Raw genomic sequence first — 57,671 nt, forward strand, 5'->3', positions numbered from 1 at the left:
CGGAACGGAGATCAACCCCTCGTTTTGAAAAAGGGCTATACTTTTTAATTTGTCACCTTGATGTCATTGACATAATAGTATTTCAACAACATGAAGAGCGTGTTTTAAAAAACACGCTCCATTTAATCTATATATTAAAATTTCATAATTGCAAATACAACTTCTACCTTAGAAAAGTCTTCACTTAAAGAATATAACCCATATCTTTTCATGACAAATAGCATCTTACTGTTATATTCTTCAAACTTCATAACATTTTCCCTCACAAAAATAAGTCAAATCAAAATTCAAGAATTGACTTCCCCGATAATTATTCTACTATTACCAATCCTCCGCAAATAAATCACATACTGAGGGTTGAACTTTGAGTATCCCCCTCTACGAAAAACATTTTCTTATCCTTTATTTCGGTACCTTCTTCTAGCAGCACCAATTGGTAGAGTAGTATACGCTCTCCCTCACCTTTTTCATCCAAATTTGTTCTATATAACATATAACCAACACTTCATTTTCGCCATTATAGAAAACCTTAGCTTCTCCCTGCGTAAGACTGTGACAACTACATTGCCAAAGAACTTCTTCCTGATAAAAGGAAAAATGTGATAGCTTCTCTGGACGAATGGTTTCAATGCGAATTGCGCTTGTATTTTCTACTTCCTTCATTTTCGCCACTTAAAAATAGTAATTGATTTGCAATAACATAGCCATATTTCTTATATAATGCAATGGCTACCTTATTCTCTTTTATCGCTTCAAATATTTCAATTTCTACATTCTCCCTTTCGTAGATAATCAAGGTTTCTTCCATTAAAAACTTTGATTCCCCTTCACCACGATATGTGGTAAAGCTGTGACTTGTAGAAATGCCCTTAGTCAGGGGCTCCAATCCACGTGGCCCCTTTTATAAATTACTATCCTCATTTTGTATTCACTGTTAAGCGTGAATTACTAAAACTTGCAAGATTACTATATCTATTATATAGTTAATATATAATTTTATTAAAGGGTGAACTTTTTGTTAAATGTAGCATTCTAATCTAAATCAACGTAATAGCTTACTTTTGTTGAACAAACCACCTTTATACGGGTGTTATTTGTTGTGCAAAAAAAGCAAGATTAGAATTAGTTAGCTTTGTATAAACATTTAGCGCGACTAATTTTAGTCGCGCTTTTTCTATTCGTTGATTTAGACAATTTTAATTTTTTTCCAGTTAAAATTGAGAGGACGAATCTACAATGCAAAAACAATTACAACAAATTACAGCTGATATGCAACTTGAAGAACATTATCAAACATTAGAAAAGGCATTACTTGCTTTATATTTCCATAAAAATTGTACAACTAAATCTTTAGCTTATATGACAGACTTACCAATACCTATCGTTTCAGCAATGAAGAAAGAATTTGCTAAGCAAGGCTGGGGTAAACATAGCTTAACGAAAAAGGGACAGCTAGCTATCTCACAGTATTTTCAACTCTCAGGTGCTGATACTGAACTTTACCTTCAATTAACGACTGATCAAGCTTTTCGTTCTGAATGGATTACAAAAAATATTAGCGAGTTAAGCACTATTTATGATGCTAGGCCAACAGCCGACGTAGCAATAGATCAAGCTAAATGTACAGTTGAGACAGCCTTAAAACGAGCATTGCTCGCACTAGACTATACGGTGCTACTTAATAAGCGCATTTTATGTTTAGGTGATGATGATTTCATCAGTATTGCATTAGCATTTTTACTAAAGAAAATCGCTCCACACTCTGCAACTAAAATTGTTGTATTAGATATTGATAGACGAGTTTTGAGCACGATTAGCAAAATAGCAAAAGACTATGGGCTTCCGATTAAAGTAGATTATTATAACGTTCAGGAGCCCTTGCCTAAAACATACGCCCATCAGTTTGATTGCGTATACACAGACACACCGTATACCTTGATTGGCGCACAGCTCTTTTTGTCACGTGTAATTAATGCACTAAAGCCAGAAGCAATGCGGCATGTGTTTTTTTCCTACGCCAAACGTAGCTATAAAAAGCAGTGGGAGCTACAGCAAAGCTTACATGCTATGGGCTTTGTGATTAATAATATTCATTACGACATAAACAACTATGAAGGTGCACAGATTTTAGGAGCTACAAGTCAGTTATTCGTATTACAAACAACAGACCAAATGATTTCCTATATTCCTAATCAGCGTAAATTTATGCGACCAATTTACACAGGTGAAGTTGAGCGGAAATCTGTTGTTTATCAGTGTAATCATTGTAGGAACTCACTTACAGTCGGAGCTGGCAATGAATACACTACGATTACTCAGCTCCAATCCAGTGGTTGTCCAAGCTGCAAAAATAAAAAGTTTTCACAAATAAAGAGAACAGTACAAAAAACACAGTCCCATCATGCATTAGGTCATCATATTTTATTAGAGTTGCATGATTGCGACGTTGCATTACTTAATGACGTGCAAAAAATTAAAACAATTATGTGTCAAGCTGCCCACAAAGCAAAGGCAACAATTGTAACCGAGCATTTCCATCACTTTTCACCTTATGGAGTTAGCGGTGTAGTCATTATACAAGAGTCGCATTTGACGATTCATACATGGCCAGAATTTGGTTACGCGGCAATAGATGTTTTCACTTGTAACAGTAAATTAGCTTTACAAGAGGCTGTACAATATATTACTGAGCAATTTAATGCTGGAAATGCCACACAGCATTACGTACATCGAGGTAAATAGAAAATGCGTAACATAAGCCATTAAAATGCAAACCGAAACATCTAGAATTTATCTAGTATAACAGTTGAATAGAATTTGCCTTCTATTCAACTGTTGTTTCCTGTTAGAGTTCTAAGGTCAGCATGATTATCGATTAACCATTCCCCGATAATTTTTTAAGTTGCTTATTGAGTTTAGATAAATTTTCACACGCTATCAACTTATCATGGGCCTCTATTTTCCCATTCCATTTTGATACCATACACTTCAAATAATAAACGGATAACCTCTTGAGCTTTCTATGCCTTATTATATTTATTCATTATTTTATACTAAGATAAACCAGTATATCATCTGGGGACTTGTTACCGTAATTGTTCATTAAATGATTTTATTTCATCATTATCCTCTTTTCGATTTACCTTACAAGATCTTTCTAAACGACCCTCAAAAAGTTCCCTAAATTTTCTTCTCTTAGTATACTAAAATTAGACAAACTTGAAGGGACTGAACTATGCACAGATGGTTAATATTTTTCATCCAGCTCATTAAAAATATTGGAGGTAAAAGTATTGATAAAAGAACTAAACACCCAAAGATTGAATTTAAGGAGAATGCAAGTTTCAGACTCACACAGCTTGTTTAAAATTTGGTCTGACCCAGATGTAACTAAATTCATGAACAACTCTAGATTTACACATGAAACACAAGCAAAAGAAATGATTGAACTTTTTGAGGAATTGGCTCAGGCTAATAAAGCTATTCGCTTCAGCATGATTGAACTAAAATCCTACGAAATAATTGGTACTTGTGGATTCAATTTTATAGACTTTGAAAATTCTAAAGCCGAAATTGGCTATGACATTGCTAAAGACTACTGGGGCATGGGTTATGCCCCAGAAGGTATCAGAGCACTACTTAATTATGCTTTCCAAACTTTAGAACTAAATAGAATTGAAGCAAAGGTAGAACCTGAAAATGTGAATTCTATTAAGGTATTACAAAAACTTAATTTCACCTTTGAAGGTACACTTAGACAATACGAAAAATCTAAAGGAAATTTTATAGATATTAATATTTATTCACTCTTAAAAACTGATTAATTATAATTTCACCTATATCTTTATTGAGATATAGGTCATGTTGTTGAAATACTATTATGTCAATGACATCAAGGTGACAAATTAAAAAGTATAACCCTTTTTCAAAACGAGGGGTTGATCTCCGTTCCGACTGAGTGCTTTCCTGGGGGCGTCCGATGAGCCGCTTCACTCGCTCGCTCCAGGGTCTCATCTGTGACGCTGAATCCCCGAGGAGTCACTCAGTCTACACTCCAATCAACCATTGCTCATCGTATTTTCTATTGGCATTTCACATAAATGTGTAGTGATAAAATGAAGTCCTAACCAATACTATTTTGCGCAATAGTGGAGCTTTGAAAACATTTTTCTATGCGAAAACGAGTGACAGCAATAAGTGGCTTTATGTAAAGCAACAAAATGATTCTATACATAAAGACCCTGCACGGAGCGTCAGCGCAGGAAGCGGCTCGTCGCTCGCCCACAGGAAGCCTTGCTCTGCGCGAAAGTGAAGCGTCAGCGGCAAAGCGAGTAGCCTGGAACGGAAATCACCTTCATTTGACTTAGTAGTGTTCACAAAGAGTCCCTTGATCATTTAGTTTTTCAACACTATGACCTATATCTTTATTGAGATATAGGTCTTTTGTTTATTTTTGATCGTATTATTTTCTTGGGTTCCTCAATTATTTGTCCTCATTTCCCTCATAACTCACGTAATCAATATCAATTTGGAGTACCTGGTTCAACAATTATCGTTGACTGTCAAGATATTTAAGCTATCCAAATAGAAGCTGATTAAGTTATAAGGGCTCTCCTTTATAGAATCACTTTCGTCTGAGTGACCCTATTAATAGTTCTAATCTTTATATTGTTTTTGGCAGTAGCGTGTGTCGATGCTGTGGCTTTTTTTGAATGTATATATAACCGTAATTTGCACATATTATTATTAAGCTTTATAGACTGTGGCATTGGTTGACTGTCACAGTTTTTTTATTTTTAAATCTATTTCTCAGGCTATAATCTATACAAACATTGCTATTATGTCATATTAATAGTGATGTAAGCTAATTTAGTCTTGCACCTCCGAATTTCGTTACTAAGGGTCACTCCTTCCAAGTGACCCTTTTTTATAGTTTTGGGCTTAAATTGAGTGTTTCTTGGTTTGGAATCATTGGGAGTACCATCTAAGTATTAGTGCTTTTATGGATGGGGATGGAAATAGTAGTATAATCGATTGCGTTGTTGAGAAGTATCGCTCAACTCTTCGAGAGAGCGACGGAATGCTTAACAACAGAGGAAGGAACAACAATGCTAAATGAAAAAAAGGTATTCGACAATTGAATCATCGAATACTTCACAAAATGAACGAAATGAACTTTTCAGTGCCCTCCATTTTTTACTGGGAGTTTTCGCTTGCTCCTATTTCAATTGATTTTCTAAAATTGTCGATGTATACATGCTTGGTTTACGATCTTTCCATGGTAAGGCTTGTTCTAATTGCGCCGCTAATTGAAGTAACGTAGCTTCATCAGCGAATCTACCTGCAAACTGCATCCCAATAGGTAAACCAGTACTACTCATCATCAAAGGTAATGAAATTGAAGGCTGACCAGTTACGTTTAATAAATTCGTAAATGGTGCATATGAGAAAATTTGTTCATGCCATTCTCGTGCATTAATCGATGAATTATCGGCATTTAGTTCACCAATTTTTGCTGGCAAATTTGCCAAAGTTGGCGATAATAAGATGTCGTAATCCGTAAAGAATCCCCCGACCTGTCTGGATACCATTGCATTAGTATTAATCGCATCTAATAAGTCCGAAGCTTTTAATTCCTTCCCATATTGATAGTATTGCCAGATAGCCGCTTCAATATTTTTATCAGAAGGTGTTTTACCAGTTAAACTCGCTGCAACTTCAATCGTTTTATAAATATTCGCTGTCCATATATTTAACGTTGCATTAGCGAATGGTTCTTGCTCGTATTGTGGTGAAGCCTCCACTACAATATGACCTAACTCTCGGCATAATTGAACAGTGGATCTACGTCGAGATTTTAGACACACTCAAGTTAATTTTTTGTGTTGCGCAACGGCCATTTTTGGAGTTTTCCACATCACGAGTAAGCCCGTCAAAGCGAAAAAAAACCTTTGACCGCTTACTCAGGATGTAGAGTGGAAAATGCATTCGAAGTTGCGCCTGAAAAATGTAGTGGGATAGTTTTCTTTGTCTTCTTTTTTACACTACTGCTCAGCACATTTTTTCGTAGGCATCAGCATATGATTTTTTTATTATATTGAATAAGCTGATAGATTTTGATTTTAAGATACAAAGTGACTATTCTTATAAATCAAGTGGATAAGGATTTTGATTGATTGTTTCAGTCTTCTTCTTAAACTGATTTTTCTATCATTGATTAGAAAGACAATCCTTTTTCTTGTAGATTTCTACTGTTATCTTGAATCCGTTATTTTAAATCATAGAATTCCATATCGTTGAATAGCGATAGTAGAGAATTGAAAAAGTTAACTTGTCTTTGATCATCCCAACCTTCTTCAAAATCAGCCATCAACCAGATTACTTCATCTAAGAAAACATGTTTTACAACGTCTTGCCAATGTTTTCTTTCCATATCTGTAATCTCTACAAACTCAAAATATCCTTTTTTAAATAAGGACCATTGTTTGATATCAAATATACGGTCAGGGGCTGTATCCAATGCATTGTGGAATAGAAGCAATGCCAATGCTAAATCATAGATTCTTGGTAAAAAGGTAGCGTTATCCGGGTCAATGAGATAAGGCTTTGCGTAGTCATTATAAATTAGATTATCTGCCTTATAATCATAGGGTGTAGCCACTGATGGTAATTTCAAAACCTTTAAGGCCTCTTGCTGTTCAATAATTCTGAGTATTTGTTCACTTAATTGACCTTCATCCAGTGAAATAGTGACACTATTTATAATAAAAATTGTCATAATTCCATATTTCTATAATTCATATTGTCATAAACTATTTCTACCATTTTTAGGGCGGTCTTTTTGGTTATTACATCTCGCACATCGACGAGCATCCAATCTACTAAAAGACCCTGTTATCAAATGTTTGTATAGAATCTTTCATCTTCTCGTAAGTCAGCTAACGTACGCTTTATCAATGAACCGATTCCTTTATATACTCCTGAAGAACTCGTTAATGTCTTTTCTGTAACTCCTAAAAATTCACTTAAAAGAGAGTAATCAACCCTACCATAATGATTATAAATATGAATTATTGCTTTTTCTAGATTTGCCCTTCTTATTAACTTTTGTTCAGATATACTTTCTTTCGCTGAATCAGAAATAAACTTCGCTATTTCTGGATAATTACTTTTTATAATCTTCTCAGATTTCCCCAGAAATTTATATGCTTCATGTACTAATTAATAGCAGCGCTTGCTGACATACTTGTCTTGTAAGGATCCAGGGAATCAGGTTCAACATAACAACCTTGTCTCTCGATATACTACGCTTCGCCAGCCGACCGTATGTCCAAAGGCTTCTCCATTCGCGCATAGCCTTCGACCAAACTGATCGCCAGTTGGCACCGAATTCGACCGGAGCGTTCACTTTAACGCTCGGTCGGATACGAGATATCCACTGGGGTGCAATTGGCGTCCAGCATGAGTGTAACTGTGTTTTTCCGCTGTTCTTCGTTTGAATCGCCAGCACGATCATCGGTAGTATGTCCGCCCGAAGGACGATTGGAGCCATCGTCATCACGATCTTACTTGTCGCGTGTACTTCTTCTTCCAAGATCCAGTCGTTGATTTGATTGATGACATCGGCACCAATGCGTCATGAGAGAATGATGAAACGGCGGCTTAACCCTTGTGAAAGCTGAGAGAAGTTAATGTTCAGCAGCCCTAATTACTATACAAAGAAACGCGAAAAAAACGACTTTTTACTTTTCTTTCCAATTTACCTATCCACTCATCTTTTCAGCCGGAATTGGTTGTCCGCTTTGAAGAAGAACTAATCCCGTTACTTTATCTTCTACCGTCTCAAATGTAACTTCAGTGTCTATGACCTTCATAAAAAACTTCGTATCTGAATCGGAATACAGCTCTATAGGAGCTTGACCAGCAGGCTGCATGAAAAGGATACCATTTTCCTTAGTAACTACTAGTTTCAAACCAAATGGTGTTACATATTCGCCTACATAAGTATCTAAAATCTCTGGAGTCACGGCGATTACTATTTTTTCATTTGGAAAATAGCCAGGCCAATTATACTCTCGGGCGATAGCTCGCTCAATTTCCCGAAGTATATCGTCACCTTCGTTTGAGTTCAGCATGATGACAGCTCCCATACCGTGATTCTTGTACATCATCATCTGGGAAACAAAACCTTCGTTCCATCCGCCGTGACTAAAACGGGTATTTTCCTCGTCCCCTTCTAAGAAAAAGCCAATTCCCATATCGTTTTCTACCTGATGAGTTAACATCTGTTTAACAATATCCGCTGAAAACAACTGGCCTGATTTATTTTTCAAAGCTAACTGCAATTCCAAGCCAACACGAGCAAGATCAGAGGGAGTTGTCCAAAGACCTGCCGCTGCCATCTCCGGATAGACATACCATTTACCTTGAACCGGTTGAGACTTCCAAGGATGTGCGGTAGCGGCAGAATCATGCCATTTCTCAGGAAGAGGTTGTTCATATGTGCTTCTATCCATTTGCAGAGGACCCAGTAATAATTCATGCATAATGTCCGGAAAACTCTTATCCAAATAATCTGATACAGCCTGCTGAGCGACAGTTGTGCCGCCTCCAGAATAACGGAATTGGGTTCCGGGCATTATGTTCACCCGAACGGCAGGAGTGGCGGAAGAGCTTTCTCCATCAAGAATTTGTAAAACGGATGGTGCATCAACATTTCTTAGATAGCCTGGAAAACCATCAACAGTAAGTCCCGCTGTATGGCTAAGTAATTGGCGGAGAGTGATTGCAGGCTGCCAGGCACCGTTAGCTGGAACCTTCCAAGAAGTGAGGTAGTTGTTGACATCTTCATCGAGATCAAGCTTGCCATCCTGTATCAATTTCATCACAACTGTGGCAAAGATCGGTTTGCTGACAGATGCGGCCTGAAAGAGTGTATCTGTGGTGACAGGTTCAGGTTTCCCACACTCCTTTACACCAAATCCACATGCCCACTCAATCTCATAGTTGTTAATCACAGCGATACTAACACCAGGTGTATTGGTAGCATTCAACCTTTCTGTGAGCGTAGCCTTTTCATATTGGTTCTTAAGAGTACCCTCTTTCAGTAAGCCATTTACGATTCGTTCAATTCTCTTTTCAATCTCCTGATTCATAGCGTATTTCTCCTCCTTCAAGATAGGAATACATAAGTTTATTCTAAATACACATCATAAGTGGAGTATAATTGTTCCAAACTTTGCTGATGAGCTTGAATTCGCTCCTGATTTTTCATCTTTATCCCCATTAATACGAGGGATAACAGATTCATGGCAGCAGCCTGGGGGATGATTCCCGTGTCTTCGTCTAAGTTTCTCTCCGTCGTTAATGTAATATCAGATAGGAGACCGACAGGAGAAAGCTTCCGATCTGTTATAGCTAAGGAGGGGATTTTCCATGAATCTAACTACCCAAGATTCTAATGCAATACTAAGTGCAGTTCAAACTTTAGCAAACATACAGATTAATCCAAATCTAGAAACCTATCGCTACGACGTACTAAACATTCTGTATGAAAAATTAAGTTAAAGTCCTCATTATTTTGGTTTGTTGACAATCAAAAAAATCTAGTGAATCCTATTCTATTTAATATAGAAGAATCTACAATCCAAGAATACCTCCAGTATTTTCACAAACATGATCCGTTGCATCCAAAAAAACATTAAACAAATACTAGCCATACAAGTAAAAAGGAGCTGATCACATGGCATTTGTTGGAGAAGAAGACCGTTATATCTTGAAGGACTTTGTCCATATTGATAATCCTGTGCGAGTGATTGATTCATACGTTGTTAGTCTAGACCTAGGAGAACTAGACTTTATGATATATTCAGGGTCACTTTTAGGGGTCACTTTTAGGGGTCACTTTTTATAAAAAAGTTTAAACATTTTCTACCTTCGATCTTCAACAATCGCGCCCGTTCGTTCAATAATGATTTAAATAACAATATCGTATTCCATAATTTTGGCAGTTTCTCGAGCAACTTCAGAACCTAATAATCGCTTTACAATATGAAATGACATATTGATGCCTGCTGAAATCCCACCTGACGTAATTACATTGCCTTCATCTACAAATTTAACTTCTCGTTGTACTTCGACTTGAGGAAATTCTTTTTCTAATCTTTCAATACTTGCCCAATGAGTCGTTGCCATTTTACCGTTAAGTAAACCAGCCTTTGCTAATAATAAAGCACCTGTACATACAGATGTCATTAGTTGCACCGTTTTCATTTGATTTGTAATCCACTTGATTACATTATCTTTACGTACTTCATGCTCCCTAGCACCTAGACCACCAGGGATAATTAAAATATCAAATCTAGGTATAGTCTCGAAACTGTAATCTGGCTGTATCTTTAACCCATTACATGCAATTACCATGTTCCCTTTTTCTGATACTGTTTCTACTACAAATGGCTGATGACCATTTTCTAATTCTGTGACAGAAAAAACTTCAAATGGACCTGCAAAATCTAAAACCTCTACATCATCAAATAAAAAAATTCCTACTCTCCACTGTCTTTTATTCATATAGGATTCCTCTTTTTTTATTTATTTTATCTTCGTTTAATTTACCAGAAAATTCACAATTTTAGTTAAATTAATCTTCCATACGATTCTGCCCTGTTCAAAAAGTTTCTTCAATAATCTGGTCCTTTAAATAGCAGTGAAAGGACGTGTTTTAAAAATAAATACACGCTCCATCTAACCTATATATTAATTAAAATTTAATAATTGTGAATACATCTTCATTCTGAGAAAAGTTTCCACTAAAAGAATATATCCCTTGCTCTTCTAATTCAAAACCGAGTACATTCATCCCATTTTCTAAATGCAATGGCTTGAGATGTCCTATTTCTCAAGCAGTACTCATAACAAATACCATCTTACTGTTATATTCTTAATGACCGCTTTTTTATTAGGTCTATTCGATGTTGCTTAAAATTATTTGATAGATTTAGCACTGGAACCATTATTATTCCAGATCTATTAATTTTGTTCTTATGGTAATTACATATTTCACTATCAAATTTGCATAAATAACTCAGAAAAATCTTCTTCGGAAAAGACGGCGATATTATTTCTTCTTAGCAATGCGGTTGTTACACCTACACCTACTAATTTTGTACTATTGAAATCACCATTGTAAATCATTGCACTACCACAGGATGGACTATACTCTTTTAAAATAACCTTAGTTGCGCCTACTTCAAGCGCTTTCTGTAATGTTGCATATGCTCCCTTTAAATAAAGCTCTGTTACATCTCGTCCAGATTTTTCAACCACTTTCGCTCTTCCATCAAGAACATCTTCACCATCTCCGCCGACTATTTCAGCGGGCTCACGTGGCGTCGAAAAACCTCCCATAAGTTCAGGGCATACAGTTACTGCCTTATTTTCTAACACAAACTGTTGAATTCTTTCGTCTAAACTATCTGTTCCGTTATAACGTACCTTTAATCCTGCTAAGCAGGCACTTATTAAAATCATATGCACACCTCATTTTTAAGCGTTCGTATAAGTACAACTATAGCTCAATAAAAAATCCATCAGCAGTTCTTACTATCATATCGCTAATGATTCTAACCTTGTTCCCTCTGTGCGGTAATCATCTTGGTTCTACGTCGAGATTTTAGACACACTCAAGTTAATTTTTTGTGTTGCGCAACATCTGTTCACATCACGAGTAGCCCGTCAAAGGTGAAAAAAACCTTTGACCGTTTACTCGGTATGTAGAGAGAAAATGCATTCGAAGTTTCGCCTGAAAAATGTAGTGGGATAGTTTTCTTTGTCCTCTTTTTTTACGCTACTGCTCGGCACATACGCATCAGCATATGATTTTTTTTATTATATTGAATAAGCTGATAGATTGTGATTTTGAGATACAAAGTGACTATTCTTATAGATTAAGTGGATAAGAATTTTGATGATTGATTCAGTCTTCTTCTTAATTTAAAGCTGATTTTTCTAGCTTTGATTAGGAAGATAATCCTTTTTCTTGAGATTTCTACTGTTACCTTGAATTCATTATTTTAAATCATAGGATTCCATATCCTTGACTAGTGATAATAGAGAATTGAAAAAATTAACTTGCCTTTGATCATCCCAGCCTTCTTCAAAGTCAGCCATCAACCAGATTACTTCATCCAAGAAAATATGCCTTACAACATCTTGCCAATGCTTTCTTTCCATATCTGTAATCTCTACAAACTCAAAATATCCTTTTTTAAATAAGGACCATTGTTTGATATCAAATATACGGTCAGGGGCTGTATCCAATGCATTGTGAAATAGAAGCAATGCCAATGCTAAATCATAGATTCTTGGTAAAAAGGTAGCGTTATCCGGGTCAATGAGATAAGGCTTTGCGTAGTCATTATAAATTAGATTATCTGCCTTATAATCATAGGGTGTAGCCACTGATGGTAATTTCAAAACCTTTAAGGTCCTTTGCTGTTCAATAATTCTGAGTATTTGTTCACTTAATTGACCTTCATCCAGTGAAATTCCTCTCTTCTCAGCATGACCTATTATTTCCTCTAAATCCTCTTTTATTTCCTGCTCCTCAAAATCAAACTCATCATAGATATCCAGACCTTCTTCATTATTCTCCGATGATAAGTAATGAATACGCCCAAGTAACTTACCAGCCTCATAAATTTCATCATCTTTCCCCGTATAGGACATGCCCTTTATAAACGGATAAACCACCCATACTGTTTCATCTACTTGTTGAGGATTGTCAACACTCATTGGGACTGGAGCTACAATAGGAACCCCAAGCTTATGCAATCTTCCTACGAAATTCGCAAGCTTCACTGCTTCTTCAATTGGCGATACCGTATTTTTAACAATGTAAGACTCGCCACCTTGTTCCACCTTATAAACAGGAGCGTAAGGATAAATACTTTTTGGTTCTTCAGTTACATCAAACAGAAATTTTTTTAACACCTTTTCATTACTCATAAACTCACTTCCTTATCTTTTTTATCTTTATTGGCTTAGCGTTTGGTCACTCACTTTATATTATTTTATATATCCCTATCTACTCGGACTCTCCGACAGTGCAGTCAGGGGAAATTACATCCCACTTTCCAAACAGTATTAAACCTGCAGCTTTAGCTAAGAATATAGAAGCCTCGTTATCGAGCTGGCATCTATACTGTGGTTCGTAACCGTGCTCATAGGCGTATTTGCAGATTGAACGCACCACTTTACGAGCATGACCTTTTCCTCTAAAAGATGACAGAGTTAATACGCCGAGATCCGCTATTTGTACATCTTCTTCCCAAGGATACATACTGGAAGCACAGACCAAGCGATTTTGCTCAAAAGAACCAAACACTGCCCAATGATCCAACTCCACAGAAGCGTCATCCAAATCTTGTTCAGTGGCGGAGGATTCAAACTCTGAGAAAATCGCATTATCCTGCTCTGTTAATCGGCGCAATGCTCCCTCTTGGTTTTCTTGTAGCAAGACGCTCTTTTCTGCTTCCGAAAAATAAAAAAGATAATCGGCGCCATGTAGTGTAACTCCTCCCTCATTCAATTTCTGGCGGAAGGCTAGATCAGAAAGGTCTTGTCCTTTAGAAAGGTCTAACTTCTCAGCCATTTCAGGTGTTAAGACTGTCAAAACCCGACCATCAGCTGTTTCCAGCACCATGACCCGACTGTCTTCAATCAGGTCATGGTTGATGGTGACAGTAAAATTTTCATCGTTGTAGATAACGTCTCCATTTAAAAATTGTGACTCCCAAAAGTCAGTTATCGTTTGTGAAAATAATGGCATACTTATTTCCTCCCTATAATTGAAATTCTATTTAAGAATATATATTTATCCTATCATCTCATTTTGATTTCTTGTTTTTTCACATTCTAAACCTCCCCCTTTACTATATTCTGGTATACTTCTACTTCAAAATTTTAATTATTTAATCAGCCTTCCCCCATTCAAGGGCTAAATTTTTTTAAAAGTCTTCAATTGAAATATCTGCATTAATTGTTATCGCTACTTGAATTCCCGTAGCCTCCAAAGAACAAGCTATAACTACTTGAAAATTTATAGAAGTAAGCAACCAAGAAGAGTTCTTAGTTCAGAGTGTAAAAATTCTAAGATCGCTTGTTAAATTTCTTCAAAGGACTTAAAAGACTCTCTATATCCTCGAACATTCAAAAAATAATGGTGGATTAAATCCACGACTATTTTTTCACAAAATCCGATATTTTTCTATTTCTTAACTCATTCTCTAGTTTTTCTTCAGCCGATAGCATTACTTCTTTTATTACACACTTAGGATCGTTGTATAAACAACAATCAAACAACGAAGATTTGCCTTCAATTGCATGTATAATATCTAAAAATGAAATAGCTTCCCAATTGTGACGAAGTGTATATCCACCATTAGCACCCGACACGGAGTTAATCATTCCTTCTTTTACTAACTTGGTTAGTATTTTAGATAAATAGGTGGGAGAAACATCTTGCATCTCAGCTAATTGTTGAACACCCATTGGTTTATTTGGTGTTTCCTTTGCAAGAAAAAGCATTGTGTGTAGTGCATAATTGGTAGCCTTAGAATATTTCATTACTGTTATTCACTCCAATAAAAGACTTTATATATCCATAATAGCACTGAATTTAAGTTGTTTCAATAATATTTATGTCTTCATGTTGGAAAAAAGATGTACTGTTTCATTTACTGTATTAAACGAGATAGTTGGAAACTCTCTAATTCTTCCAACTGCACATTATCCATAATCTCCTTCGTAATTACTTTACTAATTACAGGAAATAACGTGATTACTGAATGCATAACCGCTATATAAAGTCCTTTTTATTTAATCATGAAAACATAGTCGTCTTTAGGCATTGGTCGCATCCCTACTTGAATACTTATTCAAGCATCGGATTATGTCCACTTTTTTGAAATTTAATCACTGTCGTTGTATTGTAATTAATCATTGTATTGTATTCAATAAACTCACTGGGCTTACAAATAATCGAAGTCACTAAGAAGTAGTAATACACTTCCTTTGTATGGATTCATGAATTGTTACGTGTCATACACAGTAAAAGCTTGCCCCATAAATAGTTGAGTGCATGCATTTCATTTACAACATCTTTCCAAAAAAGTTCATTTCTATTTCCTTAAATTCTCTTCAAAACATTGACATTATTTTAGGCAACACTTTTGATGAGAAACTTCGAAAAGCTACCAATATTTATTTTTCCATTTCAATACCTAAAATAGAAGCAGTCTCTTGTTTAATGCCTTCCACTTAGATAAAATATTTCTCATATATTTTATAATACGTTCTCCGCTTTCTGTTAATGAGATACCGTTTCTTCCACTATTTAAAAGAGGAATACCTAGTTCCGATTCTAAAGAAGCAATATGATGACTTATCCCAGATTGTGTCATAGCCAATTTCTCCCCTGCACTTGTGAAATTTCCAATATCGACTACTTTGACGAATATTTCTATTTGAAAAAGGTTCACTATATAACCTCCATGTAAGATTTATCTTTCCATTCGACTTCTTCATGTTTATTATCAAAAATATGAATTTTACTTATTCGTTCTATCATAATACAATAATCTCAGAAAAAGAGGAGGAGATATAATGAGGAAAAAGATAAAGGTTTTCTATGTAGATGCTTTCACAACGGATACTTTTGGGGGAAATCCTGCTGGCGTAATACCGAATGCAGAAAATTTAACAGACGTAGAAATGCAAAAAATAGCTAATGAATTAAACCTTTCAGAAACTGCCTTTCTTTTACCGTCAACAAATACAAATGCAGATTATAGAATAAGATACTTTACACCCACCGAAGAAGTTGATTTTTGCGGTCACGCCACTTTAGGTACAGCATGGTTAATGGCTACTAAGAACAATTGGATCAATAAGGATGTAAAAATAATCTTTGAATCTAACATAGGACTAATTCCCGTTAAATGGATTATGGAAAACAATCAATTAACTAAAGTGTCCATGACCCAAGTACGTCCTCAAATAAAAAGTATAGACATTAACCCCAAAATAGTCGCTGATCTTGTTGGTATACATGATACAGATATTGATAATAGATATCCAATAAAAATAGGGAATACTGGAGTCTCCCATCTTTTGGTTCCAGTTAAAACACGACAAGCAATTGACCGGGCAGAACCTAAATTAAAGGAACTTAAAAAGATGAACAATGACTTTAACATATCCACCACACATCTCTTTACTTTTGATACAAATGGGGAATTTGATATTTATACAAGAGATTTTTGTCCAAATATAGGAATTGATGAAGATCCCGTTACAGGAGCAGCAAACGGTGCATTAGGTGGCTATTTATATTTAGAGAACATCCTAACTAACGGAGAGAGACATCAATTAGTTATAGGTCAAGGACATGCTATCAATAGACCTGGGATTCTTTATGTAACGATTACTCCTGATGGGGAGAATCCTATTATTGAAGTAGCAGGACCAGCAGTTGTTTCAATAGAGGGAGAAATATTAATGTAGAGACCATTATAGAACAATTCCTTACTCATAAAATCTCATAACAATAAAATGTACTCTATAAGATAGACACTAAAAAAATCTTTCGTTGTAAAACTTTACCCTTTGTTATTTTTTAGCCAAACCGGTGGAGTATTGATACTAATAAAAAAATTCATGAAATAAAAAGGTAGAAAAAAATCTAAACCCCTTTTTGGAAGAGATGAATGACCGTTGATTCTAGTGTGTCATTTGAACGTTTATAGGGTGCGACGGTCTGTTGCTTGAACTCACCGTTGCGGTCGCATGGTATCTGGATGTTTAAATCACCGTATTCTGTATGTAACGTGCGTGAATACGAACCATTGCGTGAATTGCCAGAGTTGAAGACAATTCGATCATATTTTTCGTAATCTAAAAAAGCCGTTAGTTCTGTCGCAAGTAGCGTATTGACCGCTGTTTCTAAATGCGAACGAAAAACTTCGGTAATATCTTGTTTTTTTACTAGAGCTTCGACGATTTCTGTTGTAAACTGATTCATAGGGAAGACCTCTTTTCTAGGATTGGTTGTGGTGACTTAATTCTACCAAGAAAAGGTCTTCTTTTTTTGTCGTCTTATTTCATTTACACAAAATATTTTATACTCTCTAATCTTATAAAAAGATCAATATAAAGTCGTATTTCTTAGAAATACAATAGACTTAAGTGAAAAAGCGTATGGTTATATTGACTGAATAACCTATATAATAAAATATGCAGAGGTCGTTCTACTGCATGCACACCTGTAATAGGGGTCCCGCCACATCACCATCAAGCTAAGAAACAAGATAACCCCCAAAACAATATTTTTGTTTTGGGGTATTAAAAAATATTAACTTGATGGGTATTTGATGCTACCCCATACCCATCAAGCTAACAACGTAAATTACTAGATACCAAAGATCATGGTTTCAAAACTAGCCAGAAATAGAAAATTAGGCATGACAAAGAAGCCTATAAAAATACAATTTTTTTCTAGGCAGCTTGCCTGTCCTTCACCGTCGTTTCATACACAACCCCAAGAATATCAAAGACAGTCATCTTCTTATACCGATGGCATTTACGACCATTCTTTTTGAGTAAATGATAAAGGCGATGCAAAATTTTCAAAAGTTCTTTTGTGCCAACTGCCATTGCTTGAAATATTAATGGAAAGTAATCTTTAATCATATAAATCGCCCTGTATTCACTCAACTCCTGCTTTTTCTTTTCAAGCAGTAGCTGCCGCATTTGAAACATGGTAGAAGAACAGATGTGAATGCCGATAAGTTGGCCATATAAATGGCACTCAAGGCGTTCTTTTTTGATTGTTTTGCTTCATCAATTTCAAAGAATAACTTCCATGTTTTAAATAAAATCTCAATCTGCCAACGCAGGGAATAGAGGGAATGGACATAATCAGTGGGGACTTCTTCTGGCGATGTATTCGTGATATAGACATTCATCCCCATCAAGTGCTTACTTTTCTCCTTAATGCCTTTCTTCTTTTCTCGTATGGCTTGGTTTTTAAGGCGTGTTTGCGTTTGATTGTCTGTTAAACGATGGATAATAACACGTGAAGGAAGCTTCTGATTTTGACCTATGTATGCCTCGGGGATTTCCATCGTCCGCTAATGCTTATAGCGTGATTTGGTTCCATTGCTACACAGACCCCTTGCTTTGAAATTAAGTTTGAGCAAAAATACCTCGCAAACCCTTATTTTACGAAAAGAATCCCTTTTGAAAAAAGATTGATCAAAAGGGATTCCTCTTTAGCAGTTTTAAGTTAGGTTTTTATAAAAAAGTTTGATTATTTTCTACCTGTGTTATTCAAGAATTGCGCCCTTTAATGGAATAACTAAACTTCATTTTGTGGCTTTAAAGTGTGTTTCCAAACTTTCATTTAGGAACTTTATTTCGCTTAACGTTGTAAATCCGCATAAATCTGACGGGACCCCGTAAAGAAATAAGTTTCATGCTTATTGGAAAGTAACCTTATTGTAGTGGTAGTAGAAATATAAAAAGTCCCCAAACCCTCATTGGTAAATTATTCAATTTTTTAGGGGTAGGGCATGGCGTGATAGTAAGGCGCCGATACGGTTGTTTCCGGCACCAGGAAAAAATTACGGGATGGCGAGCGTGGGAGAATTTATTTTTTAGGATACATAATGTTCTCTCATTCATTCATTTATTTGCATGTGTAACGAATTGTGTGTGCACCTGGTACAGGAAATCCATGCCGCAGTATGCATACCGTAATCTTTAAAAAACGTTTCGACTGGTTTTGAATAGACGCCTGTCGCTTCAAATTCCCATTGACGATAGCCGTCATAAATTGCAATGGTACTTTTCCCTTTACTTATATCTAACGCAATCACATGTTTCATTTTAACCTTCGCCTTATTACAGATTATAGAAGCCTTCACAATACCTTATCGATTCCCCTTTCTTATACACAATTCTTTGGACCCAACATACTAAACTGATTCATTTAAGGGCGTGAAGTTAGCCAGTTTTATATACGGACTCACAAATGGTCCCAGAGGCTGGTCGGCTTTACTTCACTTCTACTATAAAAAAATAGTAGCACAAACCATGCCTTGGTTTGTACTACTAATGTTAGTATGTTTTTTATATACATAAGTTATTGTAATGCTAAACTCGTAGTAAATTCAAAACGATTTTCCTCTTTTAAATGATTAACATAGCCAACAATATAAATATTCGCTATCCTTACTTCGGATTCTGTAAATTTTTTATAGAAAGTAGGTGAAAAGGAGACCGACAGCTCTACACTTTCGCCGGACTTAATATTTAGTTGATTGCCTGCCGCAAGCACTCTAAACGGATTAGTTGTTTCTCCCTGCTCTTCAGGATCATTGATAAAGCCAAATAACACACTATTTTGGACAATTGTGTAATCACTCTTATTAGTTAGTTTAATTATATATTCTATCCTAGTGGTTGGATTAATGTTTTTTGAAATTAATTCAAATGTAATATCATCCATAATGCCAGATTCAGTCTGATCAAATTTAGGGATGCATCCTGATAATATAAAGCAAAATAGGACTATGATAAATACTTTTTTCATAAATTAGTAAAGCGAATATTCTCGTTGGATCGTCATAGGATCTGAAACATAAGTAATACTAGTACTAGTTGAAACACTTACATTAAATCCAGGAAGTCCACCACTAACACCAGCTGAGTTGTTATAAACTGTATAAAAATTACCAGTTACTCCAACTGTGGCTTTAGAAACAGGATAAACTGTAGTTTTCCAAGAATTACTTTGTTGCCATGTCGGCGAGTATTCTCCAGCAGCAAGAGAAGAACCACAAGTAGCACTATTAATTTGTCTGAAGGAACCATTAGAGAAAATTTCAAAAGATGCCACTAAAGTAGCTTTATAATTAGAGTTTTTAGAATATGCTTGTGTCCATGAAGCTTGTCTCCAACTAATGCCATCGTCTTGTGCCAGAGCCAGAGTACCTCTTTTATTATTTATAGACTGTAATCCTTGAGCAGTCCTTGTCGAAACTAACTGATCTGCCTCATCGTAAGTAATATTTTCATTTTCTGCAACGTTCTTTACATACTCTTCTCTAGTGATATCTTTAATAATAACACCTGGTATAGGATTATCTTCTAGAAGATTAATAGGTGCATTTAATTGATTTTGACTTAGTTCAAACACTTCTTTTGAGTTACTTACTTGAGCAGAAACTGGTGAAAATAATGGAACCGATAACATAGTTGTACATAAAGCGGTTACTGTAATTAAACGTATTTTACTCTTCATTTTTACCACTCCCTATATTATATATTTATTTACTACATTTATATATTAACATTAAAAACCATATATTTAAACCACAAATTGTAAAACATGGGTTATTCACCATGATTAGGGGTTGATTTCCGCTCTACCAGTGTGCTTTTCCGCTGACGCTTCGTTTTCGCGCAGAGCAGAGCTTCCTGGGGACGTCCGCTTCAGTTACCTCATCATTCAACTCCTTGATAATATCCTTCAATATAAATTGCCTAGCCTTTACCGAGATTGTGTTAACCACATCTCATTTAAGCCTAAGAACGTGTCGCACCAACAATATGGCCCAATTGCTGAATAAGGAAAAATCCTGCATATAACAGGATTTTTGATCAAACTTTTATAAATTATCATTCTAAGATCTAAAAAAACAGTTCATCTTTATTTTAAACGGTATAACTTTTTTCAAAACGGTACAACTTTGTTTTAAAGATACAGCAAAATGATTTATGTATCCTTCTGTTCATATGAAAATGAAGGCATTAGTCCGGCAAAGTCTCCTGCCAAACTAGCAAGCGGCTTAAACTTATCGATAGCTATTTTATAGTTTCCTGCATAGATTGCTTCATCTATTTGGACACATTCAACTTTTCCAAGCACTAGATAATCTCCACCGACAGGAATAATCTGGTCTAACTTAAGTTCTATTGAGATTGGCGCTTCTAGCACTGCCGGCACATTCAAAACTTTACCATTCTGGACAGTCACTCCTGCAAGCTCAAACTCATTTTTTTCTGGCTCTACACTAGCCGATGAACGATACATCGCTTCCCCAAGCGACTCAGGAACCATATTAATTATATATTCCTTTACTTCACGAATGTTCGTTAACGTATCCTTAATGCTTCCCATTCGTTCATTAACGCCCGGTCCTATTGAGATCAAAAGGGTTGGTGGATTTCGAGAAGCTACAGTAAAAAAGCTGAATGGCGCTAAATTTAAAATGCCATCCTTACTTTTTGATGAAACCCATGCAATCGGTCTTGGTATTACAGAGCCAATTAACAATTTATACATCTCATCCTCGCTCAAATCAATTGTATTAAATATGAGTTTCTGTTCTTTAGACATCTATTCATTCTCCTTCAACTATATTTGATTAAGTAATATGTCGAGTCTATAATAGAATTATTATTGACTTCTGAATTACTCATGAATCTATCCCAAATTATAAACACGAATACAAATAAAACTAGTATGCACTTTTTTGTAAGATACTTACTTAAAGGAGAGTGATATTATTGCCAGAGTTAAGTAATAATTTTATAAGGCGCAACAAACAAAGACCATTTGACTTCACATTATCGTTAATCGGTGGCAAGTGGAAAATGAAAATAATGTATGAATTATCTTCCGATACGATTTTACGTTATGGAGAGTTAAAGCAGAAAATTCCTGCTATCACTCACAAAATGTTAAGTTCTCAGTTAAGTGAACTAGAGAACTCTGGAATTGTTCATAGAAAAGAATATCCTCAAATTCCTCCAAAAGTGGAATACTCCTTAACTCCAAAAGGAAAGAGCTTAATGCCAATATTAGAGGAAATGTGCAAATGGGGCGTAGCAAATCAAATATGAAAACTTAATTTTATAAGGGAAAAAATTCTATATAAATAATTTTAGCGATAGATCGTAAAGTAATAATTAAACTAAAACATGTTGATTAAAGAAGATATTGCAGCACAGAACCCCTTTAGACAAAACATATCTAAAGGGGCAAAACTACGCTTTGTTTTACGGTATGACTTTACTTTAAATTTACAACAGCAGACTTTCGGAACAGCAGCGTGCTTGCTACGATCGCAACACAAACACGATACCTGCAGTTCCGAACTCCGGAGCATAACCTTCCGTCGTATTTGGAACAGAACATGCAACAAGACAAGTACGATTTTACTTAGAAGTTGACTCGCGTAACCCCCTAGCTCGCAAATCGTGTTTAATTATACTATCTATCAAATAACAAATCATGGGGATCATCTTCCTCCCTGTATTTATCATCCAATCTTGAAATTCCATCTCATACTTCTTAGATCTCTTATATCTATTATTGGGTACAAAAAGAGTTTGTTGCATTTCATCTTGTTCTTGAAAAACGCATCCGTTGCATGATAAATTTCCATAAAATTCTTCACCATTTTCAGCCTTCCACCTGCTGGGGGGATGTACAAAGGCAACGGAAAATATCACTTCCTCTATATCCTCATTCGTTCTAAAATGAGTCCAAAGCGTGTTCTTTCATGTATTGACGAATGACATCTGCCTCTGAGCTTAATGATGCTTCCCCTTTCACCTCAATCTGAACGCCTCCTTTTATTAACATATTTCCAATAAAACAATTTTGCTCTGCAGTCACAACTGCTTCTCTTGCAGATTGAACTTGTTCTTCTGTTGCATCTGGAGCCAAAACGATGTGTGGAAAATGAACGATTCTCACTCCCTCTTCTGATTGGATTGCCTCCGTATCCATAGTCAATCCGGCAATAGGTAATTGTTGAGTATCGAGTGTAATAGTAAGTGTTGAGGTATAACAAGCTGCCGCAGCAGATACAAGTATTTCCATCGGATTTGCACCTTCCCCGCTGCCGCCGAATGATTCCGGAATAGCAATTTGGGTTTGCAGTTGGTTAGCTTTGATTCTCCCATTACCTTTAATATTTCGGTACCAGACCGTATTAACGTTTGTTTTCAAGCCAGTCATTTGAATTCACTCCTTTTTATTGTCATATCACATAGTTAACTAGTTAACTAGTTATTTATAATAATTCTAATAAATTAATTTGTCAATATCCTTTTTACTGCATCCATGCCACCGTAAAACAACAAACACGGCAGAAAATACATGGTGCACCTGAATTCTGCTATGCAATAGCTTCGCCACTTGATTTTTTTTCTCCTTAACATTAAGCTAGAAGTTATCCAGAATACTAGTAAAGTAAGAAAGTCGGTGAGTCGTCATAGTGCATTCTAGTTTGTTGTTTAAAATCGATTCCCGTTCTTCTCTGCCAATTAATGTGCAGATTAAGGAACAGATCAAATGGTTAATCGGCAAAGAGCTTCTGAAACCTGGGGACTCCTTACCTTCAACCAACCAGTTGGCGGATCAGCTTTCCATTAATAGAAATACAATTCAGTGGATCTACTCTCAACTAAAAGAAGAGGGTCTTCTGGCGATTCAAAAGGGTCGCGGAACACAAATTGCTGATAAAGACAAAATCGAAGTGTTCAAAAGGCAAAACCCCCATTTTTCGTTTGTAGAACAAACCATTAAGCAGGTTTACGAGATGGGCTACGATGCGGAGAACGTCCTGTTGTCCGGATTTGCCTATGTACAGCTATTTGACCAACCGCTCGAGAAGAAACTACGCTATCTCTTTATCGAGTGCAAAACACAATCGTGCGTCTTTTATCTTGATGAAATCAAACTGATGGCAGCCGCTAACGTTTATACGATCGATATGGCTTCACCAGAAAATATCCTTAAAGAAGCCATTCACACTGCAGATGTGATTGTGACCAGAGCGGATCTGGCGGAGAGAGTGAGGATGTTGGCTGACGTCGAACAAAAAACTATCATCACCGTTGGTTCCACAAACGATGTGTCACTATTGCTAAACATATTGGGACCTTAAAGACCCGCATCAAAACCCTCTTTCTTATGATAAGGAGAGGGCTTTGATTAATTTTCCCTGTCTATCCCTCTAATTAACAAATATAGCTGTTGCTTTGAAAAAAATTTTGATTAAAAACATCTCACAAACTAGCATTTTACGATAATTTAAAAAATCCATTCTGAAAAAAAGATTTAAATTAAGATTTAAATATATAGGATAGTTAGTCTATTATAAGGCTAATTATCCTTTTTTATTTACATAATTGATTTAATAAAATACTGTTGGAAATACAGACATTCGTTTGGTTGAAGGACGTAGCCTCAGTGCGAATCTTGAGGAGATCATTTATGAATCCAGTTGTAGGTCTGGATGTCGCAAAAGGTGAAAGTCAAATTCAAATGTTCTTGGATAAACAGGCCCTATAAAAATAGTGTAAAAGTTGAACATACGGTGGAGGGACTAGAAAATTTGGTCTACTACTTAGATAGTGTGGAAGACTATCCCTTTCCACTAACCAGTTAACGAAAAGCCCTTCACAGATAATTACATATACAAAAAAACAAATATTTATTAAGAGAGCCTGTTGGATTAACTATTATCTATCTTTTTTAATAGTTTATTCATATAATTAAAGTGAATACAAGGCGAGCAACGGAAGCACGTCCCATTTACTTTACTATACTTATGTTTCAATATTTCAGGAGGTATTATTTATGCAAATCATCATCAGTGTACGCCCTTAATAAGGGACGTACATTTCTTTAGCCGCCCAAAATTTGGAGGCTATTATGAAACCAATTTACTTTGTTTATACAAAAGCATTTTCTGATTTTAGTTCCCGCATGCAGTTTATCGGATTGTCAAGTGCACTGTTAATAAGCCCTTATCCTGAGCTATATATGACCTTATTTTTTATAGGGAGACAAGTTGGGGGCTTGATGATAAGTTATCTTGCAAGTATAGTTGCAGATCGTTTTTCAAAACGCAGAACAATGATTTTTTCGGAGTTTGCAAGCGGTGGAATTGTATTAAGTCTAATTTTTTTAGAACATCCGTTGTTTATTGTATTGATTGCTTTTTTTCTTGGAATAACATATGTATTTTTCGATGTGAGTTATCGTGCATCCATCCCCTCAATGTTTGGTAAAGAAAATCTTACGAAAATTAATACTCTTCTTGTACGACTTGGAGCAATCATGAGTATTATTGGCTTTACGGCTGGTGGCTTTATTTCTGCATTTTTTTCTTACAAGTATTTACTTGTGTTTGATGGAATAATGTATATCGGATCAGCAATCGTATTGTTAAAAGTTCGCTGGATAGAACCATCTTTGTTACTAAGAACAAATGAACAAAGACAAGCTAGCCAAAACATTATAATGGGAGATGGGTATTTGTTTTTGCTTATAGTGGGCTTTGTCTATCCACTAGCAGCTTCTGCTTATCAATATGCCCTGCCGCTTTTCACATCTATAAAAGAAAATGGTGATTTATATAACGGCTTGATGTGGTCAACGATTGCTATTGGTTCTTTCCTTTCTACGTGGTTTATTAAAAAAGAAGCTGTAAACGAACGACGTTATATTATAAGCTTACTATTGTTTGCGTTTTTTGTATCATTAACCTTTATTTATGAAATAACGTCCTTCACGTTTTTTATTTTATTACTAATAGGAGCTTCTGAAGCATTCGTACAAGTGAATCACTATACACTTTTACAGCGCAGCCACGAGAATGTGCGAGGTCGCTTGCTCGGTCTTAACACACTTGCAACAAGATGTGGGTTTTTAATAGGCTTTTTACTATTACCTGTACTTACGAAGTGGACTTCATTAACAATTGGAATTTGGCTAATGCAAAGTGCTTTAATCTTATGTTGTGCAGTTTATATTTGGCAAAAAAATAGATGGTGATCAATTCTGTCACGGTATAATTGCACCTAGATTCGACTTATACTTGCACAAAGAACTGCTTTCCGATTCTGTGATATTCACTGGAGGCTTAAAAATTATATTCCATAGTACGGCTGTCATAAATATCCAAACTGTTTAAACCTCAAAAACTTTTTGCTTCAAAAGCAAGTACCAACGAATCAAGTAGGAGGAAACTCTGCTCGATACTCGCTTAAAACACCGAACTATCGTCTTTTAACTCTGGTATATCTTGTACTAGACATAATAAAAAGCCTTATCGTGCATGATAAGGCTTTTTTCTGTGGCATAATTATTTTTTTATCGAGTTAGCTCATTTCTCACATACACGTTGAGCTGGACATGTTTGTAAGGCAGAAAAGTGTTTCCCTGCACTTGTTGATTATGTTATTTATTAATCTCGTACACTAAACTATTGATAAGGTCAATGATTGATTGCTTGGTACTCTCGTCTTTCACTGTAGCATTATTGTTAAATCTAGTTCCGACAGATGGAACTAGCAACGACCCATTCTCAACAATAATAGTATCAATCATCTCCAGCGTAAGCAGTAAAGATTCATGAGCTTTGTCTCCGCCAGTAATCGACGGTGAAGCCGTTATAACAGCCACTGGTTTTTTATAAAGTTCACCAGATGAAACAAGCCACTCTAGCGCATTTTTCAAGACTCCTGGTACACCTTTTGCATATTCTGGCGTACAGATTATAAGCGCATGTGATTCACTTAACGTTTTTCTAAAATTCTCAACAACAACTGGTGGTTCCGTTGCATCTATATCCTGGTTAAAATGCGGAAGGTCTTTTATTCCGTTATAAATTGAGTAATCAATACCTTCAGGAATAAAAGCAGATATAGCCTTTAATATATTAGTATTGGAAGAAGCTTCTCGAATGCTACCTGAAATAGCTATTATCTTTTTATGTTTGCCCATTCTATCACCTCTATAAATAGAATACTTGTTCAAATACATAGTAATCAAAGATTTTGAATTATCTTATGAAAATCTGTCAACTTTTACAATAAAAAATCAACTTATTTGTAATTAGGTTTCTTAAATCTCTTAAAAAATATAGGCTGGCCATGTGTATGTTATTCCCCAAACAAGTTTATGAGGCGCTGGTTGGTCGTTGATCTGTCCTGGTTATTAATTGTTGTGAGAAATAACCAAGGGAGGAAACCTTCACCGCACCGACCTACCTCCGAAAGCCTAAAGTGCAAGCTGTACCGATTAACTCCATAATAAAATTTTACAACTGTTAACGGGAACATTTCCCCTTTAACTATGCCCTTATTCCTTAGGTCGAATAATGCATCATCATCGTGGAAAAATACTATTCGTCCTTTTTAGGTATGCTCACTTGGCAAGAAGAATTGCATTATCAGATACTTTGAATCCATTTTTAATATAAAATTTTTCTGACAGAAATCCCTTAGAAGTTGTTAGCACAATAGTATTTATATCTTTCTTTTTAATGTCAGATTCTATCAGTTCTAAAAACTTACTACCTATTCCTTGTTTTTGAAATTTTTCACTTACACAAAATTGATCGATGAAATATTCCATTCCTTTTAGACATGGCTTTTTTGCCCCAATGCTCAATCCAACAAGTTCATCACCTATTTTTAGAACGTATCCAATAAAATAATCGTTTTTCATGTAATTTTCAAAAAAATCTACAACTTGTTTCCTTGACTCATATACATCATTCCAAGGTTCCTTTGAGAAAGTATCAATAAATAAATCAACACAGTCATCAATTATGTCAACTTTCAATGAATATAAATCTGCCTTTAATTCCATAAATACTTACCTCCATCAAATTTAATGTATATATATCACATGTGTTGATTAACCAAAAGTACACAATATTTAATGAATTCAGTTCCCAATGAAATGCGAGTATTTCTTTCAAACCAATACGCCATTCAATCGGCAAGGTAGCACAAAGAAATTGGCGTGTAAAATTAGCGAAAAGATAAGCGTTTGCAGTTGTTTTTCTTGTGTCCTTCTATATGCAGAAATTTTAGTAACACATAAGCAATTAACGCTGAAAAAAGCTGGCTAAATACGGCATTCTTCGTCAGGGGCATCCCCATGCGATTTGTGAAGCTAACATGCAGTTTAATGCTCGAACGTTCGTTTGTAGTTTTGAACTATTGAATATGCGCCTAGTTACATAAAAAAATTACAAGAACTTAACAAATACTATTCCAATAATAGTCAATACTAGAGCGGCAATTCTTCTACTATCAATTTTCCTTTTTTGTAAATTAAAAATTCCAAACTGATCGATTATTACAGCCATAATCATTTGTCCCAATAGAAAAACCATAGTAGTTAGAACTGATCCAAGTACAGGTAATAAGACAATGTTACCTGTTACAATAAATATGCCAAATATACCCGCCATATATACCCAAACAGGAATACGGTTATTTTGAGTATCATACAAAGGAATTTCTAAGCGACGTCTAGTAATCAAAATCATAATTAGCAAGATAATCGCGCCAACAAAAAAAGAAATAAAAGTAGCCCCTAAAAGAGAGCCCGTTGCAACGCGAAGTTCTCCATTAATAGCGGTTTGCAATGGTGGTAAAAACCCAGCAAAAACCCCCAGAATTACCCAAATAATTTTACTATCCTTTTTCTCTTCTGACGACGCAGTTAAATCTCTTTGCTTTTTAGATTGAACCAATGAAATAGCTAAAATCATAATGATAGTCCCGATTATTCTAGTAGTACTAATAGAATTGGCTGATACACCAAACCACTCAAAGTGATCAATTAAAACTCCTACAATCATTTGCCCAGTTACAGTTATTATTGTTGTAACTGAAGCACCTAGTTTTAAAAAAAGAATAACATTAGCCACATGAAAGCCAATACCAGCTATTGCTCCACCGATAAAAACATACAATGGATATGAAAAATCAATCCCAACACTGATTCCTGCAGGATTTACTATTAAATTAATTATGAGTAGTATCACTGATCCAAAAGAAAATGCGATGAACGAAGCTGTTAAAGGTGTTTTTGAATAAGAACCTAAACGAGCACTTATAGATGCCTGAATAGGGAAAAGCATACCTATAATTATCCCCATAATTAAGTAAAGTATGATGATTTGCATAAATTTACCCCTTTTATTTTTAAAATTGAAAAATATTAATTAAATTTGATATTTTTTATACTAATTTGAAACTACAATCAAAGACTTTAAAGACTTTTTATATCTCCGATTTACAAAAAAAATAAAGGCGGATTTTTTTTACAGATTTTTTTTACGAGATCTGATATTTTCTGATTCTTTAACTCTTCCTCCATTTTTTTCTCTGCTGAAAGCATTATTTTTTTTAAAGCACATTCTGAAAGAGAATCTAAACAGCAATCAAATAAAGATGATTTACCCTCAATAGCATGTATGATGTCCAAAAACGAAATCTCTTCCAATTTTCGGCTAATGGAATAACCTCCATTGACACCTGAAGAAGAAATAATCATCCCTTCTTTAGCCAATTTAGTCAATATTTTAGAGAGGTACGTTGGAGAAACTTTTTGATTTTCTGCTAGCTCCTGTACACCAACAAACTTGTTTGATGTGTCCATTGCAAGAAAAAGCATAGAGTGAAGAGCATAATTTGTAGCTTTTGAAAATTTCATAATGATTGAATCACCTCCAGGGCGGGATTGCCACCTTAAAATTTTCTTATTCCTTAAAGCGTCCGATTGTTCATCTTTTACTTGATTACTTCAAGACACAGAAGTATATCTTCCGAAAATCCCTATCCAATGTGCATTCAATTCTTTTCTAAAGAATTTTCCATGAGCTTCCCTAATATCCCCATTTGCACATCATCCGAATTTTCCTCAAATCGACAAAAGGGTATGGAATTTATTCCCATCCCAATACCCTCTCGTTATACCAACCTATAAAATCCCCTACAGTTAACACTAATTCATTAAAACTTTCATCCAATTGTTCATTGCAATGATAACTAGTTCATATTAGCAAGAGGCTTTACCTTCTTTTAGCAGGTGTTTAGAACCACTGAATAAGAATTACAATCAGATTCATCTTACCACCTTTTAATATGAGAGATGCTAATGATGATAATTTATTCTCACAGTTTATGAAAGTAAAAATGGAGGCAAGCCCTACAATATGATCGTGACTGTTTGTGCTCAGGTATCTTTATCACATCGAACCATCCCGAGTAAAGGCCACCCTTTGAGTAAAAAGGTCTAAATTTTTTAAAATTTTTCAATTGAAATATCTGCATTAATTGTTATTGCTACTTGAATTCCCGTTGCTTCTGAAAGAACAATTTCTGTTGGTGCAGGCTGAGCAGCATCACCAGCTGCATACACATTTTTTTCTGATGTTCTTCCGAAATGATCAACAACGATTAACCCATGTTCATCTAAATCACAAGAAAATCCTTGACCAATGGTATTTGTTGTATAAATAGATGGGGTAATAAAGCCTGCTTCTCGCTCAACTTCTAACCCATTTTGAAAGGCGACACTACACAATATCCCATTATGCCCTTTCATTTCTTTAATCTTATCGGTGATCACATTTATCCCTTTATTTTCTAGCTCTCTCTTTTCATTTTCCTTTACTTCATGACCGTTTGTTGCCACAACTAAATCATTTGATAAATTAAAAATTATTTTAGCAGTTCTTGCAACATCACCTGTTTCATTTATATAAATCAATTTTTTATCCTTTAATTCCCAACCATAGCCATATGGAGAAGTAAAAATACTTTTATTATAGTATTGCTTAATATTTGGGATAGCTGTCTGTATTTTAGTACCATCTGTCAAAAGGATTTTCTCAGCAAGATAGTTTTCACCATCTTCTGTATAAATTTTAAAAAGCTTATTGTCTGATTGTTTAATAGCCCTAACGTTTTGACTAACGATGGAATGAATAGTAGGATATTGATTTAATTTTTCTTTTGCTGCTTGCATAAATTCAATAGCGGCATTTCCATTTCTTGAAATACTTTCTTGAAGCTCGAATGCAAGGTGATCATTATTTGTATCAAACAATGCGACTAATCGATTCGCCCTACCTAATAATAATGCAGCATTCAATCCTGCAGGTCCTCCACCAATAATTGCACATTCAAAAATTTCCATCTTTTTTCCTCCAGTTTTTATCACGAATTAAATTCCAATAATTTGCTTTAGATTTTCAAAAGGAATATATCCAACAATTGGTTCATGTAATTTATTATGAATAATCAAACGGGAATGAGGGATTCCAAGCACCTGATATTCCGCTGCAAGCTCTGGGCTTTTGTCAACGTTCACTCTTAAAATTTTCACCTTATCACTGTATTCTTCATTAAGTTGATTAAGAACCATCCCAAACATTTTACATGGGCTACACCACTCTGCCCAAAAATTTATTAACACCATTTTTTCAGTTTTTAAGTGTTCTCCTAATTCTTGCTTTGTTGTTACATGAGCTATTGTCATAATTTATCCTCCTTCATGGAAATAAAAATCTTAAAGATATAATATGCTTTTAGTATTATTTACTTAAACCTACTATCACCCCTTCCAATACATATTAAGGACCCTTAATGTCGATAATTAAGTTAAAATTTTTTAAATTGTACTATCGAAAACAACTGCCATCGCAGCTTTGTATCCTTCTGCAGCAGCAACTATTAACGAAGATTGACCTAATTTTGCTGTCTCCCCCGCTGCATAAATATTTTCCTGCGACGTTCGCCCTGCCTCATCTGTCACAATGCTACCATTTTCATTTATTTGACAACCCAGCTGCTCTGCAAATTGATTTGATCGCACAAAATTAGGTACAATGAATCCTCCAACTCTTTCGATTTCAAGTCCTGAATTAAACACTACTTTGTTTAAATAACCGTCCTCACCATTTAAGCTTTGAATAGGTTCAGTAATAACAGTTATATCTTTTCTTTGTAGTTCATTCAATGTCGGAGCAGAAACTTCATGACCATTTGTCGCTATTACTAAATCCTTTGACCAGTTATAAATAAGCTTCCCTTTAAAAAGAGTATGTTCTTCATTTTCTGAAATAATAATTAGGGGTTGATCTCTTAATTCCCATCCATCACAAGTTGGGCAGCTAAATAAACTTTTCCCATAATAATTTTTAATATCAGGAATCGTTGGGAATCCCTCTTGAACACCTGTTGCTAATATAATTCTCTCTGCAACAATCTCTACCTCTTCCAACGTCTCAATTTTAAACAATCCGTTAGATTGCTTTGTTATATTCATAACTGTGTTTTGATAAAAATGAACTGAAGGATATTTTTTCACATCTTTCAAAGCTATTTCTTTAAACTCTGCTGGTTTAATCCCATCACGTGTTAGAAACCCATGTGATTCCTGCGTCACACGATTCCGATTTGTTCCATTATCAAATAAAGCGACTTTTTTACGGGACCTCCCTAAAATCAAACTTGCATTTAAACCAGCGCCACCTGCACCTATAACTGCACAATCAAATAATTCCATCCGTGTGAATCTCCTCCATAAGTTGTTTAGATTACATGTTGCTTCGTTAAAATGCCAATTTCAGCATTACAACATGCATTCTAGCTTAAATTAAAGTTTAAAAACAGAATGATTCTAAGCTATGACCACTCGAAAGTTGTTTAAAGTAAGAAATAGATAAGTATCGTAAGAAATTAAATTAGACTTAAAAGACTCTTTATATCCCTAATTATTTTAAAAATAATGGTGGATTATAAATCCACGACTATTTTTTCACAAGATCTGATATTTTTCTGTTTCTTAACTCATTCTCCAGTTTTTCCTCTGCAGAAAGCATCACTTCTTTTATTACACAATTAGGATCGTTATATAAACAACAATCAAACAACGAAGATTTGCCTTCAATTGCATGTATAATATCTAAAAATGAAATAGCTTCCCAATTGTGACGAAGTGTATATCCACCATTAGCACCCGATATGGAGTTAATCATTCCCTCTTTTACTAACTTAGTTAATATTTTAGATAAATAGGTGGGAGAAACATTTTGCATCTCAGCTAATTGTTGGACACCCATTGGTTTATTTGGTGTTTCCTTCGCAAGAAAAAGCATTGTGTGTAGTGCATAATTGGTAGCTTTAGAATATTTCATTACTATTATTCACTCCAATAAAAGACTTTACACATCCATAATAGCACTGAATTTAAGTTGTTTCAATATTTATGCCCTCATGTTGAAAAAAGATTACGGTTTTCCCCTGTTTGATATGATCATCCGACAGTGTATTTTATGTCTAAATGAGCAAGAGCGTAACAAACTGAAAAGTGGATTGAAGAGGGACGAGGCTCTGTTTCAGATTATAAATCTTAACTACATAACCTTGAGTGAATACATATTTTTAAATTGTAAAAAGGTAGACAATCCATTCTAATTATATGATTGAACCTCTCAAAAAGAAGTGATTAAAACATAATTATCTCCACTTTCAAATAAAGTGTGTGTACCAATAAAATAATCATTTAATTTGTTTCAACATTATTTCCGTTAGTTCATTTATCAAGATTCCCCATAATGATCTACTCCACGGCCTCCTTTATCGCTTCCACTCGTTTTAAATAATTAAAAATTTAAATTCAAAGATGTTATTGCTTAAATACGCAATAACAAAAAGTCGTCTATAATCTAAGTGTTATTCCACAATTCCGCCCTTTACTTGAATTATAAGTCTTTAATTTCAATTAAGATTTGGTTGTGAATATGATGTTCCATATGCTCAAGATAATCTTGGAGGTCCGTATCTATCGGGAATTTATACCTTTCCTTTTTCTGTATTAATATATTTATAAATACTTAGTAACCAGTTACCAATCCCTTCCTCGATTGGTTTTCCAGTCATATGGCAAAATCTCTTTTAATAAAACAAACGTGTCATTTTCAACTTCTACAACAGCCTCTAAGTTTTCTTTTGAAAGCTGACTGATTAACTCCCGGCACCGTCCGCATGGTGGAACAGCATTTCCTTCCGAATCAACTGCTACAAAGGCCTTTATTTGATATTCGCCATTTTTTAACATGTCTACAACAGCTGCATGCTCCGCACAAAAACCCATGGAACAAGCTGTATCTATACTAATTCCTGTATAAATATTACTATCTACAGTTTCAATGGCTGCACCAACACTTCCATACTGAACAAAATCATTTAATTCTGTAGGTGAAGTAACTGCAGTTGCAATCTTTTTTAATTCTTTATGATTCATAAGTGTGAACCTCCTTTTCTAGAAACATGAAATCGATTGGGTAAAAATTAAATCCATCAATATGAAAATCAGTAATATCTGTACCAGGAACTCCGTTTAACCAAATAAAAATTGTCACGAGATATTTTTCAATTTCCGCTTCAGATAAGTCAGGATTTCTATTTTTGTTGACGACAGAGCTTCTCGTTGATAAAAAGGTACCGTTTCCGTCCAGCTCCATCGCTCCGCCTTCAATAACAAATTCTTCCATAACAATTCTTCCAATGGTTAATTCCCGACTGATGCGTTCACTCATCAAAGCATCCTCTGCAAAAGGAGTTTTCTCTCCCCAGCCATTAAATTTCGGCCCCCAAATTTTTAAATTCTTATGTTGTTCATAAACAAAAATCGGACCATTATCCCTTGACCACACATCATCAGTAGGAGCTAAAAAAAAATCAATCATATTCATATTGATATCTTGGTTCTTAGGGTATGGTTACATTATATTGCTTCACACAGTGTCAAGCTCAAGGATCAAGTCAAAGTCTATTTGATTTCATTTCAATGGTTTTCAACCTCATTTTTAGCGGAGTATTTGCCCCTATACTAAAGCAAAAACACCCATTCGAAAAGAGGTTTTCAAAAGATATAAAAAAGAAAAGGAAGTAGAGAAAAAATTCTCTATTTCCTTTAACTAACAACTTTTCTAATTCCCCCACCTATATAGGTAGGAAACTAAATTTTTATAATGGCTAATACATCTTGACCCTCTGGATCCATGCCGGCTTCAACGAAACCGAAGCTTCCGTAAAAGTCTTTAGCTACAGGATTATTTGAATCGTAACAGATTTCAATCTCTTCTAATCCATCTGTTTGTTTAATTTCATCAAGGGCTAGAAGCAAAGCTTTGCGCCCGATACCTTTGTTTTGATAATTTTGATCCACCATAAATCGCCAAATTGAAATTCGTTGTTTTGTTTCAGGTACCCACATGAAAAATCCAACAGGCTTACCTTCTAAACAAATTGCTCGTGTTTGATAAGATGGGTTAAATTTTGACTCAACGAGTGACCACATATTTTCTGCTACATAATCATACTGGTTTTCAGCTACAGATAGGTCACAAATTTCCTCATAATTATTCTTATCCACATCGGTAAGGGTTATATTCATTTAATGTAATCTCCTTTTGAATAGTTAGTAGCTTACTTTCTCAGAAAAGACAAAGGTATTATCATAGAGATAATTATTATTTCTTTTTACACTTTTTCCAAATAATTTTTGCTATTTTTTACCATATCCTTCCTTATCTAACCTCCTTTTCAGCTAAAACCATTTAATTTTACAAATCTAAATTATATGCTAATTCAAAGCAATTAACTGAAAGAGAATACTTTCTGGTCGGTTATAAGTAGTTTGCAACCGAACGTCCCTAACAGTGCAATACGTTATGCTGTATTCTAAGTCCATAAATCCATCTGTATTTATAAGCTGCTTTGAACAGTTGAACATACCGTAAAGCGCTCTAGGATATCTATTTTTCATCAATTTGTTTGTAAAGTATATTCTGGGTAATCACCAATGCTTTGCTCTAATAACTTAAATGGCTGTTTTTTTAAATGGTGATTGAAGAAATCTAGTGAGTAATCGTTAATAAGGTGGTGAGCACTTCGTATATTGACTCCATCCATCTTTTCATATAACGGTAAAAACAAGTAAAAATCGGAAAAACCCATATGTGTCATATTTTTAATTTGAAGCCAATAATTTTTATGAAGTGCAGCATCTTGATTCTTCGATAAAATGGCCTCTATAAGTCCGCTAAAGTCCTCATTAGCATTACTTTCATCAGCACTCATCAGCATAAAGGGTTTCTTCAACCCTGCTGCCGTAACTGGACGTTTACCATATGGAAAACCATCCATATTAATAGCTGCTTTAATTCTAGAATCCCTCATTAACATCTGAGTAGCTGTTGCTCCACCAAATGAATGACCAAACATGCCTATATTTTGCATATCAATACGGGCCGTAAAACGATGGTCTGGATCAGCTTTAGCCAACTTTTTCACTTGGCTCAGTACAAATTTCACATCTTCTACCCAAACTTCATTAGCTTCATCCCAATAAGTGACTAATTCCGAATCTTGTGGTACAAAATTAGCTACTCGTCCATCTGAAAAAATAGAAACTACACTACTGTAGGTGTGATCTATACTTACAACAATATATCCATGACTGACTAATTGTTCGATCTGAAAATTGTTCTGATTTTTATGTCCATTAAAACCATGTGAGAAAATAAGTATAGGATAAGAGGATTCCTGATTGGATATCATCACATTTCAATGGCATTTGTTTTGACATAGCCCAAAGTTGTAAATAAAAGTTTGGGTAAATCCAACACTTTACTGTACGCCTCGGCAAATACATCTCCATCAGAATGGTACTTAACTGACTCACCTTTAACCGTTGCATCTGCAGGATACCAGATTTGTACCATTAACTCTCGTTTGTCGCCAGATTCGGGTGTCAGCGTTTCTTCTCGCTGCCTATCCAGCCAATCATAGGTAACTGTACCAATTTTGTACGGACCTGTGGGCTTCTCAAAGGTGAACACTGGAAATATAATTGGTAGAGCCACTGCTATGGATGAATAAATCACAGATAGCGCTGATAATGTAATCAGCTTTGTAGAGGTCTTGTTAGCTACTCTCTCTTTAGGCTTGGATTTCAATCTGATGGCGAGAATTACTAGTGGGACTACTGTCATCGTATAGGCAGGAATCATTTGCCAACGCACACCTTCAATAACCCCATGCATCAATGTAATGATGGCGGAAATACCAAAACCAATAAGCAACTGACGCTGCGATTTGTTTTTAGCGAAAATTAACCATCCTAATAAAAAAATATTGAAAACAATTAGTAACATTTCAATAAACCTCATGATTCTATTACCGACCTCCTCATAATTGCTAAATTAAATAAGACCTTCTTCTGTTGGGGAGATTCAAGCTTTAAAAAAGACAAAACTCCTTGTTTGTCTTTCTTTCTATTAACTATTAATAGCGTGAATTCATCAAGAAAGTTTTCAGGCACAATATATGTAACAGCCCATTTGTAATCTAGAGACTATAAAGAGAAAAAAGTTCTTTCATTTCTTCCTGAAAAGATACATTTGCCTTTGGAACTCCCTCTGGATTAACCACAACTCCTTTTTGACGATGATTTAAAATAAATCCTTTTTGTTCTAGCTCTTTATACGCTTTGTTCACCGTGTGTAAATTGATTCCTATATCTGCTGCTAATGAACGAACAGATGGTAATCGTTCACCTGGAACAAGCTCCTACTTTGCAATACCTTCAATAATACGATGAATAAGCTGTATATTAATTGGCGTTTTAGACTCAAACTCTAGATGAATAATCAAAGGAATCCACCCTCCTCTCTGTATACGCTGAATTCTTCAAAAAAGTATAATAATCAATCATTACTTTTTCCCAAAACAATTTCTGCTATTTTATTAGCATATATTAAAGGTTCAGATTCTTCATAATTACTTAGTACCACTATAGTCAATCGCTCCCCTGAGAAACGGATAAGTTGTGATTGGTATCCAGCCCAACCTCCTGAATGCTCTAAGTAATGACTATTAAAATCTTCACCAATAGACAAGCCAAAAGCATAGTCTTCATTATCAATAATGTTCACACCAGTTGGAGTAGTTTTTGGTCCTACCTCTCCCATTCTTTTTACAAGTTCCTTCCCACCAACAATACCTGTAGTGAAGTTTTGTCCCCATTTTACTAAGTCCTCTACATTTGTATGAACCGCTCCATCACCAGTATGTTCCCAAGGACTTTCATAAATTTCATATGCCCCTTGCTCAGTCTTAAAATACCCACGAGCAACTGGAATTTTGGTAGGATAGCTATCCACGATTGTTGTGTCATTCATATTTAAAGGTTCAAAAATGCGCTCCTTCGAAAATTCGCGAAGAGATTTTCCACTCACTTTTTCAACTACTAAAGATAATAAAAAATATCCTGTGTTACTATACTCAAATTTTGTTCCGACTGGAAAATCTGCCATTTGATGATTTCCAAGATGCTCTAGCGATTGTTCAGCAGTTAATTTTTCCTTATCTGAAAACCCTTCTTTTACAGCTAGTTCCATATAATCTGTTAAACCACCCGTATGATGAATTAAATGTCTCAAAGTCACAGGTTCAGCATATGCACCTAGGGAAGGTACGTACTTTATTATTGAATCGTCTAGACTCAGTTTTCCCTCTTGTTCCAATAGCAAAATGGAGAATGCTGTAAATTGTTTAGAGACTGAGGCAATATTAAAAATCGTTTTTGTCGTAATCGGCAGGTTTTTCTCTACCGATTCCAAACCAACCGCCCCTTTATAAGTAGCGCCATCGTCGAAGCTCGCAATATAAGCATAACCGGGTTGATCTAGCGATATTTTATTAAATAATTGTTTAATCGCAGCATCTGTTGTTGAATTGTATGTACTATTCTCAGTACCTTTTGGCTGTTGATTTTCATTTTCCGTTGAATTAGAAGAGGAGTGACTTTGTTCAGAATTTTGAACAATCGGCGTTGAATTTGTATCCTCCTGCGTTTTTTTGTCTGAAGATGGAGAACATGCTGTTAAAATTAATGAAGATGACAACATGAGCGACACAGTAGATGTAAAAATACTTTTTTGGTTCATAGTGAAAAACTCCCTTATATTAATTTCTTTGCGCTTAAATCATGACTATTCATATCTTACTTTTCCAATTTAGAGTCATATTTTATGATAATAATAATTATTTTGGTCTATATTCCTACAAACGGTAATAATGGATGACCAGCTCCAATAAATCATCTCGCCATTATCTTCCAAATATAAAGGCAGTATTCAACCCAACCGACCTTTTACCAATAATGGCGCATTCTTAAAGCATGACACTCTCCCCTCTTTACAGACATTGCACACTTGTGATATCTATAATCAGATTAAAAAAATCTTTAAAGTATATAGCAAACTGTGCTCCTCTCTGTTTGCATTCCGAACAGATCGACACCCCTATGCAAAGGCTCTTCTTCAAATTAGCGTTTTTTTATAGCAATACTAACTTCTGTGACATATTCAGCTCTATCTAGTGTAATAAATGCATCTGTATAATATATTTCAATAAATGGTCCATCTAAACGATATCCATTTAAATGTGCCCAATCATATAAGGCACTATATGCATAACTGATACTGTCATAATTACCTATATGTATGGTATAGATAGAATTTCCTTCCTCAAAAAACTTTATTCTAGTATCCTTTACTTCTTCTTCTACTTTTATTGGTTGGCATACTTCTACATCATACTGCGAATTATCCCCCTCCTCCATTGAATGAAAAATTGCCAAATGTTTGCCCCTCAAAATTGGATTCTTTTTATTTATGGATATTAGAAGTTGATCTATTAACAACTCCAAGCCTTTTTCATCAACATTTTTTCTTATACATATAGCATGAAATGATTTTCTAACTCCCCGAAAAACGTCATAGGTGTTAACCCTTGTTATCTTCTTCTTCGGTTCAATATAAGTTTTCATTTCCTCAATAAGCTGATAATATTCAATTGTTTTTTCGTACAATTCAGCAATCTTTTGTTCATAACTTTCTTTAAGTGTTTTGGTATCCATTTCCAAGACTTTTTTTATTTCATCAATGGAGAAATGGTATTTACGCAATAATTTTATCTTATTCGCTTTAGCAATATCCTCTTTCGTATAATATCTATAACCATTCGTTTCATCTTTTTCTGGCTTTAATAAACCTTTCTCATCGTAATATCTTAGCATTCTTTGAGATATTTTATTAATTCTCGAAAATTCCCCTATTTTATACAAGCAAAACACCTCCTTGGTAGCACAACGTTAATCTACTATCTTATATACATTTCTATACAAGATTTCTCTATATAAAATAAACTCCTCGTTCGTTAAAAGTTGTGGATAGCTCATAATTTTTAGTGGTAAATCATCCTTTTCCTTGTGAAGAGGAGGTTGTACATATTCGAAGGAATTAAGGCGATAACCTAATCGCTCATAAAAGCCTATTCTCCGCTGAGCCAATTCCGTGTCAGGATACTCCACCTCTAATAGAATGGGCTTTTTTGACTCTTTCATATAAGCGGCCAACATTTTTCCACCTACTCCACTCCCGCGCAAAATTGGATCGACAGCAATATGTTCTACAAACCGAAACGAAGGAAATTCCCATGCTGCTAAAAAAGCAACAATTTGGTTGTTGTTATTCGTTTCCGTAATAAGACGGTAATAGGGTTCGGCTAGTAACCCTTTCTGTCCTGCATAAGTTCTTCGCTCACTTTCTGGAAATGATACTTCCATCAGTGCAAAAATTTCATCAAACTCTCTTCCATTCATAATCACATATCTCCCTAATCTTAAACTTTTAAATAAAAATGTAATGGGGGTACTACATTACCACTTAATAATAAAAAAAAGTTGTGATTTTTTAAAAACAATTACTTCAATTACATTAGCTAAAATTATTATGCTTCAAAAATATTCGCTAAATAAAGATATCCTAATAAGTCTTTCCTGCCATGTTCCAATTTTATGTAGCTCACTTCTTTAATCATAAGTCCATTAATTTTTCATGTCCTATTCTGTAAGTAGTTTGTTTTCATCGTCTATTATTAACCATGTTCCCCCATTATTAAAAGACTCGATCTTCTGTAAAGCACTTTACTAATAATTGTTGTAAATTAGTTTTTAATCATCATTAATTATATATACATATTTCCCCAATTCTCAATCCAGTTTTTCCTTATCAATTGTCTAAGAAATTAATACTCATATACTATCCCCTAAATCATATTCACCTTGACGTAATTCATTTTGTGATAAAACTTTATACAGTGTTTTTTTCATCTCAATGATTATTAGTTTTCACTAATTGGGCTTTTATGGGCAACCCTACCTACTTTCTCTGTTGTTGTTAGATTATTAGGCGGAAGCCTTACTGCCCGTTAAAGATATTATAAAGCTTCACACAGTGTTAACCTCAAGGCTTTTTTCATTAGAAAGGATATCCAAGACTTTACTTCAGCTAACCTGACCACTTTTATCTTGCGCCCGAGCAGTTCTTCATCATAGTTTTCTAATGTAATCAATTTCCCAATAGAGAGAAAATATAGGTCTTAGTACCAAAGTCTTCCTTTTCGATTATTCTCCTATATCTAAAATATGTGTTCAATTCTTAGTCCTTGTCTTCTCTTAGAAATCAAAATTATAATAAGTGGCAAACAATAGAAAGTAGAGGTGTCCAGAATGAAAATTCTTATTATTGGAGGAACCAATTTTATCGGACCATACGTGATTCGCAAACTTCATACCATGGGTTATGATGATATTACCTTATTTCATCGTGGCAAGACTGAAGTCGACTTACCTTCTAACGTAAAACACATATATGGGGACAAAATGCACTTGGAGCAACATAGGGCGGCATTTAAATCCTTATCTATCGACGTAGTAGTAGATATGATTGCCTTCACAGAAACAGATATCGAACCCGTATTGCATACATTCCGCGGCATTACGAAACGGCTTGTGATGATCAGTAGTCAGGATGTTTATCGTGCCTATGGTGTAGTCAGACAGGCTGACAAAGGACCGTTAGAACCGTTACCGATTTCGGAGGATTCTGCAGTTAGAAACAATCGTTACCCTTACAAAGATCCAGCCAAGGATCCAGATGATTGGTGCAATCGTTATGACAAAATCCCTCTAGAAGAGATAGTCATGAACGACCCTTACTTTACAGCAACTGTTGTACGTCTGCCCGCGGTTTACGGACCAAATGATCCGCAGCATAGACTGTTTCATTTTTTCAAATTAAAGCCATTGCATAATGACCGACCGTTTATTTTACTGGATGAAGGTTTTGCAAATTGGCTTTGGTCACACGGATATGTGGAGGATGTCGCTTATGGCATTGCTTTAGCGATTACGAATGATCGTGCAGCAGGACGCCTATACAACATAGCAGAGCTTCAGACGAGAACAATGTTGGAATTCATTCAGGCTATTGGTGATCAGTTGAATTGGCAAGGTAAAATCATCCAAGTTCCATCTGGTCACCTTCCAGACGAGTTAGGTATTCCCTTGCGTACGGAACAAAATATTATCGTCGAATCCAAGCGAATTCGAGAGGAACTAGGTTATCGGGAAATTTACTCTTTTAATGAAGGCCTAAAAAAAACATTGGATTGGGAATTAGCTCATCTGCCTGAGGAAATTAATCATGTTGATGACAAGGACGATGAGATGCTAAATGAATTGCGCAAAGCCGGATTAGTTAGTGCAGATCAACATTTATAAGTCAAAAACCCAGAATCAGCAACCACCTATTATTATCAAGTTTGCTACTTTTTACTGACTCAATCCTTTACGATAAGCAATAAATAAGCTGGGTATAGATTACTCCCATACCCAGCATTTTTTCACCTCTAATGGCTATGTTTAAAAGAGTTTAAAGATTATTGTGTTAATCAAGATGTTATCTTCATACAGGTATCTCCATCTAACTTTTAGGCTAAGGGGTCTTACTACCCAACCATTTGTTAATGTAATCTATCGTCGTACATTAATTGAATTTGAATACCAAAAGGATCTTCAATTATACCATATGCTTTGCTAAAAACATTATTAGACAATGGAACAATGATTTTTACTCTCTCATCTGCCGTCAAGCTCTTATAAAAATGTTTGATTTCTTCTAAGTCCGCACTTTGAATACACAGTGAAGTGTTATTCCCCACTACATATTTTTCTGTAACATCCATTGTATCTTCTGCTAGCATTACCTTTGTTAATCCGATAGATAAGACGGAGTGAGAAATATAATTTTTATTCTCTTCCGTAAGTTGCAGAGAGCTATCGCGTGTTGCCATGTCTTCATAGGTAACGAGTAACAATTCCTCTGCATTAAAGTGCTTTTTGTAAAATTCGACCGCTTCTTCAGCTTTTCCGTTCATAGATAAAAAAATGGCTACTTCTAGTGTTGTACTCATAGTATCAATCTCCCTATAAATAATAATTTTAGGTAAATATCTTATCAATTGATATTACCCTGACCCTATTTTAAGATGTAAAGGTATCAAAATATGACACCTTTAAGGGGTTTTAATAATGAAGAAGTCAGAAAGATTAAATGACATGATTAGATACTTGAACAATCGTGAGTACTTTAATTTAATTGATCTAATGTCTAAATACAATATTTCGAAAAGCACGGCTCTGCGTGATATTAGTTCATTAGAACAATTAGGTATGCCTATTTTTGCTGAGCATGGCAGGCATGGACGTTATGGTCTCTTAAAAAAAAGACTGTTATCCCCCATTATCTTTACCATAGATGAAGTGTATGCTCTGTATTTTGCAATGTTAACGTTAGAATCTTATCAATCAACACCATTCCATTTAAGTGTTACTAAACTAAATGAAAAATTTGAAAACTGTCTGTCTAAAAATCAAATACAGCACATTCACCAAATGAAAAAAGTTCTGCAATTTGAAGTAAATCAACATAATAATGTTAGTCAGTTTTTAGATAAAATTTTAAAAAGCATTCTTAATGAAAACACCTGTAAGATTCAATATTTGAAAAATAACGTGCAAAAAAGTTACCATGTTCAATTTTTCAAAATTTCTGCTAGGTTCGGTCAATGGTATGTTACAGGAATAGAGTTCAAGACGAATAAGTATAGAGTTTTTAGATGTGATAAAATAACCTCTATAGAAGAACAAAATATAGACTCTCACTTTTCAATAGATGACCTTATTAGTCGCTCATTAGAAATTTATCAATCGGAGAAGAGTATTGACTTTGAAGTTGAAATTTTAGCACAGGCGAAGGATATTTTTTATAAAGAACCTTACCCTTCTATGAATATAGAAATTGGTAGTAGAACAGTCATTAAGGGATTTTATAACCCTGGTGAAGAGGAATTTATCGCCAACTATTTTCTGAAATACAGTCATAATGTTAAAACTGTTAAGCCTGATTCATTAAAACAAATTATCCAAGATAAAATACAAAACCTTTTGAAACACTATGAAAAATTATAACTTGAAAGGTAAAAAGAGTAGAAATAAGAAAAGGAGAAAAACTAAACGTTTTTCTCCTCATGTTGTTGAAATACTATTATGTCAATGACATCAAGGTGACAAATCAAAAAGTATAGCCCTTTTTCAAAACGAGAGGTTGATCTCCGTTCCGACTGAGCGCTTTGTTGCTGTCGCTTCGCTTTCGCACAGAGCAAAGCTTCCTGGGGGCGTCCGATGAGCCGCTTGGGGCAACAGATGTTTTTTGCGCGAAAGCGAAGCGGCAGCAGCAGGAGGTTGGTCACGAAGGCATTATCACAGGACGTGATGCCTTTAGCCTTCGTTCCCCTAATATACTCGCTCCAGGGTCTCATCTGTGACGCTGAATCCCCGAGGAGTCACTCAGTCTACACTCCAATCAACCACTGCTCATCGTATATTTTCTCTGGTATTCCAAACAAATTTAAAGTAATAAATTGAAGTCTTAGCCATCACTTTATTATGCAAAAATGGAGTTTTGATAACATTTTTTTGCGAAAGCAGAGCAGTACTTTATGTAAAGTTACAAAGTAGTTTTATGCATAAAATATAGGTTAATAGCTGAAGAATTTGTACCAATATTCTATCCATTTAATGATGGTGAGTAACATGCTTTTACTTTACTTTTGAGGGAAGAATATATTTAAAGTTTTACACTATTGCAGATTGGAGTGCAAGGCTACTCGACTCCCGTGGGATAGCGAGACAGACGAGACCCTGAGGCCAACACGATGTTGGTCACGAAGGCGTTGTCACAGGATGTGACGCACTTAGCCTTCGTTCCTCAGCGCAGGAAGCGGCTCGTCGCTCGCCCACAGGAAGCCTTGCTCTGCGCGAAAGCGAAGCGTCAGCGGCAAAGCGAGTAGCCTGGAACGGAAATCACCTTCATTTGAATTAGTAGTATTCACAAAGAGTCCCTTGACCATTTAGTTTTTCAACACTATGAGGAGAAAAACTAAATCGTTTTTCTCCTCTTTTTTATGCCTTACCATCATCTGTCGTTAACCAATTCACGATTCCTACTATAGGGAATGTAATTAATGCTGTAATAACTACTATTATAGGTGCTATACTAATTGTTTTTGCTATATAAATCAGATATATAATTGGCGCGAGTAATAGAATACTAGTTACTGTCCATCCTGCAACTGCTACATAATGATACACACCTTTTGCCCATTTTACTTTTACTAGGATTGGTAAAATCAACAGTAAACTAATGATTGCTGGAATTGTAAATGCGTAGCTAATACCTTTGAAAGTAAGACTCGACATCACCGCCAATACGATCCATAAAACTTGCGTGCTTATGACGAAATTCACAGTACCATACTTTTTTGAAATCCACTTCGCCAAAAAGAACGAGAGCACAATAGCAAGTAAGACCATCAGCGTAAGGATTACCGGATCATAAGTACCGAACATAACGATACTATCTTCATCTATTGCAACATTGAATACAATTGTTAATAGACGAATTAGAAGGAAATAGAAAATGAAAATAGAGACAAGACTACCAATCGTTGCTATTAAACTAAAAGTAAATCCTTTAATCTTTGTCACTTGCTTTTTAAAGCTGAAGAAGAATATTGCGACTGTTAAGAGAAGTAAAACAATCATTAATGGAATTACAAACTTTTCGGAGTACACAACTAATGTTTTTTTCATTAATGGGAAGTAAATCGCATCATCTTTACTATCTTCTAAAGCTTGAAACTCTTTTGCGTCCATCATCATAAACTTTTTCACTAAAGGAAGAGCATAGTCCCCAAAATGACGGATCGTTTCCTCGTCACTATTCTCTACACGATCTATCTCTGCATGATACGCCTCTAAACCACCCATATTTGCAAAGTTATACCCTAATTTTTTTGTTACTTTTAATTCAGTAAAATCTGTATCATTTGGCATCTTTTTATACATTTCAGAAGCAAAGGAGTATGCTACAGGGTATGGAACAGTCTCCTTATACAATTGCACCAACTTTAAATCATTTGAACTCGTTTCAAACATAATCGGTACCCCTGTATTACCTCTTGCTTCGAAGTTTAGCATAACACGTACTTCGTCTAAAATATCCGTTCGCTCTTGCAAAGCACTCGCTCCGAGTAAACCTTGCTCTTCACCGTCTGTTAGAACAAAATAAATTGTATTTTTAGGTGCTGGCATTTGTTTTAAAGCTCTTGCCGCCTCCATAATTGTGACAACACCGTAACCATCATCTGATGCTCCAGGAGTTTCTATTTCAGAATCATAATGAGCTGTTAATAAAATCGCATTATCATCACCGGATGTTCCTTGGATTTTTGCAATAATATTTTCAACGTTTTCTGCACCTATTTCTATAGCATACTCCCCACCACTTATATCCTTCACTGGCTTCGATTGAATTTCAACTGGAATATCTATATTTTGAAAGTGTTTGACAATATAATCTTTTACCTTTTTATTCGCAGAAGAGCCTATAGGATGTGGTTCCTTTGCTACTTCTTTTAAATAATTAAGAGCTCGGTCAGATGAAAAATCCTTTTCTGTTTCCCCTACTTCAACTTGAGAAGGACTTAAAAATTGACTAAAACTTATAAAAGACGTTAACAATGCAAGTAAAATCGCAAAAATAAGTAACTTTCTTTTTTTCATCTATTTCTCTCCTTATCTTTTACTTGAAATGAAGTTTTATACAAACACTTCTAACACTTAAAACTAACCGAACGGTCAATAAAATTGTACTCAAAACTAACCAATCGGTCAAGTAATTTAATTTATGATATAATGATAAAAAATGTAACAACCATTCTCTAGGAGGTACTCTAATGATTGATGGTAGGGAAAAAAAGGGAAATAAAACAAAAGAGGCATTGCTAAATGCTACTATTTCTTTAATTGCAGAAAATGGTATAGAGGCGTTAAGTGCTAGCAGCATTGCAAAGAGAGCCAATGTTAGTAAAGCAAGTGTATTTCATCACTTCGGTTCTATGGAAACAATTCAACAAGAGGCTTTTATTTTATCTGACATACTCATGAATGAAGCTTTAGAACAAATTTATAATGAATCTAAAGAAACAGATTCTTTTTCTGATATTATGCTAAAATATTTTCTTTTTTTTATTGATGAAAAAAATAAAGAATACTTACATCTAATTAATGTTCAATTACAATTTGTAGTGAAATCTTCATACGATAAAGAATTTGATGATCTTATCTTCAATCAAGACAGAGATAAGACACCGTTTGATTTATTTGAGGTTTTATTAAATGATTTTTATGGGGATCAATTAACTCCTTCTGACATTGAGCTAATAAATGATTTAATAGTTACTTATTTAAATGGATTTGCGACTTTTTTAATCTCTTTGGAAGACAGAGAATGGATTATTTCATTATGGAAAGAACAAATTAAAATGACTGAAATCTATATCCAATCCCTTATCGACAAGAAATAATTTAAAAGTAAACTTACAAAACGCGCGATGTGCATGATAAAAAGCATTCACTCAAAGGAGAAGTAAGATGCACATTAATTCGACAAACTGACGAATCTATTAATACGTATATTGATAGATTCGTTCTTTATTTAGTTTCTTCAATTTCATCTTAATGATAAATTCGGTTCATTCAAAAAGCACAACGAATATCAAAACCCCTTTTTAATTCTTCACTATAATTAAAAATAGGGAGTGATACATGATGAACAATATGATTCAAGATATGATTGATTGGATTGAAGAGCATTTGTTTGAGGGGTTTTCTTTGATAAAATTAAGTGAAGCAATGGGCTACTCTTCTTATTACTGTTCCTTTAAATTTCATCAAATAACAGGAATCAGCATTAAACGATATAGGACCCTTAGAAAAACATATCTTTCTTCAATCGCCCTTATTGAAACAGATGAAAGGATTATTGAGATAGCAATAAAACATGGCTATTCGTCCCAAGAAGCGTTTTCCAGGGCGTTTAAGGAAATAATAGGTGTTAGCCCCAATGCCTTTCGTTTATGTCCTGAACCATTGCAATCATATGTAAAACTCACTATGAATGAAGCGAGGAGTTATTATATGGACATTTCAAAAAAATTAAGAATTGAAGATTTACAAAAGCGAATAGATGTGTATTTTGATCACGAGGTATTGAACATTTTAAATGGACAACGGATGTATGAAGAATTTAGTTCCCAACAATTAATGGGGAAAAGCGATTATGCACCTTTTAATGAAGCGATGTGTGTAAATGACACTGTTAGAACAATTTTTAGCGACTCATTCAAAGAAATTCGAGCAAAGGGGCATCAAGTTTCATTAGCAGAATATGAAGCAATTACAGTCGTACCACTCTTAAACAGTTTATTTTTGAAAAATTATCAATGTATCGTTCTTTGGTTTGGTGAAGATATGTTCTGCCAGATGAATTTATTAACCATTTTAGCTTATTTAGAACAAATATCATTTAAAGGAACTATTTATTATCATGCAGTTAGAGAGGAAACGTATGATGTGAAAGAAAGCGAAATAACATTAGGTAACTATTATGATATTTATGAGGCAGTGTTATTAGACCATCGTATGCCTGAAGTAGAATTGATGCCCGTTATGTATCAGGGAATCAAATTGTATTTAGGACTTTTAGAAAAGGATAATGAAATTACAAAATATATTCAAACACATCAAAATCTACCTCACAATGAAATCGTTCGAAACCTACTACATCTCTTCCCCCAATATGGTCTAGGGGACTCTCAATATTTAAAATTAATGAAAGCAACGATAAGGAGGAAAGGTGACTGGTGAGGAGTGCAGCATAGCTCTTTACTCCCACTTTTTATTTACAAAAATTCACAAAATCATTCATTGACAACACATTAAATTTTATATATCTTGTAATAATGCACAAAATAAGAGAATGGGGTGAATTGAATGATTATAAAAGTTGTAGATTATAATCAGAATTGGTGCAATGACTATCAAAAAGAGGAGCATTCTATTAGGACTATCCTTCAAGAAGAATTAGTGAAAAGTTTTCATATCGGAAGCACATCAGTTCCAGGTCTAAAAGCAAAACCAATTATTGATATTTTACTAGTAGTCAATGATATTCATAAGTTAGATTCATTTTCTAATCAATTTCAAGAGATCGGCTATGAAGTTATGGGGGAATTCGGGATAACTGGAAGGAGATATTTCCGCAAAGGTGGCGCTCATCGCACACACCAAATTCACGCTTTTCAATATAACAAAATCGAAGAAATTGAAAGACATTTAGCATTTAGAGATTACCTTCGAGAGCATCCCGAAGTGTGTAGGCAGTATGGGGAATTAAAGAGCCAACTCGCCAAAGAATATCCAAATGATATAGAAGGCTATGGAGATGGGAAAGACGATTTTGTAATGAATGTTGAAAAAAATGCTATAAAATGGTATTGGACTGTCCGTTAATAGTTGAGCTGAAAAGGATTTTTTTATTTTGCTTATATGACTGCTATTAGCATAATAACCTTTTACCTATTATTACCGGCTATATTTGTACAGAAGAAAAATACTATATTTCTTCTGTTTCTTCACAGATACTCACCGCTGTTTTATGAATTAGTTTTGCGGTTAGGGTTATTAGATTTAATTTTTTCCACTAAAAACTGCTATAAAATCTCCTTTGAGAGTAACAAAAAAATACTTCTACTACATTTGTAATTTTTCTCATAATCCATTCTAGAAATTTTCTTTACAAAATAAGTATTCTTATTGATTAACCATTTTTATCCATTATGTTAAATTAGAAGAAACTGATTTCCGCTACGGGCTACTCACCTTGTCGCTGACGCTTCACTTTCGCGCAGAGCAAGGCTTCCTGCGAGCGAGCGTCGAGCCGCTTCCTCCGCTAAAGGAACGAAGGCTAAATGCGTCACGTCCTGTGACAACTTCGTGACCAACAAATGTTTAACAACAACAGAGCAAGCTCATTAAAATGTTTAGCGATTCTGTGAGCTTTGATAGTGGAGCAGAAGAATCATTTACAAAGATTGTCTAATTATTGCTGCAAAACCCATGTGTGAAGTTACAGGAGTGGCTAAAGCGAAGTAAAACAAAAGGACTAGCATATATGAAATTTAATCATAAACGCAAGTCCTTTTCTTATTAAGCGAAAGCCCTCTTTAGTTTAAGTGGATTTATTCACAAATTGTATTTTTACTCAATCGGAACATAAATATCTGTCTTGCTTTTAGCTTTGAAGTTTTTTGGTGGCTCAGTAACGTATAATTCAAATGGGAATGAATCTCTTAGTGTGTATTCGCTGTTAGTCAGTAACAAATCAGAATAAGCATATTTCCAAGCTTCTTCATACTCACCCAACGTTAGGTCATAATGTAATACTGCGTATTTTCCACCAAAAATCATCGTACCGATTTGTCCTTCTTCTTCAATCACCGCATCTAATGGAACCGTCATTGCTACGCTAGTTCGTAAATTTTTTGAATCAGTTACGAAAGGGTTGTCATGGTATATAGTCAGTACCTTTGTGACATTCTCTTTGACTAAATCATATTTATTTCCGAATTTGAATAGTTCATTGAACATCTTGCGACTATTTTTTCTATACTCGACATAATTTCCTTTAAAGCGTACATAGATTACTTTCATTTCTATATTTTCTACTGTGATCGTTGGTTTTTCCATTAATATCATCTCCTTTAACTTAAGTATAGGGGAGACTATCTGTTATTTCTTGTCGTTTCTTGCTTTTCTGTATTCTAATGGAGACATTCCAAAATACTTCTTAAAAGATTTGTTGAAGGTACTCGCATCATTGTAACCATATTGGAGAGCAATATCTGTGATGCTTAAATCCTTTCGGACAGTGAGGAATATTCCCGCTCGCTCCACTTTTATTCTGGTAACAAACTGTTTCACCGTCTCGTCACTGTATTTGCTAAATATACGATGGAAATGATATTTGGACATAGCTGCATTATTTGCTAAGTCATCTAGTGAGATTTTTTCACTCAGATGGCTTTCAATATAATCTTCAGATTTGTTCACCAATCGAATGTATTCATCCATGTCTTCACGCCAATCAAGTCTTTTATTCATCATAACACATGTGTTGATTAACCTAGGAAAGTAATAATCTTGTTTATTCAAGTATGACAATCTTAAATAGATTGAAATTTTAACTCTTAATTTAAATTCAAACCACTATATTCACACTATATTTTAACATAAATATTAAAATTCCCTTTTAAGAAGTTGTTCAATATTAAATTATTGTCCTACTATATGTAATAAAGTTTGATTTAAGGCACCTCCCAAGCTCACAATTTACTATAAATAAAAAAAATCCATTTTCTGTTTTGATAAAAAGATTGTGAAAATGGATTCTTTCTTTTTGAAGATTGTTCAATAAAATGTGTACAAAATTTCTATTATTGTTTTCGCTTTTCCTCGGTTTGACTAAGACAAGTTTCTATAGAATTTTTCATATGATAAACGAGCTCTGTCACCTCAGAATCCAGTCCTTCCCATTTATCAACATATTCTCCTAGATATGCTTTTCTGGCTAAGTTGAGTAAAGTCGAATATTCTTTGGGCAATCGAGGTAAAGCCCATTTTGCAGACACATCTTTTGGAGAAATTTCACCGTTAGACACTGTCTGCCACATTCGAGCCAAGGTTAGAATTACATTACGCTCATCACCTTTGATTCCCTCAATCAACCCTGGCAAAGACTCCTTAATCGCTCTTCGAATATCTATCATCGGAACGGGATCAAGTATATCTGAAGCATTAGGACCAAATAGAGAAATGCTATTCTTGTTCACTTGTGCTAAAACAATAGCCAAATCAGGATCATAGGTTGGTTCCTGGATTTGTCCTTTTTCAAACTCACTTCTGAGCCACTCACCATAGATAAATTCATTTTTGGGTGGATATCGCCAAGGTACGACATCGCTATGGTTTATCACCGTAACTTCAAGTGGTCTCATAGATTCTGTATTCCCTATCTTTCCAGATATAGTCATTAGTTTGTCCGTTAGTTTTTTTAGGGTTCCTTCAGGTAAACTATGATTCACGACCACTAGGATATCTACATCACTGTTAATGTGTAAACCACCATTTACTGCAGAACCAAATAAAAATACCCCGACTATCGAACTTCCAAGCAACTCCTCTACGATTTTTAATGCTTGCATAGCTTGCTTTGGAATTTCTTCATTACTCAAATCGCTCACCAACTACAAAATCTCCCCTCTAATTATGTTCACATAATGTACGTTTATATTGGTTTTATTGGTATTCAATTAAATGGATTGATTACTGAATTAAAGAAACAAATGAATAATTAATTTTTACTTAATTGGGCAATTTATCAACAAGTTTACTAATTCATCATATTTCTCTCCATCCAAACTAGAGTTGTCCGTGTTTATAAAAGTTATTATGCCTACGTTGTTTAAATTTACATACATAGATGTATCTACTCCGGGATCACTGCCGGTATGTCCCCAGACCTTTTCGCCATTATAACTCCAGAATAATCCTATATTTTCATCAGTTTCTTTACATTCTGGAGGAACATTCGTGTCGTTAAATTGTTTTTGCAGCATTAAATCAATGCTTTTCGCGGTAATAAATGTATCTTGTCTTTTCATTACAACTTGCAAGTATTTCGATAGATCATTTACTGTTGTCATAACCCCGCCGTCGGGATATGTAATTAACTCATAAGCAGGCAATGGCTCAAGCGTGGTACCCATAGATTCCGTATTGTTGGTAAAATCAATCCTCAGTTTAGAATAATCTAAAGCTATGTTTGCAGGACTGAATTCATCCCTATTCCATCCGCTGCTGCTCATAGACAGCTTTTTAAATATATTTTTCCTGACATAATCGGCATATGTCATCTTGCTTCTTACTTCGATGCAGTATCCTGCAAGCGCAGACCCGATATTGCTGTAAGAAAAGCTTGTCCCTGGTTTTTTGTTTGAGAAATTGTCCTTTGAATACCATTTGCCCTCAGGATTTAGATAGTTATATAAGAAGTCTTTCAAGGTCATATTCTTGGCGCCATAAGCACTGTATGAATTGATATATTTAGTGTCGTCATCCTTTATCCCTGATGTATGTGAAGCAAGATTTTTTAAAGTAATTTTCTCATTTGGGAAATATGGGTTTACTACTTTGAAAGGAAGTATGAGATTGATATCTTCATCCAGGCTAATCAAGCCATCTTCCTGAGCTTTTGCCAATGATCCCCCAATAAAGGTTTTACTTATAGAAGCGATATTGGTAACTGTGTCTAACGTGTAAGGAATTTTCTTTTCAATATTGGCATAACCGATTTCTTTCTTGTATAATACTTTATCTTTGGTAAATACAAGTACAGCTACGCCTGGAACTTTAAGCGATTCAAAAAGTGACGTCAGTTGGTTGTCGAATTGCTGCTTTTCTTTAGATACAGTAACATCAGCAGATTCTTTTTTCTCGTTTTCAGTTGAATTCAAAATGTATCCTGATCCAAAACCAGGCAGTTGAGACATACGAAAAACCTCCGTTTATTATTGTTATTGTTGTTTTTTTAAAAGATACTTCAACTAGTTTTCTTTCGTTTGTGCACAATCGCTCACTAATAATTAATATGTATAGCCCAACTGTACTAGGAAATTTATCCAATTCCTCATATTATATCTCCAGTTTTTTATACGCCAGCCCTATAAGTCTTGTTCCTCTCCTTTCAGACTTTGCCTTAGTCTTTAGTAACAACTTCACCTCTTGCAAAGAGTACACACTACTAGCTCTAGTTAGAGTATGGCCACACTATAATCCATCACACAGTGTGAAACTCAAGCCTTCACCAAGTTGTTCTTTTCGTTATAAAGAAAAAGCACAAGATCAAAATAAGTCCATTTGCCAGTTAGCCAATTATAAAAAGAATAAGCCGTTTAGAATTCATCCAAGAAAATAGCTAATAAAATACCCAGAACTGATTAAAATGCTAAAAACATTATTCCGCTAAATGGTCCTTACATGCGATATTGGGAAAGCCGTAGTCCCACACGCTGCCTTTGAGAAAGTAATACAAAAAACTGAAAAATAGATAACTAATCAAAGGCAATTGAAATAGATTTATAATCCAAGTTATCTTACAATATATAGTATCTATAAAAAGTGTAAAATATTTTAACATTTAAGTTCGCACTTCATCTAAGTGATATGTATTTTATTTTTGGCATATTAGAGATGGTTATTATTCTTATAATTCCAAATCTTGAGGTTAAGACTCATCTTATCAAATATCTCAGACATCTCAAATAAATAGTTTCTTGCTTATTCATTGAAATGGAGGTTACATATATTTTGAAACTGGAAAGGCTATTATCCATCATTATTCTACTGCTGAACCGTCGTATGGTGCAGGCTAAGGAGTTGGCCGAGCGGTTTGAGGTATCCATTCGGACGATATACCGAGATATTGACGCAATTAATGCAGCTGGCATCCCGATCGTCACCTACCAAGGAACAAACGGTGGCATTGGTTTGTCAGAAGGTTACCGCTTGGATCGAAATATACTAACAAATGACGAGCTTGCTGCTATCGTTACTGCCCTCCGTAGTATCTCCACTTCATATGACAAAGAGCAACATCAACGACTAGTAGAAAAAATAAATAGTGTCGTACTGCCAGCACATGAAGAAGAATTTCAACATAAGACAAATCGATTACTAATCGATTACTCTCCTTGGGGTGGTAGTAAACATCTCCGTCTGAAACTACAACTATTAGACGAAGCATTAGATAGCTGTGTATTAGTTAACTTCACCTATTCTAATGCTGAAGGTGAAGTTTCCCAGCGAATAGTAGAGCCTCATATGCTCATTCTCAAAGGAAGACAATGGTATCTACAAGCTTATTGTTTAGAGAAAGAACAGTTCCGCCTTTTTAAACTAAAAAGAATGAAAGAGCTCAGAATAGATCATGAAAGAACCTTCATTCGTCGAAATCCCGCTAATCAGAAGCATATTGAAGGCAAGAGTAAATTCAAGCCATCAAATGTACCAGAAGTTGTCTTTCGATTCCAGGGTGAAGCTCGTCATATAGCAGAAGAATGGTTTGGCATTGAAGAACTTTTGCCAGTTGAGGATGGAAGTTGGCTAGTAAAAAAGGCGTATCCTGAAAATGAATGGCTCTATAGTTTCATTCTTAGCTTAGGACATCATGTAGAGGTGCTTGAGCCTCAACATTTACGGAAAATCATTGCTAGTCGTGCTGCAAAAATAGCAAAAATTTATAAAAATGATCATGCAACTTGACAGTCAGTTGTCAGGTTTGTTGTTTTATACTGGGTTCATTCTATAAATAAGGAGAATGATTAAAGTTGAAACAAAACGAACAAAAAAGTATGACTGGATGGGAACATATATCGTCTAAAGACAAAATTACTACAAAACAAATTGAATCTACCCGAATTGAGGAATTACCCTCCTTCACGTTAGCTGGAATTAGTACTGTTACAACAAATGAAGCTGAACAAAGCAAAGATGGCAAAATTGGTAAGTTATTTGAACAGTTTCATTCTCAAAATATTGGTAAGAAGCTAGGTGTTAATATACAAGAGGTTGGTCATTATAGCTGTTACTTCAACTATGAACAGGGCGATGCGGGACTTTATGAAGTAATGGTTAGCGTACATGTACAGGAATCATTACAGCTTCAAAAACTAGATATGATAAAAGTATTTACTGTTCCTGCTGCAAAATATGCTGTATTTGTCACTGAACGAGGACCAATTATAGAGATGGTGCAGCGTGCTTGGGCTGATATTTGGCAATGGTCTCAGCAACCAGGCAATAACCGAGCATTTACAGGTGATTTTGAATATTATAGCAAGGATATTAATCCAGAAGATGGACAAGCAGAAATTTATATTTCGATAAAATAGCTTTTATGTAACATCAGTCAACTTGAATCACTTTTAGAAATTTTGATAGAATCCCTAAAAAATTTGTTGACTATTTTGTTATTCTAAAAAAGGAATGATCAATATGAGTGCAATTGAAAACACTAAGGTGGAGGAAGTATTCGAACAGTATCCTGAACTTATTCAGTCGAGACTATTGATTCTTCGTCAGTTAATTTTAGATACGGCAAGAGAGATTGAAGGCGTTAATCATGTGGATGAAACGCTAAAATGGGGAGAGCCTAGTTATATCACAAAAAAAGGCAGTACAATTAGAATCGGCTGGAAACAGTCAAGCCCAGATCAATATGCCATGTATTTTAACTGTAATACAAAGCTAGTTGATACGTTTAAAGAGGTTTATAGAGATTTATTCAACTATGAAGGAAATCGAGCAATTGTATTTGCTGTGAATGATGAAATACCAGTAGATGAATTAAAACAGTGTATTGCATTGGCACTCACTTATCATACTCGAAAGCATCTACCAATGCTCGGGATATAATGAATAGACTTCAAACATTTTTATAAGATACTATTTCTGTAAAATATAGTAATGTCTATATTTTTTAGCAAGACAAGTAGTAAGTGAGCTGTATCTTAGCTCACTTACTACTTGTCTTAATGTTTTGTTTTTATAGCAACCTTTGATCCTTTTGTTGTTCCAACGTCACTCCATTCCTGTTCCTCTATTTTACGGTGGAATAATTTTTACACATTCTTTACTTGTTTCTCAAAGTATTCATTTTGCAAAATCCCCATATGAACGATGTCATACCATTCTCCATCTCTAAATAGACTTTGTCTACTGCTTCCTTCCTGTTGAAAACCAATCTTATTGTACAAATGAATAGCTCTATCATTAAATGAAAATACTTTAAGGTAAACTCGATGAAGATTCATTTCGTAAAAAGCATAATGCAACAGTAATTCCAAGCTCTCTGAACCAAATCCTTTTCCCCAATACTCCTTTTCCCCGATGTCGATTATACATTCAGCATTTCTATTTTTATAATCAATGTTGATTAATGATACAATGCCAATTGGTATTTCCTTTCCTTTTTCAAGCATGATGTAGCTTTTGGCTGTATGAGATCCTAAAATAACATGATCTACAAATTCTTTAGTTTCTTCCATCGGATAAACATCTAAAGATGGGTTAGTGGAATGCATAACTTCCACATCATTTCTCCATTTGTGATATAGTTCTGTATCTTCCTTTGTCATTTTTCTTAGTCTTACTCTTGATGATTCAAACAACATAAAATTCACTCCTTATTTTGTGGATTTTGGATTAATTAATTTTTCTAAAGAGAAAAGTAAGACGGATAACTGATCCTTTACTTTTGTTTGTTCATGTCCCAGTTGAAACG

General features: G+C 34.9%; 54 protein-coding genes and 4 pseudogenes (1 of these 58 running past the window's edge). 16 read left to right on the forward strand and 42 right to left on the reverse strand.

The window, feature by feature from the left end; translation table 11 throughout:
- Positions 1–625: 625 nt before the first annotated feature.
- Positions 626–886: a hypothetical protein gene (locus ACQKIM_RS03110; RefSeq protein WP_427538915.1), complete on the reverse strand. Its 261-nt coding sequence runs from the start codon at positions 884–886 to the stop codon at positions 626–628.
- A 350-nt stretch (positions 887–1,236) separates the two neighbouring features.
- On the opposite strand from ACQKIM_RS03110, the gene speD reads away from it, so the two are divergent.
- Positions 1,237–2,742, forward strand: coding sequence for an adenosylmethionine decarboxylase (gene speD, locus ACQKIM_RS03115; RefSeq protein ID WP_427538917.1), 1,506 nt, complete (start codon positions 1,237–1,239; stop codon positions 2,740–2,742).
- Between the two features lie 551 nt (positions 2,743–3,293).
- Positions 3,294–3,824 carry a GNAT family N-acetyltransferase gene (locus ACQKIM_RS03120; RefSeq protein WP_427538920.1) on the forward strand — a complete coding sequence of 177 codons (531 nt, stop codon included), beginning with the start codon at positions 3,294–3,296 and terminating at the stop codon, positions 3,822–3,824.
- Positions 3,825–5,219: 1,395 nt separating this feature from the next.
- Here ACQKIM_RS03120 and ACQKIM_RS03125 read toward each other — a convergent pair.
- The 3 genes from ACQKIM_RS03125 to ACQKIM_RS03135 all read right to left on the reverse strand — a co-directional run bounded on the left by ACQKIM_RS03125 (position 5,220) and on the right by ACQKIM_RS03135 (position 9,155).
- A complete protein-coding gene (locus tag ACQKIM_RS03125) occupies positions 5,220–5,867 on the reverse strand; it encodes an amidase family protein (protein ID WP_427538922.1) in 648 nt (215 codons plus the stop codon).
- 401 nt (positions 5,868–6,268) lie between these two features.
- Entirely contained in the window at positions 6,269–6,778 is a 510-nt protein-coding gene (locus ACQKIM_RS03130) for a phosphotransferase (RefSeq protein ID WP_427538925.1), read from the reverse strand.
- 985 nt (positions 6,779–7,763) lie between these two features.
- A complete protein-coding gene (locus tag ACQKIM_RS03135) occupies positions 7,764–9,155 on the reverse strand; it encodes a serine hydrolase (RefSeq protein ID WP_427538928.1) in 1,392 nt (463 codons plus the stop codon).
- A gap of 280 nt (positions 9,156–9,435) precedes the next feature.
- Between ACQKIM_RS03135 and ACQKIM_RS03140 the strand changes: the two genes are divergently transcribed.
- On the forward strand, positions 9,436–9,567 hold the full coding sequence (locus tag ACQKIM_RS03140) for a hypothetical protein (RefSeq protein WP_427538931.1): 132 nt from the start codon (positions 9,436–9,438) through the stop codon (positions 9,565–9,567).
- Positions 9,568–9,742: 175 nt separating this feature from the next.
- On the forward strand, positions 9,743–9,913 hold the full coding sequence (locus ACQKIM_RS03145; protein ID WP_427538934.1) for a hypothetical protein: 171 nt from the start codon (positions 9,743–9,745) through the stop codon (positions 9,911–9,913).
- Between the two features lie 62 nt (positions 9,914–9,975).
- Here ACQKIM_RS03145 and ACQKIM_RS03150 read toward each other — a convergent pair whose 3' ends face one another.
- The 6 genes from ACQKIM_RS03150 to ACQKIM_RS03175 form a co-directional block, all read right to left on the reverse strand.
- Positions 9,976–10,572 carry a DJ-1/PfpI family protein gene (locus tag ACQKIM_RS03150; RefSeq protein WP_427538937.1) on the reverse strand — a complete coding sequence of 199 codons (597 nt, stop codon included), beginning with the start codon at positions 10,570–10,572 and terminating at the stop codon, positions 9,976–9,978.
- 495 nt (positions 10,573–11,067) lie between these two features.
- Positions 11,068–11,532 carry a DUF523 domain-containing protein gene (locus ACQKIM_RS03155; protein ID WP_427538940.1) on the reverse strand — a complete coding sequence of 155 codons (465 nt, stop codon included), beginning with the start codon at positions 11,530–11,532 and terminating at the stop codon, positions 11,068–11,070.
- A gap of 537 nt (positions 11,533–12,069) precedes the next feature.
- A complete protein-coding gene (locus ACQKIM_RS03160; RefSeq protein WP_427538943.1) occupies positions 12,070–13,008 on the reverse strand; it encodes a phosphotransferase enzyme family protein in 939 nt (312 codons plus the stop codon).
- A gap of 79 nt (positions 13,009–13,087) precedes the next feature.
- Complete coding sequence (locus ACQKIM_RS03165) at positions 13,088–13,831, reverse strand: GNAT family N-acetyltransferase (RefSeq protein WP_427538946.1); 744 nt, start codon at positions 13,829–13,831, stop codon at positions 13,088–13,090.
- Positions 13,832–14,241: 410 nt separating this feature from the next.
- Positions 14,242–14,628 (reverse strand): Rrf2 family transcriptional regulator, encoded by a 387-nt coding sequence (locus ACQKIM_RS03170; RefSeq protein ID WP_427538949.1) that lies wholly within the window; start codon positions 14,626–14,628, stop codon positions 14,242–14,244.
- A 656-nt stretch (positions 14,629–15,284) separates the two neighbouring features.
- The gene (locus tag ACQKIM_RS03175) at positions 15,285–15,542 is read right to left on the reverse strand and encodes a LysR family transcriptional regulator (protein ID WP_427538953.1); all 258 of its coding nucleotides are present in this window, start codon (positions 15,540–15,542) and stop codon (positions 15,285–15,287) included.
- A 124-nt stretch (positions 15,543–15,666) separates the two neighbouring features.
- On the opposite strand from ACQKIM_RS03175, the gene ACQKIM_RS03180 reads away from it, so the two are divergent.
- Complete coding sequence (locus ACQKIM_RS03180; protein WP_427538956.1) at positions 15,667–16,566, forward strand: PhzF family phenazine biosynthesis protein; 900 nt, start codon at positions 15,667–15,669, stop codon at positions 16,564–16,566.
- A gap of 181 nt (positions 16,567–16,747) precedes the next feature.
- Here ACQKIM_RS03180 and ACQKIM_RS03185 read toward each other — a convergent pair.
- The 6 genes and pseudogenes from ACQKIM_RS03185 to ACQKIM_RS03210 all read right to left on the reverse strand — a co-directional run.
- Positions 16,748–17,083, reverse strand: a pseudogene (locus ACQKIM_RS03185) (transposase); the annotation flags it as partial.
- A 473-nt stretch (positions 17,084–17,556) separates the two neighbouring features.
- Positions 17,557–18,188: pseudogene (locus ACQKIM_RS03190) on the reverse strand (transposase); the annotation flags it as partial.
- A 552-nt stretch (positions 18,189–18,740) separates the two neighbouring features.
- Entirely contained in the window at positions 18,741–18,947 is a 207-nt protein-coding gene (locus ACQKIM_RS03195) for a hypothetical protein (RefSeq protein ID WP_427538959.1), read from the reverse strand.
- Between the two features lie 257 nt (positions 18,948–19,204).
- Positions 19,205–19,570, reverse strand: coding sequence for a hypothetical protein (locus ACQKIM_RS03200; RefSeq protein WP_427538961.1), 366 nt, complete (start codon positions 19,568–19,570; stop codon positions 19,205–19,207).
- Positions 19,571–19,657: 87 nt separating this feature from the next.
- Positions 19,658–20,365 carry a hypothetical protein gene (locus ACQKIM_RS03205; RefSeq protein WP_427538964.1) on the reverse strand — a complete coding sequence of 236 codons (708 nt, stop codon included), beginning with the start codon at positions 20,363–20,365 and terminating at the stop codon, positions 19,658–19,660.
- Between the two features lie 474 nt (positions 20,366–20,839).
- Positions 20,840–21,463, reverse strand: a complete 624-nt coding sequence (locus tag ACQKIM_RS03210; RefSeq protein WP_427538967.1) for a flavin reductase family protein — start codon at positions 21,461–21,463, stop codon at positions 20,840–20,842.
- A 170-nt stretch (positions 21,464–21,633) separates the two neighbouring features.
- Here ACQKIM_RS03210 and ACQKIM_RS03215 point away from each other — a divergent pair, with 170 nt between their 5' ends.
- The gene (locus ACQKIM_RS03215) at positions 21,634–21,969 is read left to right on the forward strand and encodes a winged helix-turn-helix transcriptional regulator (protein ID WP_427538970.1); all 336 of its coding nucleotides are present in this window, start codon (positions 21,634–21,636) and stop codon (positions 21,967–21,969) included.
- Positions 21,970–22,603: 634 nt separating this feature from the next.
- Here the strand turns inward: ACQKIM_RS03215 and ACQKIM_RS03220 are convergent.
- On the reverse strand, positions 22,604–23,092 hold the full coding sequence (locus ACQKIM_RS03220; RefSeq protein ID WP_427538973.1) for an OsmC family protein: 489 nt from the start codon (positions 23,090–23,092) through the stop codon (positions 22,604–22,606).
- A 259-nt stretch (positions 23,093–23,351) separates the two neighbouring features.
- Between ACQKIM_RS03220 and ACQKIM_RS03225 the strand changes: the two genes are divergently transcribed.
- Together ACQKIM_RS03225 and ACQKIM_RS03230 are read left to right on the forward strand one after the other, a co-directional pair.
- Positions 23,352–24,023: a GntR family transcriptional regulator gene (locus ACQKIM_RS03225; RefSeq protein WP_427538976.1), complete on the forward strand. Its 672-nt coding sequence runs from the start codon at positions 23,352–23,354 to the stop codon at positions 24,021–24,023.
- A gap of 770 nt (positions 24,024–24,793) precedes the next feature.
- Positions 24,794–25,918, forward strand: coding sequence for an MFS transporter (locus ACQKIM_RS03230; RefSeq protein WP_427538979.1), 1,125 nt, complete (start codon positions 24,794–24,796; stop codon positions 25,916–25,918).
- Between the two features lie 405 nt (positions 25,919–26,323).
- Here the strand turns inward: ACQKIM_RS03230 and ACQKIM_RS03235 are convergent, their stop codons facing one another.
- The 17 genes and pseudogenes from ACQKIM_RS03235 to ACQKIM_RS03315 all read right to left on the reverse strand — a co-directional run bounded on the left by ACQKIM_RS03235 (position 26,324) and on the right by ACQKIM_RS03315 (position 40,627).
- Positions 26,324–26,869, reverse strand: coding sequence for an NADPH-dependent FMN reductase (locus tag ACQKIM_RS03235; protein WP_427538982.1), 546 nt, complete (start codon positions 26,867–26,869; stop codon positions 26,324–26,326).
- Between the two features lie 423 nt (positions 26,870–27,292).
- Complete coding sequence (locus tag ACQKIM_RS03240; protein WP_427538985.1) at positions 27,293–27,739, reverse strand: GNAT family N-acetyltransferase; 447 nt, start codon at positions 27,737–27,739, stop codon at positions 27,293–27,295.
- 385 nt (positions 27,740–28,124) lie between these two features.
- The gene (locus tag ACQKIM_RS03245) at positions 28,125–29,069 is read right to left on the reverse strand and encodes a DMT family transporter (RefSeq protein WP_427538988.1); all 945 of its coding nucleotides are present in this window, start codon (positions 29,067–29,069) and stop codon (positions 28,125–28,127) included.
- Positions 29,070–29,179: 110 nt separating this feature from the next.
- Positions 29,180–29,599: an Rrf2 family transcriptional regulator gene (locus ACQKIM_RS03250; RefSeq protein WP_427538991.1), complete on the reverse strand. Its 420-nt coding sequence runs from the start codon at positions 29,597–29,599 to the stop codon at positions 29,180–29,182.
- Positions 29,600–30,190: 591 nt separating this feature from the next.
- The gene (locus tag ACQKIM_RS03255; protein WP_427538994.1) at positions 30,191–31,087 is read right to left on the reverse strand and encodes an NAD(P)/FAD-dependent oxidoreductase; all 897 of its coding nucleotides are present in this window, start codon (positions 31,085–31,087) and stop codon (positions 30,191–30,193) included.
- A gap of 27 nt (positions 31,088–31,114) precedes the next feature.
- The gene (locus ACQKIM_RS03260) at positions 31,115–31,429 is read right to left on the reverse strand and encodes a thioredoxin family protein (protein WP_427538997.1); all 315 of its coding nucleotides are present in this window, start codon (positions 31,427–31,429) and stop codon (positions 31,115–31,117) included.
- Between the two features lie 132 nt (positions 31,430–31,561).
- Positions 31,562–32,458, reverse strand: coding sequence for an NAD(P)/FAD-dependent oxidoreductase (locus ACQKIM_RS03265; protein WP_427539000.1), 897 nt, complete (start codon positions 32,456–32,458; stop codon positions 31,562–31,564).
- A 244-nt stretch (positions 32,459–32,702) separates the two neighbouring features.
- A complete protein-coding gene (locus ACQKIM_RS03270) occupies positions 32,703–33,089 on the reverse strand; it encodes an Rrf2 family transcriptional regulator (RefSeq protein WP_427539003.1) in 387 nt (128 codons plus the stop codon).
- Between the two features lie 710 nt (positions 33,090–33,799).
- The gene (locus ACQKIM_RS03275) at positions 33,800–34,198 is read right to left on the reverse strand and encodes a cytidine deaminase family protein (protein ID WP_427539006.1); all 399 of its coding nucleotides are present in this window, start codon (positions 34,196–34,198) and stop codon (positions 33,800–33,802) included.
- Between the two features lie 49 nt (positions 34,199–34,247).
- Positions 34,248–34,664, reverse strand: a pseudogene (locus tag ACQKIM_RS03280) (agmatine deiminase family protein); the annotation flags it as partial.
- Positions 34,665–34,915: 251 nt separating this feature from the next.
- Complete coding sequence (locus ACQKIM_RS03285) at positions 34,916–35,353, reverse strand: GNAT family N-acetyltransferase (RefSeq protein ID WP_427539008.1); 438 nt, start codon at positions 35,351–35,353, stop codon at positions 34,916–34,918.
- 371 nt (positions 35,354–35,724) lie between these two features.
- Entirely contained in the window at positions 35,725–36,519 is a 795-nt protein-coding gene (locus tag ACQKIM_RS03290) for an alpha/beta hydrolase family protein (protein ID WP_427539371.1), read from the reverse strand.
- Positions 36,519–37,130, reverse strand: coding sequence for a hypothetical protein (locus tag ACQKIM_RS03295; protein WP_427539011.1), 612 nt, complete (start codon positions 37,128–37,130; stop codon positions 36,519–36,521). The genes ACQKIM_RS03290 and ACQKIM_RS03295 overlap by 1 nt, the downstream gene beginning before the upstream one ends.
- Positions 37,131–37,308: 178 nt before the next feature.
- A pseudogene (locus tag ACQKIM_RS03300) lies at positions 37,309–37,518 on the reverse strand (GntR family transcriptional regulator); the annotation flags it as partial.
- Between the two features lie 149 nt (positions 37,519–37,667).
- On the reverse strand, positions 37,668–38,909 hold the full coding sequence (locus ACQKIM_RS03305) for a serine hydrolase domain-containing protein (RefSeq protein ID WP_427539014.1): 1,242 nt from the start codon (positions 38,907–38,909) through the stop codon (positions 37,668–37,670).
- A 380-nt stretch (positions 38,910–39,289) separates the two neighbouring features.
- Positions 39,290–40,090, reverse strand: a complete 801-nt coding sequence (locus ACQKIM_RS03310; protein WP_427539017.1) for a MerR family transcriptional regulator — start codon at positions 40,088–40,090, stop codon at positions 39,290–39,292.
- Positions 40,091–40,117: 27 nt separating this feature from the next.
- Positions 40,118–40,627, reverse strand: coding sequence for a GNAT family N-acetyltransferase (locus ACQKIM_RS03315; RefSeq protein WP_427539020.1), 510 nt, complete (start codon positions 40,625–40,627; stop codon positions 40,118–40,120).
- Between the two features lie 909 nt (positions 40,628–41,536).
- On the opposite strand from ACQKIM_RS03315, the gene ACQKIM_RS03320 reads away from it, so the two are divergent.
- Entirely contained in the window at positions 41,537–42,589 is a 1,053-nt protein-coding gene (locus ACQKIM_RS03320; RefSeq protein ID WP_427539023.1) for an NAD-dependent epimerase/dehydratase family protein, read from the forward strand.
- A gap of 242 nt (positions 42,590–42,831) precedes the next feature.
- On the opposite strand, the gene ACQKIM_RS03325 is transcribed toward ACQKIM_RS03320, so the two are convergent.
- On the reverse strand, positions 42,832–43,281 hold the full coding sequence (locus tag ACQKIM_RS03325; protein WP_427539026.1) for a VOC family protein: 450 nt from the start codon (positions 43,279–43,281) through the stop codon (positions 42,832–42,834).
- A 118-nt stretch (positions 43,282–43,399) separates the two neighbouring features.
- On the opposite strand from ACQKIM_RS03325, the gene ACQKIM_RS03330 reads away from it, so the two are divergent.
- On the forward strand, positions 43,400–44,338 hold the full coding sequence (locus ACQKIM_RS03330) for a helix-turn-helix transcriptional regulator (RefSeq protein ID WP_427539029.1): 939 nt from the start codon (positions 43,400–43,402) through the stop codon (positions 44,336–44,338).
- Between the two features lie 993 nt (positions 44,339–45,331).
- On the opposite strand, the gene ACQKIM_RS03335 is transcribed toward ACQKIM_RS03330, so the two are convergent.
- On the reverse strand, positions 45,332–46,993 hold the full coding sequence (locus ACQKIM_RS03335; RefSeq protein WP_427539032.1) for a M28 family peptidase: 1,662 nt from the start codon (positions 46,991–46,993) through the stop codon (positions 45,332–45,334).
- A gap of 173 nt (positions 46,994–47,166) precedes the next feature.
- Between ACQKIM_RS03335 and ACQKIM_RS03340 the strand changes: the two genes are divergently transcribed.
- From ACQKIM_RS03340 to ACQKIM_RS03350, 3 genes are all read left to right on the forward strand, one after another.
- A complete protein-coding gene (locus ACQKIM_RS03340) occupies positions 47,167–47,796 on the forward strand; it encodes a TetR/AcrR family transcriptional regulator (protein ID WP_427539035.1) in 630 nt (209 codons plus the stop codon).
- Positions 47,797–48,040: 244 nt separating this feature from the next.
- Positions 48,041–49,138 carry a helix-turn-helix domain-containing protein gene (locus tag ACQKIM_RS03345; RefSeq protein WP_427539038.1) on the forward strand — a complete coding sequence of 366 codons (1,098 nt, stop codon included), beginning with the start codon at positions 48,041–48,043 and terminating at the stop codon, positions 49,136–49,138.
- 126 nt (positions 49,139–49,264) lie between these two features.
- Complete coding sequence (locus ACQKIM_RS03350) at positions 49,265–49,783, forward strand: GrpB family protein (protein ID WP_427539041.1); 519 nt, start codon at positions 49,265–49,267, stop codon at positions 49,781–49,783.
- Positions 49,784–50,530: 747 nt separating this feature from the next.
- Here ACQKIM_RS03350 and ACQKIM_RS03355 read toward each other — a convergent pair.
- The 4 genes from ACQKIM_RS03355 to ACQKIM_RS03370 all read right to left on the reverse strand — a co-directional run bounded on the left by ACQKIM_RS03355 (position 50,531) and on the right by ACQKIM_RS03370 (position 53,880).
- Positions 50,531–51,019: an AraC family transcriptional regulator gene (locus tag ACQKIM_RS03355; RefSeq protein WP_427539044.1), complete on the reverse strand. Its 489-nt coding sequence runs from the start codon at positions 51,017–51,019 to the stop codon at positions 50,531–50,533.
- Positions 51,020–51,061: 42 nt separating this feature from the next.
- A complete protein-coding gene (locus ACQKIM_RS03360; RefSeq protein ID WP_427539047.1) occupies positions 51,062–51,484 on the reverse strand; it encodes a helix-turn-helix transcriptional regulator in 423 nt (140 codons plus the stop codon).
- Between the two features lie 281 nt (positions 51,485–51,765).
- A complete protein-coding gene (gene ant(9) / locus ACQKIM_RS03365) occupies positions 51,766–52,572 on the reverse strand; it encodes an aminoglycoside nucleotidyltransferase ANT(9) (RefSeq protein WP_427539374.1) in 807 nt (268 codons plus the stop codon).
- 117 nt (positions 52,573–52,689) lie between these two features.
- Positions 52,690–53,880: a serine hydrolase domain-containing protein gene (locus ACQKIM_RS03370; RefSeq protein ID WP_427539049.1), complete on the reverse strand. Its 1,191-nt coding sequence runs from the start codon at positions 53,878–53,880 to the stop codon at positions 52,690–52,692.
- An 817-nt stretch (positions 53,881–54,697) separates the two neighbouring features.
- Here ACQKIM_RS03370 and ACQKIM_RS03375 point away from each other — a divergent pair.
- The 3 genes from ACQKIM_RS03375 (at position 54,698) to ACQKIM_RS03385 (ending at position 56,803) form a co-directional block, all read left to right on the forward strand.
- The gene (locus ACQKIM_RS03375) at positions 54,698–55,651 is read left to right on the forward strand and encodes a helix-turn-helix transcriptional regulator (protein WP_427539052.1); all 954 of its coding nucleotides are present in this window, start codon (positions 54,698–54,700) and stop codon (positions 55,649–55,651) included.
- A 65-nt stretch (positions 55,652–55,716) separates the two neighbouring features.
- The gene (locus ACQKIM_RS03380) at positions 55,717–56,280 is read left to right on the forward strand and encodes a GyrI-like domain-containing protein (protein ID WP_427539055.1); all 564 of its coding nucleotides are present in this window, start codon (positions 55,717–55,719) and stop codon (positions 56,278–56,280) included.
- Between the two features lie 103 nt (positions 56,281–56,383).
- A complete protein-coding gene (locus ACQKIM_RS03385; RefSeq protein ID WP_427539058.1) occupies positions 56,384–56,803 on the forward strand; it encodes a DUF1801 domain-containing protein in 420 nt (139 codons plus the stop codon).
- 206 nt (positions 56,804–57,009) lie between these two features.
- Here the strand turns inward: ACQKIM_RS03385 and ACQKIM_RS03390 are convergent, their stop codons facing one another.
- Both ACQKIM_RS03390 and ACQKIM_RS03395 read right to left on the reverse strand, forming a co-directional pair.
- Positions 57,010–57,561, reverse strand: coding sequence for a GNAT family N-acetyltransferase (locus ACQKIM_RS03390; protein ID WP_427539061.1), 552 nt, complete (start codon positions 57,559–57,561; stop codon positions 57,010–57,012).
- A 12-nt stretch (positions 57,562–57,573) separates the two neighbouring features.
- Positions 57,574–57,671 carry the 3' end of a TetR family transcriptional regulator gene (locus tag ACQKIM_RS03395; RefSeq protein WP_427539064.1) on the reverse strand. 526 nt of this gene lie beyond the right edge of the window, so the window shows 98 of its 624 coding nt (coding positions 527–624); its start codon lies off the right edge, out of view — the gene reads right to left on this strand; its stop codon occupies positions 57,574–57,576.

Source organism: Lysinibacillus sp. NPDC047702 (assembly GCF_050272555.1).
Classification (GTDB): domain Bacteria; phylum Bacillota; class Bacilli; order Bacillales_A; family Planococcaceae; genus Lysinibacillus.

Excerpts from the sequence above, each read along its gene's own strand:
- speD (WP_427538917.1), top strand. The coding sequence starts at position 1,237 with ATGCAAAAACAATTACAACAAATTACAGCTGATATGCAACTTGAAGAA.
- ACQKIM_RS03130 (WP_427538925.1), bottom strand. The coding sequence starts at position 6,778 with ATGACAATTTTTATTATAAATAGTGTCACTATTTCACTGGATGAAGGT.
- ACQKIM_RS03135 (WP_427538928.1), bottom strand. The coding sequence starts at position 9,155 with ATGAATCAGGAGATTGAAAAGAGAATTGAACGAATCGTAAATGGCTTA.
- ACQKIM_RS03140 (WP_427538931.1), top strand. The coding sequence starts at position 9,436 with ATGAATCTAACTACCCAAGATTCTAATGCAATACTAAGTGCAGTTCAA.
- ACQKIM_RS03145 (WP_427538934.1), top strand. The coding sequence starts at position 9,743 with ATGGCATTTGTTGGAGAAGAAGACCGTTATATCTTGAAGGACTTTGTC.
- ACQKIM_RS03150 (WP_427538937.1), bottom strand. The coding sequence starts at position 10,572 with ATGAATAAAAGACAGTGGAGAGTAGGAATTTTTTTATTTGATGATGTA.
- ACQKIM_RS03155 (WP_427538940.1), bottom strand. The coding sequence starts at position 11,532 with ATGATTTTAATAAGTGCCTGCTTAGCAGGATTAAAGGTACGTTATAAC.
- ACQKIM_RS03160 (WP_427538943.1), bottom strand. The coding sequence starts at position 13,008 with ATGAGTAATGAAAAGGTGTTAAAAAAATTTCTGTTTGATGTAACTGAA.
- ACQKIM_RS03165 (WP_427538946.1), bottom strand. The coding sequence starts at position 13,831 with ATGCCATTATTTTCACAAACGATAACTGACTTTTGGGAGTCACAATTT.
- ACQKIM_RS03170 (WP_427538949.1), bottom strand. The coding sequence starts at position 14,628 with ATGAAATATTCTAAGGCTACCAATTATGCACTACACACAATGCTTTTT.
- ACQKIM_RS03180 (WP_427538956.1), top strand. The coding sequence starts at position 15,667 with ATGAGGAAAAAGATAAAGGTTTTCTATGTAGATGCTTTCACAACGGAT.
- ACQKIM_RS03195 (WP_427538959.1), bottom strand. The coding sequence starts at position 18,947 with ATGAAACATGTGATTGCGTTAGATATAAGTAAAGGGAAAAGTACCATT.
- ACQKIM_RS03200 (WP_427538961.1), bottom strand. The coding sequence starts at position 19,570 with ATGGATGATATTACATTTGAATTAATTTCAAAAAACATTAATCCAACC.
- ACQKIM_RS03205 (WP_427538964.1), bottom strand. The coding sequence starts at position 20,365 with ATGAAGAGTAAAATACGTTTAATTACAGTAACCGCTTTATGTACAACT.
- ACQKIM_RS03210 (WP_427538967.1), bottom strand. The coding sequence starts at position 21,463 with ATGTCTAAAGAACAGAAACTCATATTTAATACAATTGATTTGAGCGAG.
- ACQKIM_RS03220 (WP_427538973.1), bottom strand. The coding sequence starts at position 23,092 with ATGACTGGCTTGAAAACAAACGTTAATACGGTCTGGTACCGAAATATT.
- ACQKIM_RS03230 (WP_427538979.1), top strand. The coding sequence starts at position 24,794 with ATGAAACCAATTTACTTTGTTTATACAAAAGCATTTTCTGATTTTAGT.
- ACQKIM_RS03235 (WP_427538982.1), bottom strand. The coding sequence starts at position 26,869 with ATGGGCAAACATAAAAAGATAATAGCTATTTCAGGTAGCATTCGAGAA.
- ACQKIM_RS03240 (WP_427538985.1), bottom strand. The coding sequence starts at position 27,739 with ATGGAATTAAAGGCAGATTTATATTCATTGAAAGTTGACATAATTGAT.
- ACQKIM_RS03245 (WP_427538988.1), bottom strand. The coding sequence starts at position 29,069 with ATGCAAATCATCATACTTTACTTAATTATGGGGATAATTATAGGTATG.
- ACQKIM_RS03250 (WP_427538991.1), bottom strand. The coding sequence starts at position 29,599 with ATGAAATTTTCAAAAGCTACAAATTATGCTCTTCACTCTATGCTTTTT.
- ACQKIM_RS03255 (WP_427538994.1), bottom strand. The coding sequence starts at position 31,087 with ATGGAAATTTTTGAATGTGCAATTATTGGTGGAGGACCTGCAGGATTG.
- ACQKIM_RS03260 (WP_427538997.1), bottom strand. The coding sequence starts at position 31,429 with ATGACAATAGCTCATGTAACAACAAAGCAAGAATTAGGAGAACACTTA.
- ACQKIM_RS03265 (WP_427539000.1), bottom strand. The coding sequence starts at position 32,458 with ATGGAATTATTTGATTGTGCAGTTATAGGTGCAGGTGGCGCTGGTTTA.
- ACQKIM_RS03270 (WP_427539003.1), bottom strand. The coding sequence starts at position 33,089 with ATGAAATATTCTAAAGCTACCAATTATGCACTACACACAATGCTTTTT.
- ACQKIM_RS03275 (WP_427539006.1), bottom strand. The coding sequence starts at position 34,198 with ATGAATCATAAAGAATTAAAAAAGATTGCAACTGCAGTTACTTCACCT.
- ACQKIM_RS03285 (WP_427539008.1), bottom strand. The coding sequence starts at position 35,353 with ATGAATATAACCCTTACCGATGTGGATAAGAATAATTATGAGGAAATT.
- ACQKIM_RS03290 (WP_427539371.1), bottom strand. The coding sequence starts at position 36,519 with ATGATATCCAATCAGGAATCCTCTTATCCTATACTTATTTTCTCACAT.
- ACQKIM_RS03295 (WP_427539011.1), bottom strand. The coding sequence starts at position 37,130 with ATGAGGTTTATTGAAATGTTACTAATTGTTTTCAATATTTTTTTATTA.
- ACQKIM_RS03305 (WP_427539014.1), bottom strand. The coding sequence starts at position 38,909 with ATGAACCAAAAAAGTATTTTTACATCTACTGTGTCGCTCATGTTGTCA.
- ACQKIM_RS03315 (WP_427539020.1), bottom strand. The coding sequence starts at position 40,627 with ATGAATGGAAGAGAGTTTGATGAAATTTTTGCACTGATGGAAGTATCA.
- ACQKIM_RS03320 (WP_427539023.1), top strand. The coding sequence starts at position 41,537 with ATGAAAATTCTTATTATTGGAGGAACCAATTTTATCGGACCATACGTG.
- ACQKIM_RS03325 (WP_427539026.1), bottom strand. The coding sequence starts at position 43,281 with ATGAGTACAACACTAGAAGTAGCCATTTTTTTATCTATGAACGGAAAA.
- ACQKIM_RS03330 (WP_427539029.1), top strand. The coding sequence starts at position 43,400 with ATGAAGAAGTCAGAAAGATTAAATGACATGATTAGATACTTGAACAAT.
- ACQKIM_RS03335 (WP_427539032.1), bottom strand. The coding sequence starts at position 46,993 with ATGAAAAAAAGAAAGTTACTTATTTTTGCGATTTTACTTGCATTGTTA.
- ACQKIM_RS03340 (WP_427539035.1), top strand. The coding sequence starts at position 47,167 with ATGATTGATGGTAGGGAAAAAAAGGGAAATAAAACAAAAGAGGCATTG.
- ACQKIM_RS03345 (WP_427539038.1), top strand. The coding sequence starts at position 48,041 with ATGAACAATATGATTCAAGATATGATTGATTGGATTGAAGAGCATTTG.
- ACQKIM_RS03350 (WP_427539041.1), top strand. The coding sequence starts at position 49,265 with ATGATTATAAAAGTTGTAGATTATAATCAGAATTGGTGCAATGACTAT.
- ACQKIM_RS03355 (WP_427539044.1), bottom strand. The coding sequence starts at position 51,019 with ATGGAAAAACCAACGATCACAGTAGAAAATATAGAAATGAAAGTAATC.
- ACQKIM_RS03370 (WP_427539049.1), bottom strand. The coding sequence starts at position 53,880 with ATGTCTCAACTGCCTGGTTTTGGATCAGGATACATTTTGAATTCAACT.
- ACQKIM_RS03385 (WP_427539058.1), top strand. The coding sequence starts at position 56,384 with ATGAGTGCAATTGAAAACACTAAGGTGGAGGAAGTATTCGAACAGTAT.
- ACQKIM_RS03390 (WP_427539061.1), bottom strand. The coding sequence starts at position 57,561 with ATGTTGTTTGAATCATCAAGAGTAAGACTAAGAAAAATGACAAAGGAA.